The organism is Spirosoma utsteinense, assembly GCF_014282275.1.
Classification (GTDB): Bacteria; Bacteroidota; Bacteroidia; order Cytophagales; family Spirosomataceae; genus Spirosoma; species Spirosoma utsteinense.
Genome location: NZ_VFIA01000014.1, coordinates 1 through 57,671 on the forward strand (window position 1 = coordinate 1; position 57,671 = coordinate 57,671).

The window sequence follows — 57,671 nt, forward strand, 5'->3', positions numbered from 1 at the left end:
AACGTTTGCGGGCTGTTCTTGAAGCGTTATTCACGGGTCGGCAGACAGTCATCGAGTTGACTTGCTTTCCCTACATTCTGAATGCGTCTTTATGATTTTGAATTAGTATTAGAAGAATAGTGTTATGTTAGTTAATCTTGAAGTAGTATTCATTGTTACATTATTTTGAGACGTGTTGTATAACTAATTTTATGTTATGCGAATTTTCTAATTTTCAAAAGATGTACCCTCTCTCAGTCTATATAGAAATTGTTCAAAAGTCTCACCCAAGCTAATAAAATCCTTATCGTCAGCGATGAAAGGTAAAAGTCCGAATTTGCGCGGGTAGGTACGCTTATCAATTACAAACATCTCTAAGTTGCCATTTGAACCAATATAGATAGCCCAGGGAAAGGATTCTGCACAAAAATTTTGAGTCAATTCATAAATTTTGCTGACAGGTTCAAATACGGTATAGTTGCTACCTACTTCGCCTTCAAATCCGTTTAAGTGTATCAAAAAATCTTTGTAGTCAGAAGGCAGATCTATTTCTAGTTGTTTTTCAAGCTTGATAACTTCTTCTACAGTTGCTGAATCATTCTCGAAGTGTGGGAAATATTCTTTGATAAAGGCTTTCATTGAAAAGCTGGAACTGTTGTATAAGTGGCATTATGTTACTCGGCTTTTCAAAGACTTTCAAAGTGCCCTCTATTAGCCATAGCTTCGCTGTATGCAATTTTCTCGGTTAATGACAAAATATTTAACCAGTTATACAAATGTAAGTATGGTAAGCTGAGGGTTGAGCTCTGTCTTTAGAACATGTAGCCAACACTTAAACCGGCTTGCACGCTTCGATAAAAGGAAACCCTATTTCTTAGATCACTAAACGATTGACTTCTTGCAATATCAACCCACCCCACACTACCATCAATACTTAAGTGAGAATTTAATTTCTTCTCATATTCGAGGGTGAGGTGATAACCCGAATTCCACCCCTTCTGCTCTATCCAATCAGTCTGAATATTGTAAGTTTCTCCGGTGGAAGTTGAGCTATAACTTCCACCAGTCACTATCTGATCCGATTGAAACCAATAGGAAAGCCCACCCCCTACCCGTAAAGCTGTTTGGTCAGAGGGTAGTAAATCCACCAAGACACTTAAGTCTGTAGTGAGACGGCGTAATTTGTTCTTATCAGTAAACAGTTCTGGTTTTAGTCCTTGGTACTGATAAACGTTTTGATGAAAGTAGCCCAAAGAAAGGCCTACTAAAAGCCGATCAGACATTAGATGTCTTGCATAACGAGCTTGGTAGTGCGGTCCTATCGTGTTAACGTCACGGATGGTCATCAGATTTACACCTAATCGAAGGGAATTTTTTGGCGCAATATCTTGACCCAGAGTCGCAAGCGTAGAGAACAGAAATAGAAACAGAGATAGAAATAGAGCTTTCTTCATGGTCTTTTGTATTTAGTAGTTTTATGATCAAACGTTATGATAACTCAGAAGCGGTTTTTGGGGGTACTTTATTCGCAGTTGATGGGGCCAATCTACGGATATTCCCTTAACATAATACCAGCCTTCCTTCTTCCCTTTCTAACGTACAATCCAGCCTGTTTTCAGGGCTCATACAGAGCGTTTAATCTTGGAATAATCGAATAACATAACAATCCATATGCAACTTGACTAAGAATAATACAATCCATAATTCCGTAACCACGTTGCTACATAGCCTGCCTAAATGACTTTTAACCCGAAATTTGTCAGACGCCTACGCCCACTAAAGAACTGGGCTACTAAGTAAGCACGCCATTAGGAGCCTATTATTCGATAACCCTGTTTGGTAAGTTGGCTACTTTTGTCGTCTTTGACCCAAACTTTAACCCCATCCCAATGCCTACAGGTAGTGTCAAATTTCTCAATGATAGTAGAGGCTTCGGTTTTATTAAACCCGACGAGGGTGGGCGAAGATGTATTTGTGCACATTTCAGCCACGAGCGAAGACCTTCGAGAGAACGACAAAGTGACGTACAATGTCGAGCAGGGAAAGAAGGGCCTGAATGCGGTCAACGTCAAGCGGACGTAAGGCCTCTGGGTCTATCTGCACCAAGTAGAGGGAGAACAGGCTGCAAAGCCTGTTCTTTTAGTTTAGGGTAAGTTGGCTTGGGTTAACGGGATTCTACACGTGTTAAACGAGCTTTCCTATCCGGTTATCCCATTCGTATCAATTCTCAAATAAGGCTCAGTTTTCTTTACCTCTCCACCTGTTCCACTTCGTTGAGGCAAGCAAACACCGCCCGATAAAATTCTGGGTGTGATTGCCAGGTCTGGCCCGTTACCATGTTTCGGTCGCGTACGGCTTGTTGGGTAGAATACGTTCCACCGCCCATCTCAATTTCAGTGCGTACATGTTCATAAGCCGTTAGCGTTCGGTTGGTCGCTAAACCAGCCGTGACCAAAATCTGGATCCCGTGGCAGATTGCAAAGACCCATTTACCCTGCTGGTCAAATTGGCGAACGACCTCCAATAGAGCGGCATGGTTACGCAGGTATTCGGGGGCGCGGCCACCCAGCAATAAAATCGCATCGTACTCCTCGACGACTACCTCCTGAATGGTCAGGTCTGAGGCCAGACAATAGCCGGCCCGCTCAATGTAGGTATCCCAGCCCAGTTCAAAATCGTGCATAACTAGGTTGAGCCGCCGTTTGCTGGGAGCAGCAATGAGGGCGGAATCGCCTTCTTCCTGAAAACGGTGAACGGCGTAGAGGGTTTCGTAACTTTCGCCACCATCACCGGTAACGATCAAAATTTTGCGATTCATAGCAGGCAGGCTTTAGGAGAAGGTCGGGAAATATAGGCATTATGCCTAACAACGTTCAATTTGGGAGAGCCAAAAAATCTGATTAAATCATGTATCCCTGACGATGACCGTAGACAAACTATATGCGCCTAATTAAGCCACATTGGCCGTTACGCCGTGGTCCGGCATTCCTGTGCGGGACCACGGAGAGTTGTTACTAAATGTGTTCAACCTAAGGTTTCTAAATTTATAGCCTATAAATTGCATTCTACCGTTATGAGGCCATCAAATTCATTCTGCGTAAACCTTTCAAACAATTTGCACTTTTTATAGTGAGCGTTCAGTAAAGGCAAGCATTTATTGACCGGTTAATGGCCCTGTTAGTACGAAGAAACAATTAATATCCACGAATCGTACTTGCCGTCTTCAAGCCTATTCTCAATTGACATCGTTGGCGTCTCATTTGTATAGGGTTTGCCCCTCCTCAAGGCAGTGGTCAGGTCATCCGGTATGGGTTCTCCTATAGCCTTAAACGCCTTTTCTACCATTGATGCATACTGGGTAAGCGCTCTCGATTTTTGGTTCATATTAGGCATACTAGCCTTTACTTTCAGGGTCTGAACCTCATTTTGCCTCGACGATTCAAGATACAGGGTGAGGTTATTGCGGAGCTGGCCAATGCCAGGGGAACCAAACTCGTAAAGGCTTGAAGCGGACCACCCTAACCCATCGTAGTGCCAGTTTCTCATTTCCCCCTTGCCAACCGTCGTAAGTTTTTTTTGGGTCCTGGCCACATCATTGAATAGCTGAATTTTCAGGGGTTCTGAAGCAGGCGAGGACTTTGCTTTAGCGCGTGATGCAGAATCTCCCTTGATGGAATCAGGGCTTTGGGTTGCCCTTCCCTGGTTTGGTGAAGAACAGGCCACGGATATGAGTAGGACGAGGTAAGTGAGGGTACCTTTCATTGTAACACGAATCGTCGAGCGGTATAAGTTTGTGTAAACGTAACAATTCCCAAGATGTTAAGCCCTTTCAGGTAGCTGATAAGTTGATACATATAAATGGGTTTTGTTTTTGAGGGGACAATTGCCAAAACGATTTCCTATTCCTTGCTTATCAATAAACCTTTCATCAGCGATCGGTTGACTTATCGATCTAGCTGGCAAACCCTCCAAGCATTTTTTTGCTTCTGCCTGTCAGCAAGCGCGTTTATTAAGGGCCGAATTTGGCTATAAACGTCTTCACCGTAGTCTGTGATTAACTGAGCTGCTAGATTTCTATTGAGTGATTTCTCATAGCGTGCCCACGCTTTCCCTGTTTTTTTGGTCTTCAATGACGAACCGACAGACCAGCCAATATAGTAGGGTTAGGATTAATTCACGGTGCAAAGGTCGCTAGGGTGAAACTGGCCAATACGTTGACGATTGTCTTTGAAGAGCGACAACGAGATGGATAGGCTTGGGTTCTTATACCTACTTACTGGCTGAGCTATTTGTTAGACCCGGGTCGCTAAAAGGGTCAAATCTCTCTGGTACGATTCATCCAGGCAAAAATCGTCCACCTAAAGCGCTTAGCGTGCAAAACGCGTGAACGACTTAAATGAACGGTTTATCTACATGTAAAAGGGCTCTTTTGCAGCCCATCCCCCCTACTCGACCACCGTTCAGTTAAACCTCCGAATGATTTCTATACAACTATCAACTAAGTAGGTGATAGCGAATATCTTGAAAGCAATCGCATCAACTCATCCGGACTTAGATCAAGGGCTTCAATGCGCCGTTGCACTTGCCGTAATCCGGCTTCCTTAGTTCGTTGGCTATTGGCTTTAACCTGTGTTTTCTTATAGGGCTCCCCTTTAGTTATCATATTCCAGATAATCACAGCCAGTTTGCGAGCCGTGGCCGTTATGGCAGCTACTCGACCTTTTTTGTAAGCAATTCGCTTGAAGAAGGGAGTAAGTTCATGATTGGTCTGATTGCCAATCGAGTTCGCAGCTTGACGCAAGGCAGAAGCGATATACGATTTGCCTGAGGGTGTTCGGTGACTGATGATGCGCCCCCCACTGATTTTATTGTTAGGTACCAAGCGTAGCCAACTGGCAAAGCTTTTGGCCGAGGAAAACTTATGAATATCCTTTCCCAAGGTAGTCAATAGGCAAAGGACGGTATTATAACTAATGCCCGATATGGCAAACAGATCCGTTTGAAAATACTGATTGGCCAAGTTGGATAGGTCAAAAGCAGGGGTATGCTTACTGGGCTTTTTCTCGTGTTTCGATAGTTTCTTTTCGGCTGGTTTCGACACCGACTCGACGGGAACACTTCGTCGTAAGGCCTGTTCAATGACTTGGTCACACGCCAGCAGAGCGTTTTGATAGTGTTTGTAAAAATCTAAAGACGCCTGCAATTCGAACAACAGCTCCTGTCGCCACGACCCATGAAGTGATTGGGCAATTTCCTCTTGAGACTTCTTCATCCGCACGTCCACTAAAGAAGCCAGATAATAGGGATCGCGGTTGCCTCTTAGAATGGCTTCTATAATTGCCAGCCCAGATTTTCCCGTAATGTCCCGAATAGCCACATCTAACCGAACATTCATCAACCGGAGCGCTTTCTGCATTTTATGGGTATAGGTTGCTAACTGCTCAACCAAGTGCTGGCGGTGATAGTAATAAGTGCGAAACTCCTGCATTGTATCGCTGAGCAAAAAACTGCCGGATAGTAAGCCGAGGGAGTGCAATTTTTGAATCCACAGACAATCGATAACGTCTGTTTTGCGCCCGCGACGGCGGCCCGGCCTGTACGTTTTTGGTTTGGCTACCACCAACCAATATTACCTCAAAGCCAGCCTCTTGTAAGGCACTGAAGAGCGTCTGCCAGTAACTGCCCGTACTTTCCATAGCCACTGAAGTGATGCTATGTTGCTGCAGATGTAAAATGAGCTGCTGGTGATCCTGTGTGTAGACACCGAAGGATCGGACGTTTTCTTTGTTCTGGTCGACAGCTACCCAATGTTCGCGGGAGCCGATATCAATGCCAGCGGCTTGCGCATTGATAACTGGAAGCGTTGCCGTTTGCTTTCCCATACGAATTGACGATTATAGGGGTAAAATGGCTTCAGGGAATGCATGGATGGCTAAAGATTTTTCTATTCGGGATTCTCTTGAGGAGATCACCAGTGTATTCATCAATTGCCTCTGCTGTTAACAAAGGCTTTATACATTCCAGCCCAGATTTCAGGAAGGACTTGAGAGTACCATTTCATCGGTGAGCTTATCGCTGAAGCTCTGACAAGATAAGAAAATGGCTCAAGCTACCCCGCTCAAGTTGTCGTTGGTATTCAATAGCGCCAGCGCAATTGGGGGATTTCGGGGCAAGACAATCAGCACTTTACGAGGCCACCGTGGGGCGGCTATTTTCTTTTTAGCACCGCTTAGGATCATAAACTGATTATGGTCCTTGGTAACTTTGTGTAGTACTAAGTACTACTGATTTCAGGAAGTGAACTTTCGCTCAACAATCGGATACAAAGCGTTTCTAATAAGTAGTAAAGAATACGATCCTAGCGCCTGGGTTGGTAAACGTCGCCTGGATAATGGCTCTACCCTTTGCATCAATGCTAACGGTCACCCCCTCTGTTTTCCACATAGCCGGGTCGACCCTGTTATCGGTGACATAAGTGTATTGGCCCGAGGTATTGGCGAAGATACTGACCGCCCCTCTTCCCGTGTTACGGTCTATCTTTTCGTGAATCTCCGGGCTACTTCCGGGTTCACCCTGCACCACCGGAAAGCTGTTAGTGATGTCATCGCTAGCCGGGGCGGTGGGGTTGGACCGGGAGACGTTTTTGGACGACATCCACGATGATACGCTCAAATACCGTATTTGGGCTGATATGGAACTAGGTCGGTTGGATGAGGTCGTGGCGGCACCTACCCTATTTCTAGGTGTCCATCACCTGCATGGCAAACTAACGCAGGCCCAGTTGATACCCCTCATTCGTCATTACGTGGACCGGTCGAACGCACCCGTACTGGACACGGTAGACTGCGAAAATGGACAGGTTTGCTAGTCTGGGGTCGGGTACAATTAGTCACCACTAGACACGACATTCGGGATAATCAATCGATCCATTCTTACTGAATTGATAATCCCATTGTTGTACCGGGCGCTGCCTGAAGTACGCTAGGGCTGGATCAAGAGTACGTCAATGAAATGTATGATTTAGCCCGACGGAAGTAGACAATACCTTTTTTTATATCGCTTCCGACGCTTCGTCATACCGGAACAAAGATGGTGTTGACTGGCGGGGGGTGATGACCTAGTGAGCACTGAAACCCGAGAAATAAAACGCTTCCACCGACCAAAAGCTTGTAAGGGTAAGTCAATGTGGTCCGCACGCTGATATGTTACGATGCTGGTATTGAGCACTATCCTATTGACGCTCATGGGTGATGTACGCAGTCGGTCTTCCAGCCGATTCAAGTGCCCATTGACGGTGCTCTCACTGATGCTGGGCCTGACGTTCGGGCTACAGATGACCACCCCGTTTGTGCCTGATGCGCGGTAACTGTTCAGCTTCACGCCCGCGTCAACATCGGCGTTAGATGGTGTACACGGCCGTGCTGATTGGTGTAAGTTTGATTGAAATTGTCAAACTGATTCAGGGTTGGAGTAACCGTAGCCACTCACCCGGCACCCCACATGATACAAGTCAGTCCCGGAGCAACCATGCATCATAATATGGGCATAACGGGCCGGGTATCTTTATTGCACGACATGCGGTAAAACCCGTTCTAGCCATGCAAAAACTTCTATTTCCAACCAATTTCTCCGTTGAGGCTAAGAAAGCCTTACGGGTGGCCGCGCAACTGGCCCGGTTATTCGATGCTGATCTGCATTTGGTTCATGTGTTTTTGCCAGTGCTGCCGGGCTATACACGCCAGATCCACGATGCCGATGCACAATACCGGGAAACTTGGGGGTGGATTGAGCGAGCTTAGTAGACCACCTAAAATTTCGATAACGATTGGTCGCTACCGGGATTTTGTGTACCCAACTTGTCCCTTTAACAATTAGGCTGAGCAACCATATCCTGCCGGATTTAGGGCTCAAATGCACCGAAGTTATCGATCTCATGGGGGAAATATTGATGATCTAAACGGGTTTTGCTATCCAACACATTTCCTCCCCGGACGCCAGTCTGTCATCGGATACGCATCAGATGAGTGGGGATATAAACCGGTCACTTTTTGTGAAATGAAAGCCATAACTCATGAGTGCAGCCCCCGTTCTAATTGACCCAATGATGCTGTAGTACCACACATTTCGACTTTAAACGTACCAGTCAGCACGGCTACGGTGCCCCAGCTGATGCCGGCTGATATATAGCCATTCTAAATACATTGACGGGCATACGCCCCACTTATTCGACTCTACTCTTATGAAACATCATCTACTCCGCTCGTTCGTAGCGACCTTTTGCCTGACCATTCTAACGAGCTACCTGACCTAGGCGAAACCGATATGGAAGTTCAACGTAGTAATTGCCGTTGAAAAACAAACGGCTGACTATTACCAAACAACCCTGTCAAAGGACATAAAGCTCATCGTAATGGAGCAAATGGCGACGGTCAATGCCAATTTCAACCGTACTGACAAGTTTGAGGGTATCTATAATTTTCAGGTCGATTCAATCTATGTTTTTGAGGGAGCCGCCCGGAATGAAGTGTTCAGGCCACACCCTAAATACGCGTACTGCGTTGTTATTGATGGTTACTCGGACAACTCCCAAGGGGGAGGCTGGTTGGGAGGAAATCAAACCATTTACCATAGCTGGCCCCAGAGTCCCAATTTTGCCAGTGGGCCTTTTGGGCCGGGCGCTACGGATGGTTTGACACATGAATTTGGTCATTCCCGCGGGGGAGTCGACCTCTATGGCATGAGGGTTGAGGGATCTAAAAATCCCGTCAATGGCCAGACATTTGAGCCGGTCAACTCCATCATGAATTTCCCCTATGATAACATTGTCTGGGACGAGTATACAACGAACTTATTAAACTCAACCGGCCCCGACCCCATCGTTGGTGATCAGTGGATTGTCCGGCCGTTTCCGGCTACTATTGGGCTCAAAGCCGTTGATAATCAGGGCGAGCCATTACAGTATGCCCTTCTCGAAGTGTATCCGGTGGATTGGTTTTTGTATTCGGTAAGTCCAACACCGATACTGCGCTATTCGACCGGCTCCGATGGACAATACATATTTCGGCAAAATCCTTTTCAGCCAGCCAGCAGCGGGTATCCCTGGAACATGCGGTATTCGAATTTCCTCGTTAAAGCCACCTACAATTCAACGGTGGTGTATAAGTGGTTACCCCTGTATGATGTTCAGAATGATTACTTCCGAAACGGAGCCAATTCGTTTTATAACACCCTGATCCAGTTTCCGGTCAGCACGCCCGCAATCCAGTTAAGTAGTATTAATGCCACCACGTTCAACTCCGGCGATCCCATCACCGTGTCCTTTACAGCAACCGGCACTTTTGAACCAACGAACCAGTTCACCCTGTTTGTTGTCGATAAAAACAATAATTCGTTTGAGGCAGGGGTGATTGAGGGTACCAGTGGCGCTACAATTACAGGCTCGATTTGGGTAGAAGGTTCGGTAGAAAATAAGTATAGGGTGCGCATTGTCAGTACTAAACCTAAGCTACAAAGTGATGATTATTTGATTTCAGTTAACCCCGCTCCTGCCCAGCCGCTAACCATCGGCAAACCAAGCTATAGTTGCACAACGGGCGCTATCAGCTTCAACGTTTCTGGCGGTAACGGCTCTGCGATTACACTTTCGGCTCCCGGCATTACTCGTACTCATCCTACTGATTATTCAGGATTTGTAGAGAATGAACTCCGTCGTGATCCCAAGGTTATCCCTATCACCGCGACCCAGGCGGGTATCAGTGTTACCTATAACTTCGATCTCAGGACCGCCTGTGGCGCGGCTCCCCTACCGCCCGTCCTTGTCCAACCAATCCCCGATCAGGTATTCACGGTTGGTCAATCTATTCCGGGCAGCGGCTTTGCGGTGGGGCAGTACTTCTTCGACCCCACGCCCTACACACCCACGTACAATCCAAACTGGCATTTTCAAGTCGATGGCCTGCCCGAGGGTCTGTACATCTCCTCCGAAAGGTCGTCAAACAGTGCCAGCCCAGACTGGACAATTTCTGGAACACCCAGCACCATCGGTAGATACACGGTGACGATCAGGGCCAGTACGGCCGCCTTCCCAAACACGGAGATCAGGGGCCGCTTTACGATCAATATTCAGGCCGACGCCATCCCCACCGGTCAGCTTACTCTACTAAAGCCCAGCTATAATTGCCAGACGGGGGCTATTACGTTTCATACGAATGGGGGCAACGGCTTCCCCATCAGTTACTCGGCTCCCGGTATCATCCGTTCCTCATCCACCAGTAACACGGGCATCGTTGAGCAGGAGTTACGAAATGACCCGAAATCAATCCTGCTTGAGGCTTTCCAAAATGGGCAGCGATCAACCTACTTGTTTGACCTCAAGACCTACTGTTCCGAGCCCGAACTACCCGTGGGCACCTTACTGCTGCTGAATCCCACCTACAATTGCCAGAGTGGGGCCATTCAGTTCCATACTTCCGGGGGAAATGGCTCAACCATCGAATTTATGGCCCCCGGCATCACCGGCTGGACAAGCAACCCGAATCAGTATGTCGACCGGGAGAGCCGGTCGGTTGCTGATGTGCAGCCCTTTACACTGATGGCACGCCAGAGCGGGGTAACGGTGAGCCTTATATGGAACTTGACATTAGCCTGTGGGCGCAGCGGTGCCCGACTTAGCAGCCCTGTTTCAGAGGGGACATCCGAGTTGAGCGTTCTGGTGCTGGGTAATCCTGTCGAGGGTAATTCGATCGAGCTTGAAATAAACGGGGTTTCCCATCAAGCCGTGCAACTGGATCTGGTGGATCTTCAGGGACGAATTATTTATCAGCAGCACATCGATCGGGCAGAAACGACGGAACACCTAAGTGTGCCAACGGGTAACAGCCGAGGCTTGCTGCTATTGACCATACGTACGGCTACCCATCGGCAACTGGTGAAAGTATTGAAACAGTAATTACCGGGGGCTGGTAGCCGCCCCCCCCTCGGCTCAGGTTACAGGTGCTCCCTGCCCTCAAAACCAGGGTTAACATGAACGAGGATGGGCTGAAAGTGCCACCCCGGCAGGTAAGGCTACAAACAAAATATATCCGTACGGTCATGGACAACTCTTACACTAAATTTCTCTTTTTCACCGGAAAAGGGGGCGTCGGAAAAACGTCGCTGGCCTGTGCTACGGCGGTGAGCCTAGCCGATCAGGGTAAAAAGGTCCTGCTCATCAGCACCGATCCGGCTTCCAATCTGGCGGATGTTCTGGATACGGAGGTCAGCAATCATATCAGCCCCCATAAAGCTCTGCACAATCTGTTTACCGTCAATATTAATCCGGAGGTATCGGCCATCGACTATCGAAACCGGGTGCTGGAGCCGCTAAAAGGCAGTCATTCAGCCGACGAATTGATGAAGATCAACGAAGGCTTATCGGGTGCCTGTACCACCGAAATTGCTTCCTTTGACGAGTTCTCCCGCTTTATTACGGGCGAAGAAAGTCCGGAACAGTATGACGTTGTCATTTTTGATACCGCACCTACGGGTCATACCCTGCGCCTGCTGGAATTACCAGCCGCTTGGGATACCTTTCTGGACCACAATCCGGGCGGTGCTTCCTGCATCGGGCCTTCCTCAGCCCTGAAAAGCAGTAAAGAACGGTACCGGCAGGTGGTCAACAGTTTACGGGACAGCCTCCTGACGACTTTTTATCTGGTTAGTCGGGCAGATAAGGCTTCAATCCGAGAAGCCGCCAAAACGAGTGGTGAATTAATCGACCTGGGGATGAGCCATCAGCGGCTCCTGATTAATGGCATATTCAAAGCGGTGGATAAAACAGATCCCATTGCCCGGCAAATGGAAACGCTGGCTGAAAATCAACTGACCACCTTACCCGCAGCCCTGAGCCACTTACCCCGCTCGACCTTCCCGTTATTGCCCTATAATCTGTTAGGGCTGGAAAAGCTACGGTCGTTATTTGATCTGAATTTACAAACAACCATCAGTACACAAATCCACACGCAGACCAATGAAGAGCACCGGGCGTTTCCGGATCTGACTGCGCTGGTTGATCAACTGGAAAAAGACCGCAGCAGTGGCTTGATTATGACGATGGGCAAGGGCGGGGTCGGCAAGACCATTATAGCCGCTACGGTCGCTACGATGTTAGCCAACCGGGGCCATGACGTGCTATTGACTACAACTGATCCGGCGGCCCACATTCAGGATTTCATTAATCAACTTCCCGAGTTGCCCGCCACGCTGACTGTTGAGCGTATTGACCCGAAACGGGAAACCCAGCGCTACATCGATAAGGTAGTTGCCCAAAAAGGGGTCAACCTAAGCCTGGAAGGAAAGGCATTATTATTGGAAGACTTGCAGTCGCCCTGTACCGTGGAGGTGGCGGTTTTCCACGCGTTTTCAGCGGCCATTCACCGGGCTAAACGCCAATTTGTGGTGATGGATACCGCGCCAACGGGCCATACGCTGTTGCTGCTGGATACGACCGGCAGTTATCACCGGGAAGTGATGAAGAATACCGGGCACAGTCCGGGCCGGATCACCACCCCCTACATGTCGTTGCAGGATAGCGACTTTGCCCGGATTCTATTGGTTTCGTTGCCCGAAACGACGCCAATGCGCGAAGCTGAAGCCCTTCAAAATGATCTGAAACGGGCGGGCATCACGCCCTTTGCCTGGGTGATCAATCAATGTCTGTCGGCGCTGCCTGATCTGAAAGACCCGCTGCTCAGAAAACGGGCTTCAGCGGAGTCAGCCATTATCAACACCATTGACCAAACACTGGCCCCTCAAACGGTGGCCGTCCCGTACCTGGCCGAATCCAGCCTGCTGCCCGCCATGCTTCACCAGGCTGGACGTATTTTCGGCGGTCAACCCGGACTGGCTAACGTTAACGAACCAACAGAGTCAGGAACGAAACAGTTTTGTTGACTATAAAGGCGCTAAGCACTAACTCATCCGGGATCGTCATAAGGCGGAAAAGAAGGGGCTGACTAGGTCTACCCAGATGTAAACCCGTCAAGTCTCCTCCGTGTTCTGCGATCTATTATATATCAGAGTAGTCAGTGGGGTGTAAAAACCGGGTATCATTTTTCGATACGTTTTTCTGGTAGTTTGGCATAGCCGATAGCTTTTTCCAGTAGTCATCCTTGCCAAACGCATCCCAATGCGCATCCCGAGACGCTTTGTTTTCAAAAGTTGTCAGGTACATTAGATTCGGCATGCGGCTACCCGCTATCACCTCGGCATAAAAGACCGCATTAAACCCGAGCCGCTTAAACAAACCGATTTCATCGCCCTGGTTAAACATATCGATCTTGTTTTTGGAGATTTTTTCGGTGTGTCCCTCATAACTTCTCAATTCATAAACGCGGTCTTTTGGGGTGGATGTCAAGGCTGGCAGGTTAAACTGCGGGCTCTTGTCGAAGGCATTTAACAGAATGGTTTCGATTCGGTCATACGGGGGCGTGTTGTAGAGGGCGTCCAGATACTCCTGCCCGTTGGACAAATACTGTTTGTCTTTGGCAAGTTTTTCGTCCAGCTTAAAAAAATCGTCGCGTGAACGAAAGGGAACAAACACATACAGCAAGCGGTCGTCGGTTGGCGCTGGTGCTGCGGGGTTAACAATGGGTTTAAAAACACCTACTTTGGCTATTCCGATTCGGTGCAGGGCAGGTAAGTAGGCTTTCTGAAGGAAATTGTCCAGTTTTTGTTCCTGATCGTCGGTCTTGAAATGATAGACTTTTAACGCATAAAAGTCCCGACTCGCCAACGGGTTAAAGGCATACAGAAACGTTGATTGGAGTAACGCCAACAAGCAGAATAATCTAGTTTTTAACATGCTATTTTTAACTTAAACGGATGATTTGTAAAACAAGTAAAATTATTCATCTTTCAGTGCCTTCACCATTGTCAACTTCTAAATAGGGTTCTACTAATTTTTTTAGTTAGAAAGGGAGTTAACCGAATTTAGGATTTGCAACCAGAAAAGTCCCTGAACTACCCGCTGCTTTGGTTACCGTTACAGAAAAGCGTTCAAAGTCTCCTTTTAAATGATCAATAGACACATGGGAATGGAACTTCAATTCACTAAAAATGAGATAAGCCTGTCGTTAAAACGGTAACCATAAACGCATGGATAGGCCCCACCCTTAGTTTAATCCTATCTTAATGGAGTCCGGGTGGGCGTTAATCCCCAGTGCATTCGATGATAATATCCCACCCGTGACGATGTATGCCTGAGATGGTCTAATTAATCGGCACACTGGACTTGCTTAACTTCGCAAGACCATGCAGCAACTTAACAGACCCAAAACCCGGCGCAAGTATGACGCTGACTGCTCAGGCAGCCCTGTTCAAAAGCGAAGTCGTCAAAATGTTGGACAGTGGCCAGACAGCCGCCTATATTTCCAAGACATTAGGTGTTTCAGAGAATCTCATCTACCGCTGGAAGAATCAGAACCGCGACGGCTGCCCGGCAAGGGGTAAAAAAAGTAAGTAGCGAGCAAAGTGAATTGGTACTGGAAAACCCGCAACTTAAAGATCGAGTACGGCAACTGGAAACTGAGCGCAAGATCTTAAAAAAAGCCCGCCGGGCGGCCGGGGCCGTGGTCAATACGTATCGAGTGATTTGCACGAGCTAATCAATTTGTGGCATATTAGGCCCAGTATAAGTCGGGCTGACGATCCGTATGACAATGCCTTTGCGGAATCATTTTTAGAATCGTTTGAAAGCGGAATTATTGGAGGGAGGGACATTCTTGAGTGTGGAAGATGCTCGAACTGAAATCTTCGACAGGGCTGCCTGAGCAGTATATTGAAATATATTACAATCGGCAGGGCCGCCTGAGCTGTGCGCAGGCACTCGTCGCTGGGCTATATAATTCCTGACCAATTTGAGAGTGCGTATTATACAAAACTTGCAAATTCAGTGTGCCGCTAAACCGGACCACCTCAAAGGTCTTCACCGAGTTAGTTTCCAAAACCTGGACAACCAATACCACTGGTGTTACGGGTAAAGCTGGTCAGTACAACATCCGGGCGTTTAACGGCAACTACGAGATAACCATCAAAAAAGGTGACCGACGGGTGGTTCAACAAACAACAGTAGGAGCCGAAGGAAGAAGTCTTGTGGTGAACTTGTAAGGATGGGTAAGTACATAAGTATGTCTCTTACCTCACCCTTTTTCCATGGTCCGGTAGGTCCGGGGCGAATGGCCAATAAACTGATGAAACGTCCGGGAGAAGAGGTAAGCGTCGTCGTACCCAAGCTGGGCGGCAATTTCCTTGACGCGCAGCTTGGTGTTTTCCAACAGCCGACACGCCTGCTGCATACGGAAAAAACTAAAGAAGTTGACCGGTGAGCTTTGCGTCCGGGTCCGAAACAGGACTGAATAGGGCGAAGCCGACAAACCCGCCTGATCGGCCAGTTTTCGACGACGGTGCTGAAACCCGGTAACCACTACCGGCAGACAACCATTTACCAATTCGCTACCCTTTAACCGATGCTCATTATGCGTCTACTGCTTTTTTTTGCACCGGAGATGATCAACCAAGATAGCGACCTCTACCGCAAACATCCCGACTGGGTACTGCAATTTCCCAACCGAAGCCGCACAGAGTTTCGCAATCAGCTGCTATTCAGTCTGGCGCGGGAAGATGTGTACCAGTACCTGCTAACATCGTTTACCAACCTGCTAAAGGAGAACAATCTGGCCTTTATTAAGTGGGTTCATAATCACCCATTGGCCGAAACGGGCTGGGCCGACGCGCCCTCGGCCACATAGCGCGAAGTCAGAATTCGCTACATCCAGAACCTCTATCGGCTGATTGATGAACTGCGAGTACGTTTCCCCAAGGTGTGGTTCGAGAACTGCTCGTCGGGTGGTAGTTGGCCGGATCTGGGTATGCTTTCGCGCACCGACCAGACCTGGACCAGCGACAACACCGACCCTGCCGACCGGATTTTTATTCAGTTCGGTTACCTGAGTGCCTTTCCGGCCAACACGATGGTTTGCTGGACCACCGATGTCATGAATCCGTTAAATCTCCCCTTAGATTTTAAGTTGGTATCCGTATCGGTGGGCGTTGCCGTCATGGATGCAGGCGAACTGGTGGAAGGGGTGAAGGTATACACGAATAAGTGCTTATTCGCTTCCTTTTTACCTCCGCTGATGCTTCCAGGGTCGGTGTTTTGGTTTTATCGAGCAAGGTTATCGCACCCGTGTAGGTCGTGTTGGGCCGGAGCATGAGCGTTGCCCGGCTGAAATCGCCACTGGTATTCAGGTTTTCAACAGTAGCCGTTACCGTTTGCACGAGCGTGGTCTGACTCGTCAGCGTCAGCGTGGCCGTCGTAATGGCTTCGTTATCATCGGGCGGAGTTGGGCTTTCTTCGTCTTTCTTACAGACTCCGGCCAACAGAGCAATGGCCAGCACAAATCATAGATTTCTTCCGATCACTTGCAAAATACGTATTGAGTTTTGTAAAAAGATACTAGCAGGGCTAAAATGACCTTTTATGCAACATTGTTGCAAATAAAATGGAATCCCCTTGCTACTTCCTGAAAATGTGTGATATTTGCAACGTTGTTGCATTTAATACATTTAATGGTTCATTGACTTAGCCAGTGAACCTTTCAGGCCATGAAAACCGCTTTGCTCAGGCAAAAAGCAGATTATGTCGGCATTACCGGCTCGCTACTCTGCATTGTCCATTGTCTCGTCACGCCCGTATTGGTGATGACCTCCACCCTGCTCAAGCACGATACATTGCGGGTCGGCTTTCTGAGCCTTGATTACCTGTTTATCGGGATCAATATACTAGCCGTCCGGTCGGCGTCCCGGCATACATCAATGCCCATTAAAACGATGCTTTGGACGTGTTTAGCCCTGTTTTCCGCCGGGTTGTTGCTCGAAGACATTCACGAAGGATTCGAATACCTCGCCTACATAGCCTCGCTGAGCCTGGTTATTACCCACCTCGCCAATATCCGGTATTGCCGCACTCACCACATTCACTAAACTAACCCAGGATGCCAACGCAACAAAAAAAACTACCGCATCGGCGGGCCGCCGTAACGGTCTTAAGCGGCTTTTTAGGAACTGGAAAGACGACCTTACTCAACCATGTGCGGCACAATAAAGCCGAACTGAAGGTGGCCGTGATTGTCAACGACATGAGTGAGGTCAACGTGGATGCCCAGCTGGTGAAAGACCAGAATACGCTCGCGCGCACCGAAGAGAAACGGGTCGAGATGAGTAATGGCTGCATCTGCTGTACACTCCGGATGGAGCCTTTAAAGATCCATTCCCGGTCTGGGAATAATCGAACCGCCGAAGCAGGACCAACAAAATCGACAAGGACATGAGCGTCAAACAACCATACGATACAATTATTATTGGCGGCAGCTACGCCGGACTAAGTGCCGCCCTGACCCTGGGCCGGTCATTACGCCGGGTGCTGGTCATTGACGCGGGGCAACCCGCCAATCGGCAAACGCCCCACGCGCACGGGTTTTTGACCCGCGACGGAGCCACACCCGCCGAACTGTCGGCTATTGCACGGCAACAGGTCAGCCAGTACCCGACGGTTCAATTCTGGTCCGATAAAGTCGTATTCGCAGCATCGGTGGGCAACGAGTTCAGCGTCACCACCGGAAACGGTGTACAGTTTCAGGCCCGTAAGCTGCTACTGGCAACGGGGGTGTTCGACATCATGCCCGACCTGCCCGGTTTTGCCGAGTGTTGGGGTCGGTCCGTGCTACACTGCCCCTATTGCCACGGCTATGAAGTACACGGCGAGCCAATGGGTGTTTTGGCCAATGGCGAGGTGGGCTACGAAATGGCTGCGCTTATTCAGCACTGGGCCAGCCACCTTACGCTATTCACCAATGGCCCGTCAACGCTGACCGCAACCCAAGAAGCTATACTGGGTCAACTTAACATCCCGATTGTTGAAACACCCATAACTGCTATTGAACACCAGACGGGGATGCTAACCAGCTTGCTGTTTGGCGATGGTGGTCGTGCGCACCCCAAAGCCGTTTTTTCCCGTGTGCCGTTTCGGCTGCATACCGACATCGCCATTCAGTTGGGATGCGATGTAGCTGAAAACGGATTGATCACCGCAACTGAGTTTGGCGAAACGACAGTACCGGGTGTGTTTGCTGCGGGCGACGCAACGACGCTGTTTCGGCAGGTAGCCTTTGCCGTTTCCAACGGATCAAAGGCCGGAGCCTGGATCAATCGGGAGTTGATATCTGCTGAGTTGCAACAGCGAACAGACTTCACCCCGGCACAGATGTGAACAGTATGCTTTTCCTTACATCGCTGATAGCTGGCCTGACCGCCTGCTCATCAGCTGACAAGCAAGCCCCCCTGCTGGAGGAGGCTGGGCGCTATCATACCGAAGCCACCGCGATTCAGGCACTTGTTGAGCCCAAAATCGAGCAAATCGATTCGCTCAAAATAGTCCTGTCTGCGCAAAAGACAACAGCAGCGGGAGCCAGAATAGCCACGCTCGATAGCCTGAAAACAGCCTTTGAAGCGTGGGAAGAGAATTTGGTGGAAGTGCCGGGCATGCCGCATAACCACAGCCACCGCACCGGCGGGCCGGAACACGGTGATCATGCGCCTCACAAACACGGGGATGCTACACTGAAGGACCTGCCCGCCGATCAGATGCGCGACCTGCAACGCGAATTGCTCCATAACATCCGCCAGATTCAAACCCGGCTGAAGGCCGTAACCAACTAATAAAAAGCCCTCTCAATCAACATACAACCTACATGAAGCACTTTTTTACCATCATCTTACTGCTCAGTTCAGTATACCTCAAAGCACAAACCATCAGCGGCCTTGTTATCGACTCCCAAACCGGCAGTCCCGTAGCCGGGGCAACCGTGAAACTGCTGGGTGCCGATAAAGGAACCGCCACCGACAGCCTGGGCAAGTTTGCCCTCGATGCACCCGCTACAGGTACGTTGCACGTCTCGTTTATCGGTTTCAGAACCATGAATGTGAAGGTACGTGATCGTTTTTGCACCATCGAACTTGTGCCCGAAATCGCCGAACTCCAAACGGTAGAAGTAGTAGGCCGCGTGGCTAAAGATTACACCAGCGAGTACTCGTTTTCGGCCACCAAAATTGCAGGGCTCAACAAAGACATTTCGCAGTCGATTGGCACGGTAACCAAAGAGCTGATGGCCGATCGGCAGGCGTTTCAACTCGCCGATGCCGTGAAGATTGTGAGTGGCGTAACGCCGTCGAGTTTTTACAATCAGTACGCCATTCGAGGCATCAGCCAGAACGAAGAAGGGCAAATTATCAACGGCATGCGAACCCGGCAGTATTATTTCCTGCAACCGCTGACCACCAACATCGAACGGGTCGAAGTGCTTAAAGGCCCGGCAAGTGCGTCGTTTTCGTCGGTCGATCCGGGCGGCAGTATAAATCTGGTGACCAAGAAGCCGCTGGCCGTCGACCGGAAAGAGGTAAGCCTGAGCGGGGGTAGTTTCAGCACGATGCGCGGCACGCTGGATTTTACGGGACCGCTCAACGCAGCCAAAACCCTGTTGTACCGCGTCAACGGGGCTTATCAGGAGGCCCGCAGCTACCGCGATCTGGTGCGCAACAATGCCCTGCTGTTCTCCCCGTCCATTTCTTACATTCCCAATCAGAAAACGGCGCTCAACGCCGAACTGATCCTGAGCCGCGCCAACGGCAACCTCGACCGGGGGCAACCCATTTTCGGGGCGGTAGCGGGCGTAACGAACCTGAACAGCACCCCCATCAGCCTGAACCTGGGCGCGAGCAACGACTTTTTCAACTCGAAAGAGCTGATCATCACCACGAATCTGGCCCATAAATTCACCGACCGCATCAGCGTCAATGTCTCGTACATGAAGCAGACCTGGACCGAAGATTTGCAGGAGCACCGCACCACCAATGCCTTTGCCAGCGATCTGACGGGCAAGCCGGTTACCTCACTGGCCGCCATGCAATTTGTGCAGCGAAAGCAATTCTGGAACGTCGACAACCTGAATGCATATGTCAATTTCAATTTTAATACAGGCCCGGCTACCCACGATCTGCTGGTGGGCTACGACCTCTCGGACTGGCATAAACTGAAAGGCGGGGGGCAGAATGCAGCCCGTGGCTTTCTGCTGAAAGACGGTTCTGTAGCCGGCTCGTTTGTCGTGGCCAATGCCGCCAATTACCAGACACTAACGGCAGGGGGTGCAACGTTGCCCCGCCCGAATGTGAACTACCTCGATCTGAATAACCTCAGCTACACGATTCGTAATGTGAGTGATTATGTGCTGAACGCGCGAACACCTCTCCCGGCCGCCCTTACCACTACGAACGCCATCTACGCCCAGGAGCAACTGCGCTGGAACAAGATCCGGTTACTGCTGGGTCTCCGCTACGAATCGTTCCGGGATATCACCAACTATAACTCGCCCGGCGAAACGTCATTTACCAAAACCGCCCTGCTGCCCCGCCTGGGTCTGACCTATTCGCTTACACCCAACCTGAATATTTACGGCACGTACCTGGAAGGCTTTCAGGGCCAGTCGAATACAGTGACGCTACTGCCCAACACGGGTAGTTTTTTCAACACGGCCAAATCAGCCAACCTGTTTGAACCCCTGCGCAGTGATTTGAAAGAGATCGGGGCCAAGGCCCAGTTTTTCGGGGGGCGCATCAGCCTCAACGCGGCCGGGTACGAGATCAACCAGCGCAACTTGCTGCTCAACGCTAACCTGCCCGCTTTCCCCGATTCGCTCGTGACGCGCGGGGCCGAACGCAGCCGGGGTTTCGAGATGGATGTGGCCGGTTACCTGCTTCCGAACTGGCAAATCAACGCGTCGTACAGCTACATCGACGCCGTGATTGTCAGCGATAACGAGGCCAGTCTGGTTGGCGCACGCAAACAGAACACACCCCGCCACAGCGGTAACCTCTGGACACGCTATAATTTCGAGCCCAACTCGGCGCTTGGCGATTTGGGCATTGGATTTGGCGGGCAGCATAGCGGCAGCAAGATTCCCTGGTTCTCGCGCGCCTTTGCCGTGCCGGCCTACACGCTCTTCGATATGGCGCTTTATTATACCCCCGCTAAAAGCAGTGTACAGGTGGCCCTCAACATCAACAACCTGACGAATCAGACGTATTGGGTGGGCGCGCAGAACTACCTGCGGCTGTTCCCCGGCGCACCCCGCAACATGATGCTCACCTTGACGTACCGATTTTAAGCGATGCTTTTACGAACTCAACGACTCATTGCCCGGCAGGTTTGGACCACCGCTTTTAAAAATCGGGCCGTTTTCGGACTCCTGATCGGTATCGGGCTGCTACTCACCTACGCGGCCGCGACGGGCTGGGTAAACGTTCGGCAGCAGAACGAAATTGGCCGTATCTACCAGCAACAGGCCCGGCAGGACTGGCTGGGCAACCCCGACAAGCACCCGCACCGCATGGCCCACTACGGCCACTTTGCCTTCCGGCCCAAAGCCCCGCTGAGTGTGTTCGACTTCGGCATGGAGAGCTTTCTGGGCAACACCATTTTTCTGGAGGCTCACAAGCAAAACAGCGTCAACTTTTCGGAAGCGGGCTTCTCGACGGGCTTGCTCCGGTTTGGCGAAATCAGTATGGCGATGGTATTGCAACTGCTGCTGCCGTTGCTCTTGTTTTTTCTGGGTTTTGGCACGGTAGCCACCGACCGCGAAACGGGTACGTTGAAGCTGATCCTGAGTCAGGGCGTGGACTGGGGGCAACTCCTGGTGGGCAAAAGCCTGGGGCTAATGGCCGTGATGCTCACCCTGTACGGTCCGGTGATGGTAGTCACCGGTTTGCTGTGGTTCGGTTTACAGGAAGGAACGGTCAGCGCCGATCAGCGTATGCGGCTTGGGCTGCTGATGGGTGCTTATTTTCTGTACCTGAGTTTCTTCTGCGTGATCGCTGTGCTGGTGTCGGCCCGGAGCAAAACCGCCAAAACAGCTCTGGTTTCGCTTATTGGCCTTTGGCTGATGCTCACGTTGGTCTTGCCCAGAACATCGCAGGCGCTGGGGTCATACCTGTATCCGGCCCCCTCGAAGGCGAAGTTTCTGGCCGATATACAGGCCGATGTGCTCAAAGAAGGGGATAGCCATAACCCCAACGATCCCCACTACAAGAGGCTGAAAGATTCGTTGCTGACGGCCTACGGGGTCGATTCGGTGCAGAAACTACCGGTCAATTATAGCGGACTTGTCATGGCCGAGGGCGAAAAAATCAGCGCCCAGCTTTATAACGTCCATTTCGGGCGATTACTGGCGATTTACGACCAGCAGAACCGGTTCTCGAAAGCGATGGCATTTATGAATCCCTACCTGGCCATTCGCAACCTGTCGATGGCGCTATCGGGAACTGACTTTGCCGGGTACGTCGATTTTCAGCAGCAGGCCGAACGGTATCGGTACGAGATGGCGCAGAAAATGAACGACTTACAGATTCATTTCATCAGCAACAAAAAGCCGGGGGCCGCCGAGAAACCCCACCAGATTGACAAAAAACACTGGGAAGAGGTGCCCGATTTCAGCTACCAGTCACCCGGCATCGGGCGCGTGTTTGCGCACGAAACGATCTCGCTGCTGGCTTTTGCGTTTTGGATGGGACTGCTGGGAATGGTGGGATGGCGATTGACAAAAACCTTAACGGCTATCTAGTATGATTCGACTTGCGTTCATCCAGTTTATGCGTGCCGGCCGGTACGCCGGAGCGGGCACCCGAATCGGGCTGATTTTTCTGCTGACCGTTGGCATTATCTCGCTTTTTGTGGGGAAACAATTCAGCCAGCGTCAGCAGCAGGCCGTTGCCGATGTTATCGAGTTTCAGCAAACCGACTTTCCCCGTCAGGCAGCTATTCACCGCGACGATATGGGGCTGCTGCTGTATTACCTCAAGTTCTCGGTCGTCAACCAAACCCGGCCACTCACAGCCCTGGCCATCGGGCAGCGCGATGTTAATCCGTCGGTGCAGAGCGTGACGATCCGGGCGCTGGAAGGTCAGCAATACGACGCTGATCTGACCAATCCGGCCAACCTGCTGCTGGGCAATGTCGATTTCAGTTTCGTGCTGGTGTATCTGTTTCCGCTGCTGATTGTTGCGTTCACGTATTCGATTATTTCCGAAGAAAAAGAAAACGGTACCTGGTCGATTGTAGCGGTGCAAAGTCGGAACCTGCTGGGGTTCGTTGGTCAGCTCTTTTTGATTCGGCTGGCGGTCTTGCTGGCGGTCTTGCTGGTCATCATCGGTCTGGCTGTTCCAACGCTGGGTACCCCGTTGGATGGCTCGTTGGGGCTTTTTCTGGCTACGTCGGTGGGCTATGTACTGTTCTGGTTCAGCGTCTGTTTCTGGGTAGCCTCGCTGCAACGCCGTTCCAGCACCAACGCCATCCTGCTATTGGGTATCTGGCTGGGACTGCTCATTGTTCTGCCCGCCGGGGTCAATAACTACATCACGGCCCGTTACCCCGTGCCCGAAGCACAGGCCACTACGCAGGCCCAGCGGAAAGGCGTCCACGAAAAATGGGACACGGACAAAACCGCGACGATCAAAAAGTTCTACGCCCACTACCCGCAGTTTCGGCAGGTGCCTGTCGTAGCTATGCCTTTCGACTGGCGGTGGTACTACGCCATGCAGCAGCTGGGCGACGATGAGTCGGCGGAGCAGGCTCACGAGCTAAAGCAAAAGTTACAGCAGCGCGAGACGGCCAGCCGTAGCATTGCCCAATTCATTCCCACGCTCCACACCCAACTGCAACTGGGCGAACTGGCCCGCTCGGGCCTGGGTAATCAGCTGCGGTTCATGGACTATACGGGCCGGTTTCACGAGAAAATGCGGCTGTATTTCTACCCCAGAATCTTCACCAATGCGCCCGTTTCGGCCGAGCCTTGGACCAACTTTAAGGTCGACACCTTTGCGGATACCGCGCCCAGTAGTCCGGTTGCCGTTTTGGGTCCCCTGCTCCTGTTCATTGCCCTGTTTACCGGGCTGGGCTGGAACCGTTTTCGTCGAACCATCTACCACCTGTAAACACCCCAACCCATGCTGCAAGCGATCAACTTAACCAAACGGTACGGTCCGGGTCAGCTCCCCTCCCTCGACGCCCTGAACCTGAGCATTCAGCCCGGCGAAATCTTCTGTCTGCTCGGTCAGAACGGGGCGGGTAAAACCACGACGATCAACCTGTTTCTGGGCTTTCTGCAACCCACCTCGGGTCAGGCCATCATCAACGGGCTGAACGTAGCGGAGCACCCGCAGGAGACCAAGAAATTTCTGGCTTACCTGCCAGAAACGGTGATGCTGTATCCGAACCTGACAGGAACGGAAAACCTAGATTTTTTTGCCCAACTGGCCGGTTTTCGTCACACGCCCGATGAGCTGCACACGCTGCTGAGCCGCGCCGGGTTACAAACCGAGGCCCACGGCAAACGGGTGGGTACGTACTCGAAAGGCATGCGTCAGAAAGTGGGCATTGCCATTGCGCTGGCCAAACAGGCGAAAGCGCTGCTGCTCGATGAACCTACGAGCGGCCTGGACCCCAAGGCCAGCAACGAGTTTTCGGCCATTCTGACGGGTCTGGCCCAGACCGGCACGGCCATTCTGATGGCTACGCACGATATTTTTCGGGCGCGGGAAGTGGGTACGCGCATCGGCATCATGCGGGCGGGCCATCTGGTCGAATCGCTATCCGCCAGCGACCTGACGGCTAACGAACTGGAAGCGATCTATCTGCAAACCGTTTAATCGCGTTCGCCATGATCCGTCAGCTGATTACCTGAAACGTATACCGCTGTCAGGGCTTAGCCCTTATCACACCGTTTAACTAGACTAAACTTTTATTTAATTATACTTTCGTCCAGTTAAACGTACTATTCGGATCGGCCACGTATGCGCAAATTTTAATAACTGTGAACTACAATCAGTCGCATACGCCCAACAAATGAGGGTAGCCGAGTGGGGCATTCCTTAACCCGTTGCCCGAACACACGAAAGCCCGATAATTGGTTGCCAACTTAAAATGGCGGACCAATAGTCCGTTCCGTGTTGCTCAATTCCTTCAGGGGAAACCTGCACCGGATGCCACTGAATCTGGGAAAGACCCGCCCTTTGTAGTGCCGTTTCGTGGGTAGATTTTTCGAGGTGGTAATTGGTAACGGCAATGTGTGATGCATCAGACTGGTAAAAGCGATACGTAATGGGGGCTCCTTCCTCATAACTGTCGTTGTCGCGGGTGAAGCCATACGGGAACATAATCTCAACAATACCCCGGTAATCGGGATTGCTGTTGATGGTAATAAAACGACCCCCGGGTTTCAAATGATTGACAATAACCCGGCTCATCTGATAGAATTCGTCAGCGGTTCGGGCGTAGTTAAGTAGGTAGCTGGCACAGATAAGGTCGAATTTCTTATCGAGGTCGAGCAATAGAACGTCCTGGCAATAATACCGGAGGCCGAGTGGCGAAGCGGCTTCGGCCTCCCGCGCGAGCCGGATCATGCCATCCGAAATATCAACTCCTGTGACCTGAGCAGCCCCTCTATACTTGATTTGCCGGGTATAGAAACCCTCTCCGCACGCTAAATCAAGGACATCCAGGTCGGCCAGGTCTCCTGCTAACTCAAAGAAGGTGTGCGACTCAACATAGTTTCGCCAGGGTAACAATTTCGATGCCTGATACTCTTTTGCAATTGCGTTGTAGTCGGTTGCCATCACGTTGGTGGTCAAGATGTAGAAAAGAGGACTCGTTTACCACTAGGTCACGACCTAGCATTGTGACCTAAATGTCAGAAATAAATTGCTTGAACCTGGTTTGACCATATAAGCGAGATAGCCCGCTTTACACCACCCCTACCTTCCCCGTCTGGTAGCCATGCTAATATTGATTCCAACTGTGCGGCACATCACGCCCAACGGGTAGGGTTGTTTGGCCCGGTGGTGGAGGCTATGGCTGACGTCGAATGGCGAGATGGCTGACACCCGAGTCGGTTACGGTTGTCAACGCCTGTTTACCCTGCTCAGGCGCGAGGGCTGGCGGGACAATCAGCAGCGAATCCACCTTCCCGGCGTTGCCCCTACCCGTATCCGACTGATAGGAGCTGACCGACGTTAACCCAAGTACTGTTTCTAACGCTTCCGTTTGTTCTACCTGAACCCAGGTAAACGTGCCTCTGTTTCTGGAATAGAATTCGCGAAAAAGTGGCCGCATCAAGTCAGCTGATGCGGCCGCTTTCCATCCTGGTAAACGCGGCCTAGCGGTTGAGCACGTTCACCGTCTGGCTTTGACGGGGCGTACTGACCCGCAGCAACAGCAGACCCGCGGGCTGGGAGCTAAGCGGTAGGCTTTGGATCTCCACCGACCCAGCCTGCTCCACCACCCGCTTACTCACCACTTGGCCCTGCAGATTGATTAAGGTCAACTGCAGGGGCTGGCCTTCTGCCCCCCGCACTTCGAAGCGTACCGTTTCACCTGCTACCGGGTTGCCCAGCACGACTACGCTCAGCGGTACTTCCAAAAAGGCTCCCTGGCGGGCATTTGTACTACAGGCCGAAAGCCAGTTATAACTGAACTGAGTACTTGCCCCGTTCTGCACCGCGCTCAGGGCGATGACCGGGTTGTCCGTGTACAGCGTCAGTGAGTAAGGACCCGAATTGGTGGTGGCAACCGTCTCGTTGACCACCCGGAAACTCACCGGGTTGCCGTCCAGACCCGCGTACCGGGGGCTGAAGGTTACCCTCCGCTGACTCGCACTCACCACCTCACAACTTACCGTGGTTACTCCCGTGATGCTGAAAGGCCCTGTCGTGGGCGGGGTCGGCGGCTGGGTAGTGCCCGGTACCACCGTGATACTGAAGATGGTGCTGGTCGATAAACCGCCCCCGTCCGTAGCCGTCAGCGTTACGCTGCTCACCCCGCTCATGCTGGGCGAACCACTGATCATTTTTCCACTCAGACTCAGACCCGCCGGTAGCACACTCGAAGTGAGCGTAATCTGGTTCGGGGTCTCCTGGTCGATGAAGGTGTTCACTACATTCAGACTGTAGCCCACCCCCACCGTGGCGCTCTGCGGTGTCACCGGCTCATTCAGCAGGGGCGGGGTATTGTCCTGACCTACGCTCGCACAGGCTGTCAGCCAATTGTAACGGAACGTCACCGGACCCGGACCATTCGTCTGAGTAGCCCGCAGGGTAATCACCGGATTGTCCCGGTAGAGCGTCAGGCTGTAGGGGGCCGGGTCGGTCGTGGGTGCCAGTTCATTCACCACCTCGAAGGCGATGGGCTGGCCACTCATGCCCGCGTAGCGGGGGGCAAAGCTGATACTGATGCGGTCAGCCACCGGCGTGCAACTAATAGTGGTTACCCCTGTGATGGCAAAAGGAGCCGTCGGCGCTGGGGTGCCCGTGGCCGGTTGCACCGTGAGTTGCAGCGTTGTACTGGCCGTCAGACCGCCCGGATCGGTAGCCGTGATGGTCAGCGAGACGGGCGAACCCACCGTGCTGGAGGGCGTACCCGACAGGGTGGCTCCCGAGAAGCTCAGGCCGGGAGGTAACCCGGTAGCCGACAGCTTGAGGCTGCCCGGTGTCTCGGTGTCAGTGAAGGTGCCATCGGGAATCACGTAGGAAACGTAGCTGCCCTGCGTAGCGGTCTGGCCGGGGATACCCATCTGCACCCGGGGCGGTGTGTTGGGGGTGGTGGCACTATTACAAGCCGCCAGCCAGTTGTAGGCGAAACGGCTGCTGACCCCATTCTGGACCGCATTGAGGGTGATGGTGGGATTATCGGCGTAGAGTTGCAGGGTGTACGGCCCCGGCTGGACGGTGGGGAAGAGCTCGTTAGCGACCGAGAAGGAAACGGCGGTGCCGTCCAGGCCCTGGTAGCGGGGATTGAAGCTCACGCTAAAGCGGTTGGGCAGGATGGGATCACAACTCACGGTGGTCACGGCGGTGATGGCGAAGGGCCCGCTCACCACGGGGTTGACCGTCAGGGTCGCACTGGCTGTACCCGTGCAGCCGTTAGTGGCCGTGCCGGTGAGTGAATAAGTGCCCGCCGTGCTGACGACGATGCCGTCTGAATTGGCCCCGGTGCTCCAGGTGTAAGTATTGCCTCCTTGTGCCGTCAGCGTGGCGGACTGGCCCTGGGTGACGGTCAACGAAGGGTTCGCCGTGATGGTCACCTGAGGGGCCGTGTTGTCCTGACCAACGCTCACGCTGGCCACGCCCGTACAGCCGTTGCCCCCGTTGATGACCGTTACCGAGTACAGACCCGGCGTGCTCACCGTGGCCTGATTACTCGAACCGATTTGGGATGCGCCCGCACTGAAGCGGTAGCTTTGCCCGTTGGGGTTGGCTGTCAGCGTTACGGAGGTCACCGCGCAACTCAGCGTGCCGCTGCTGGCCAGACTGGCCGAGGGAACCGTGTTGTCCTGACTGATGGTAATGCTGGTGGTGCTGAAACAGCCCGTGCTCTCATTGGTGACGGTGACCGAGTAGGTGCCGCTGGCGTTCACTACGGCCTGATTGCCGCTCTGGCTCACCACCCCCGGACCATTGAAAGTATAGCTGTTGCCTCCCCCCGCCGTCAGGGTCAGGCTCGTCTGGGCGCAACTCAGCGTCGTCGATGGAGAAGCCGAAATAGTGGCTATGGGTGTACTGGCGTCCCGACTAATGGTGATCGAAGTAGTGCTGGCACAGCCCGTTATACCGTTGGTCACCGTCACCGAGTAGGTTCCCGCTACGTTCACCACAGCGGTATTGCCCGTTGAACTGATCACACCCGGACCGCTGAACGTGTACGTTTGCCCGTTGGGACTGGCCGTCAGGGTCACACTGACGACGGCGCAGGTCAGGCTCCCGCTGCTGACCAGGCTGACCGTCAGGGCGCTTTGATCCCCACTGATAACCGCACTGGCACTGGCAGAACAGCCGTTGGCACTCGTCAGCGTGACCGAGTAAGTACCCGATGCACTCACCGTAATCACCCGATCAGTCGAGCCAGTGCTCCACAAGACATTACCCGCTCCCACCGCCGTCAAGCTGACGGTTGGGCTGGCACAGGTCAGCGTCGCTGAACTAGGACTGATGCTGGCCGTTGGGGCGCTTTGATCCCCGCCGATAACCGCACTGGCCGAAGCCGAACAGCTGCTGGCGCTCGTTAGGGTCACCGAGTAAGTGCCCGCTGTGGTCACGGAGATGATTGGCGTGGTCTCCCCCGTGCTCCAGCGCACAGTGCCCGTGCCCATAGCCGTCAAACTCACCGTCGGACTGGTGCAGCTTAGCGTGGCACTGGACGGGCTGATGCTGACTAGAGGAACCTGTTGATCGGCGGTGACGCTCGTGCTGGTGGTGCTCACACAACCACTGGCCGAGGCCACCGTCACCGAATACGTGCCCGGTGTACTCACCACCACCGTATTGGCCGGCCCCGGTGTTCCCAGCACCCCGCTGCCACTGGCAAACGTGTAGGAACTACCCCCATCTGCCGTCAGGGTGACGCTGGTCTGGGCGCAACTCAGCGGCCCGTTGTTGGTCAGGCTGGCCATAGGCAAGGGGTTCACCGTCAGGGTTGTTTCGCTGGATGCGGACTGACCATCGTCACTGACCGTCAGCGTGAAGCGTTGGGCGCCTGATCCAGTAGCCGTCAGGCTCTGGCTGAAGGTATTGCCGCTGGCGCTACCCGACAGCGGAGTACTGCTTCCGTTGGTGAGTGTATAGCTGTACTCACCCGTTACGTTGCCCACCATCGCCGTGAAGCTAACGGGGCTCCCTGCGCAGACCGCTCCCGGACTGGCGGCAAAGCCGGCCAGCGTCGGGTTGGGGCTGGCGGCCTCAGTCACCGTCAGCCCGTAGGGCGCACTCACCCCCGAACAGCCCGTGGCGTCCTGGCCCCGCACCGTAATGGTAAAGCTGCCGCTTTGAGTAGGCGTGCCTGATAGCACGCCCGTGCTGGCCAGACTCAAACCCGGAGGCAGACTGCCACTGGCCAGACTATAGCTGTAGGGGCCAGTGCCACCCGACGCGGTGAATGCCTGACTGAAGGCCACGTCCACCGTGGCCGTGCTCACGCCGGGCATGGTGATGGTCACCGCAGCGGTGGTGCTGATAACGCTGGTACTGGCCGTAGCGGAACAGCCATTAGCCGTAATGACCGTTACCGAATAGACGCCCGCGTTGCTCACCGTGGCCGTAGGGCCATTACCAATTTGGGTGGCTCCACTACTGAAGGTATAGGTTTGCCCGCTGGGGCTGGCCGTCAGGGTCACGCTGGTCACCCCACAACTCAGGGTACCGCTGCTGACCAGGCTGGCCACCGGCCGGGGGTTCACCGTCAGAGCGGTGACGCTGGATGCGGACTGGCCGTTGGCACTCACCGTCAGGGTGAAACTCTGGGTGCCCGTGCCGCTGGCCGTGATGGATTGGCTGAACGGGCTGCCGCTGGCACTGCCCGTCAGGGGAGCACTGCCTCCGTTGGTGAGCGTGTAGCTGTACTCACCCGTGAGGTTACCCACCGTGGCGGTGAAGGCAACGGGGCTCCCTACGCAGACTGCCCCCGGACTGGCGGCAAAGCCAGCCAGCGTCGGGTTGGGGCTGACGGCCTCAGTCACCGTCAGCCCGTAGGGCGCACTCACCCCCGAACAGCCATTGGCATCAGCAGCTTTGACGGTGATGGTGAAACTGCCCGTCTGGGTGGGGGTACCACTCAGCACGCCCGTGTTAGCCAGACTCAAACCCGGAGGCAGACTGCCGATGGCCAGACTATAGCTGTAAGGGCTGGTGCCACCCGAAGCGGTGAAGGTCTGGCTAAAGGGTACTCCCAGCGTTGCTGTGCTCACGCCGGGGACAGGCAGGGTGAAGACGGTGGGAGGGGCCTGATACTCGTAGGCCCCCATGTCGATCCGACCTCCGCTAGGGAAGATACGGGCGTTGCTGGCCGGGTCGGTGGCGGGTCCATTGGCCGAGGAGTAAGCTGCGTTATCGCCTGCGTTGATAGCGGGGGCGCAGCCGTTGAGCCGGGTATCGCTGGAACTTACAAAGGGCGAGACGGTAGTGGTCAGGTTGTTACCCCCATCGGTGTAGCCCGTCACCCCGGTTTCCAACAGACTGTAGCGGACCGTTACACTGCCGCCATCGTAGCCGTAAAACGTATTGGTTCCTCCGTTGTCAAACAGCACGCAGTTGGTTAGCGTGGAGATACCCGAAAAAGCGAATATCGCCCCGCCTTGGGAAGCCGTATTGCCCTGGAAGCTACAATTGGTCACGGCAAGGCTACCATACTGACTGAGTATCCCCCCGCCGAAAGAAGCCGAATTGCCTTGGAAGACACAGTTGGTCAGCGTGGTACTACCCTGATAACTGTATACTCCCCCGCCAGATACAGTAGCAGCATTGCTCAGGAAGCTACAGTTGGTCAGGGTGGGGCTGCTGCCGGTGTTAAATATCCCCCCGCCATAGGATTCAAAACCCCCGCTGGCATTGGCATTACCGTCGCGGATGACAAACCCATCCAGCACCGCCGTGTTATCGACATTCGAGTTATAGATCACATGCAAGCTGTTGTCGGTGTTGCTGCCCACCGTACCAATGTCGCCACTGAGTATGGTAGGAAAACCAGCAGGGTTACGCTCAGTCAGCGTGGGATTACCACTGGCAGGAAAGCCCCCCAGGATGCTCACCCCGTTCTTCATCGAAAAGTTGCTGTTGCGGTCGGTGCCGGGGGCGGCCGGCGTTCCGGTGGGCTTGTAGGTACCCTGAGCTACCCACACCTGCTGAGTTCCTACCAGGTCGATCTGGCCTCGCAGATCCCCACTGGCGTCGGCCCAGCTATTGCCGCTGCCAGTGGCACCTGTTCGGACGTAGCGGATGGGTGTAGCGGACTCCACCGTCAGGACGTAGGGCGCACTCACCCCCGAACAGCCACTGGCATCGGTAGTCTTGACGGTGATGGTGAAGCTGCCCGCCTGGGTAGGCGCGCCACTTAGGGTACCATTGCTGGCCAGATTCAAACCCGTGGGCAAACTGCCGCTGTCCACCGTGTAGGTGTAGGGGCTACTGCCGCCCGACGCGGTGAAGGTCTGACTGAAAGCCACGCCCACCGCGGCTGTGCTAACACCGGGAGCAGACACGATGATGACGGTGGGAGGGGCCTGATACTCGTAGGCCCCCATGTCGTTCCGACCTCCACTGGGGAAGATACGGGCATTGCTGGCCGGGTCGGTGCTGGGTCCATTGGCTGAGGAATAAGCTGCGTTATCGCCTGCGTTGATAGCGGGGGCGCAGCCGTTGAGCCGGGTATCGCTGGAACTTACAAAGGGCGAGACGGTAGTGGTCAGGTTGTTACCCCCATCGGTGTAGCCCGTCACCCCGGTTTCCATCAAACTGTAGCGGACCGTTACACTGCCCGTATTCGTATAAAAGGTACTGGGTCCACCATTATTAAACAGCACGCAGTTGGTTAGCGTCAGATTAATGTTGTAACTACTGAACAGCACCGAGCCACGCTGAGATGCCGAATTGCTCACAAAGCTACAGTTGGTGAAGCTTGGATTGCTGTTGTAATTATATACTGCGCCACCAACCTGAGAAGCCGAATTGCCAATGAAACTACAGTTAATCAGTGTTGGAGTACTATAGAAATTATTATAGATCCCCCCGCCTTCAGTAGCCGAATTGCTCACAAAGCTGCAGTTGATCAGGGTGGGACTGCTGTTGTCGTCATTGATCATTCCCCCGCCCCTGCTATAATCAGATCCGTTGGCATTACCATCGCGAATGACAAAGCCATCCAGCACCGCCGTTGCGGTCAGTCCAGGAGGGTTGTTGATCACACTGTACGCATTGTCGGCGGGGTTGCCCGCTTCACCGATGTCGCCACTGAGCACCGTGGGGAAGCCGGTGAGGTTACGCTCGGTCAGCGTGGGATTACCACTGGCCGCAAAGCCCCCCAGGATGCGCACGCCGTTTTTCATGGCAAATCGGGCGTTGCGGTCGGTGTTGCCCGCCGGGCCGGGGGTGTAGGTACCCTGAGCCACCCACACCTGCTCAGCACCGGACAGGCGGATCTGGCTTTGTAGATCGCCACTGGCATCGGCCCAGCTGTTGCCGCTGCCTGAAGCCCCTACCCTGACGTAGCGGATGGGGGTAGCGGGTTGCACCGTCAGCACGTAGGGCGCCCCCTCCCTTGAACAACCGTTGGCACCCTGGCCCAGCACCGTGAGGGTGAAGCTGCCCGTTTGGGTGGGGGTACCACTCAGCACGCCCGTAGTGGACAGACTCAAACCCGGAGGCAGACTGCCGCCGACCAGACTGTAACTATAGGGACCATTGCTGCCCGAAGCGGTGAAGGTCTGGCTGAAAGCCACGCCCACCGTCACCGTACTTACACTGGGGATGGCCACCGTTGGTGCCGGGTTGGGAGCGGCCTGGTACTCATAGGCACCCATGTCGATCCGGCCCCCGCTGGGGAATAGCCGGGGGTTTCCGGCCACGTCCGTAGTGGAGCTGATAGTCGGGGGATATGCCGCGTTATAGGCCGCGTTATCACCCGCGTTGATGGCTGGTGAGCAGCCGTTGAGACTCGCATCGGTGGGGCTCACAAACGGCGAGACGGTGGTTGTCAGGTTGTTGTCGCCGGCGTACCCGGTCACCGAGGACTCGAACAGACTATAGGTGGCCCCGACACTGCCGCTGATCGAATATAACGTATTGGCTTCTCCATTGCCAAACAGCACACAGTTAGTCAGGCTGGCACTGCCCGATAAATTATACACCCCCCCGCCGAAGATAGTAGCCGTATTGCCTTGAAACGTGCAGTTGGTCAGGGTCACATTGGTGTAGGCATTGGCCACCCCCCCGCCCCGTTGAGCCGAATTACCCTGAAAGCTACAGTTGATCACAGTGGGGGTAGTTTCTGCATTACTGGAGTACATCCCCCCGCCTTCAAGGGCCGAATTAGCCTGAAAGAGACAGCTAATTAGCTTGGGGCTACCATAATAATTGTACACGCCCCCACCGATAGTAGAAGCGGTATTGCTCTGGAAGGTACCGTTAATCACCGTAGGGCTACTGCTATTATTGGACATTCCTCCGCCGAACGATGCCGAATTACTCTGGAAGCTGCAATTGACCACAGTAGGCTCGCTGTTGCCAAAGTTGAATAGTCCCCCGCCTTCAAAAGAAGCCGAATTACTCTGAAAATTACAATCGATCAGAACCGGACTGCCGCCGTAATTGTACATTCCCCCGCCAAAGCCCTTCCCATCGGTTGGTTGGTCACTGGTCCCATTGGCCCGGCCACCGGTGATGAAAAAGCCGTCAAGCACCGCCGTGTTGTCGATAAATAGATTGCGGATGACGTGGTAGCTGTTATCGCCGGTGTTGCCTGCGGTGCCAATGTCGCCACTCAGGGTGGTGACGAAGCGGCCAGGGTTGCGCTCGGCCAGCGTAGGCGTATCCGTAGCGGCAAAACCGCCTATGATCCTCACCCCGTTCTTCATGGTAAAGCTGATAGTGCGGCTATCAGGACCGGTGGTGGTGGTGGGTTTGTAGGTACCCTGAGCCACCCAAACCTGCTGCGCACCGGCGAAGTCAATCTGACTTTGGAGATTGCCACTGGCATCGGCCCAGCTACTGCCGCTACCCGCTGCCCCCGCTCGGACGTAGCGGATGGGCGAAATGGGGGCACGCACCGTCAGGACATAAGCCGCACTCACGCCCGAACAACCCCTGGCGCTCCGGCCCAGCACGGTGATCGTGAAGCTGCCGATTTGGGTGGGCGTGCCACTCAGCACCCCCGTGGTGGCCAGACCCAGGCCCGTGGGTAAGCTGCCGCTGGCCAGGCTGTAGCTGTAGGGGCCAGTGCCACCCGTAGCGGTGAAAGACTGGTTGAAGTCTGCGCCCAGCGTTGCCGTGCTCACATTAGGCGTGGTGATCGCAATTGTGGTCGCTTCTTGTACTTCGTAAGCGCCCATGTCGATACGGCCCCCATTGAAGAAGCGGGCATTACCAGCCAGATCGATGCTGCCAACGGTGGCGGCTGGGGTGGCCGGGTCGCCCGCGTCGATGGCCGACGAGCTACAGCTCAACAGGGTAGTCGTTGTACTGGCAAACGGTGAAGTGGTGGTGGTCAGGTTGCCCGTTCCTGCGTTGTAGCCCGTCGCCGAAGTCTCGAACAAACTGTAGCTGGTCGTGATGAAAGCGCCCTGCTGGTTGTTGAAGGTACTGGCCCCGCCGTTACCCCACACCACACAGTTGGTCAGCACGGGGCGGCTGTTTCCCTGAAAAGCAACGTTGCCCATCGCCCCGCCGGAGGCAGCCGAGTTGGCCTGAAACGAACAATTGGTCAGGCTGGGATTACTGTTGCCCCCAATACTCCCATCGTTGTAGATGGCCCCACCCCGATTGGCGGCATTGCTCTGGAAGGCGCAGTTGATCAGGCTGGGGTTACTGTTGCCGTTCGTGTAACCGGCGTTGTAGAGGGCCCCACCCCCATTGGCGGCTGTATTGCCAAGAAACAGACAGTTCCGAATCAGAGGGCTACAGTTGTTGTTGGCGCTACTGCCGTTGTTTATCATTCCCCCGCCCGAATCGTCGGGTGAGTTGCCATTGGCATTGCCGCCGGTAATGAGGAAGCCATCCAGCACCGCCGTGTTAGTCAGGCCCGTGGGGTTGTTGATGACGTGGTAACTGTTGTCGGCGGTGTTACCCGCGGCACCGATGTCGCCACTGAGTATGGTCGCCAGCGGGGTACTCAGCACCCGTTGGCTCAGGACGGTTTCATTACCCGCAAAGCCCCCGTAGATAGGCACCCCGTTCTTCATCGAGAAACTGATACTGCGGTCGTTGGTGGTGGTGGGTTTGTAGGTGCCCGTGGCTACCCAGACCTGCTCAGCACCGGTGAAGTTGATCTGGCTTTGGAGATTACCACTGGCATCGGCCCAGCTGTTACCGCTACCCTTTGCGCCCGCCCGAACGTAGCGGATGGGCGTAGCGGACGCTACTCTCAGGACGTAGGGTGCACTCACCCCCGAACAACTGGTGGCATTGGTGGCCTTGACGGTAATCGAAAAACTGCCCACCCCAGCAGGCGTGCCACTCAGCGTGCCATTGGCCGCCAGACTCAGTCCCGCAGGCAAACTGCCGCTGGCCAGACTGTAGCTGTAGGGACCTGCACCCCCCGAAGCCACAAAAGGCTGGCTGAAGGCTACACCTGACGTCGCCGTGCTCACGCTGGGGACGGTGATGGCGAGTCCCCCAGCGGCCTGATACTCATAGGCCCCCATATCAACCCGTTCACCAAATATGCGGGGATTATTCGCCAGATCAGTAGTAATACCCACTAAACCAGTAGCCGAGTTCAACCCCGCGTTGACAGCCGGGCTACAGGCGAAGAGAGCCGGATCGCTGGTGCTGGCAAAGGGCGAGACGGTAACTTTCCGATTACTCGGGCTATCCGAATAGCCATTCACTGAAGCATCAAACAAACTATACGTGGCGGAGATAGTAGTAGAATTATTGGTAAACGTACTGGCTCCTCCATTGCCAAACAATACACAGTTGATTAGGGTGGTATTAGACAAATAACCATTTCCATAACCAAAGCCAAAGAGCACCCCACCAGCACCAGCGTTATTAGCTTGAAAGGTACAGTTGGTCAGCACCAATTCGATTTCACCTTCATATCTGGTAAAGTTGTAGACGGCCCCGCCGGAGGAAGCAGTATTGGATTGAAACAAACAGTTGGTCAGCTTAGGACTGCTCCTGTTATCCCCGCGAATACCACCCGTTAGGTTGTAAATGGCCCCGCCATCGACAGCCGAATTAGTCTGAAACGAACAATTGCGGATGAGTGGGCTGCTGTTACCATTAAAATCCCCATCGTTGAAAATGGCTCCGCCCTGATCCGCTGCACGATTGGTCTTAAACGAACAATTGGTCAGCTTAGGGCTACTGTTACCCCCATCGCTTCGACCATTGTTGCAAATAGCCCCGCCGGAGACAGCACGGTTGTCCTCAAAAGAGCAGTTCGTTAATTCGGGGCTACTTGTTCTCCCTCTAAACCCATCGTTGTAGACGGCCCCGCCAGCGTCAGCCGAATTGGACTGAAAAAGACAGTTAGTCAGTGTGGGCTGGATAGCGGTACTAGACCCTCCCCTGTTATAAATAGCCCCGCCTTTGCTGGGATCAGTGGTCACCGGGCTGATAGCGGTATTATTCCGGAAGACACAGTTGGTTAATGTGGGGCTGCTGACGCCCGAGGCCGAGCTACCGCCGTTGTAGATGGCCCCACCAAAGGTAGCCGAATTAGCCACAAACAAACAGTTGCTGATTTGTGGGCTGCTAGGCGGACCACTACTTGGGTTCGCGAAAGATGACTGGTCAACATTACATATGCCCCCACCAATATTCCGTGGCTCCTGGGGTGGTCCTGGTTCGTTGGCATTGCCCCCCGTAATGACAAAGCCATCCAGCACCGTGATGTTGGTTACCCCGAGACGATTCAAAATGACGTGGAAGCTGTTGTCTTCTGCATCACCTGCCGCGCCAATATCGCCGGAAAGGATGGTGGCCGAGGGGGTGGTCAGGTTAATGGCTGGGCGGGCACCTAGAGCAGTTTCATTACCTACAAAGCCCCCGTACATGTTCACCCCGTTCTTCATGGCAAAGCTGACGGTGCGGTCGGTATTGGCATTGCCACCGGGTTTGTAGGTGCCCGTGGCTACCCAGACCTGCTGACCATTGCTGCTGGCATTGATCATAGCCTGCAAGTCGCCACTGGCGTTGGCCCAGCTACTGCCGTTGCCCGTGGCAGCGGATTTCACATACCGAATCGACTGGGCTTGAGTCAGTAGGCTGCTACCTGACAGCAGCACTAGCAGCGGGAGGGTTCGCACCAGAAAACGGGTAAAAGAAGGTAAAGAAAGCGTCATAGAGATGAGTTTTGAATGCGTCGTTTATGCAGAAAAGAAACCAGCAAGGTGGGTTATTGGGGGATGAGGCATCGCCCCCTCGCCCGTTTAAGACATGGGGAGGTGACGCATGAGGGGCGGGTAAGCACTGGACGAGTAAGGATGAAAAGAGGAAGATTCGGCCGCAGTCAACCCCGAATCAGCTCCCCAAATCGGGAGATAAAAAAGGGAGCTTTTCGGTCCTGAATGCTGGTGCAAGTTTAGCCGAAGGCCGTCAGACCGATGTGCAGATTTCACCCAAATAGGTGCAGATTTCGCCCAAACAGTGGCTTGTTGGTGGTACAGTAAGAAAAAAGTGGAATAAAATCAGTGTTTTATCTGGTTTTTTCAGAAAATGAAAATTGCGTAGGTAGGAAAGTCCAGTACCGGAATTACCAGGGCGGCCATTGGGCAGACCAGCCAGGGGAGAAGGACGGCAGCAAAAGAATATCCCACTTAGTATACGTATTAAGATAAGACACTACTTATATTTGACCGTTCATCCCCGGAATCAGACCTTACCAATCATACGGTGAAAAAAGCGGTCGGCCTGGCCATATCCTTCTTAGTTGATTTCTGTTCGATGGCCGGGTCCCTCCAGACCGGGTCCCTCCAGACCGGGTCCCTCCAGACCGGGTCCCTCCAGACCGGGTCCCTCCAGACCGGGTCCCTCCAGACCGGGTCCCTCCAGACCGGGTCCCTCCAGACGGGAGCGCAGCACTTTGCGGCATCCGTTCAGCGGTACGGAACCGAGCAGGGGCTGGCCCACCGCGAAGTGAACGCTATTTTTCAGGACCGCCGGGACTTCATGTGGTTCGGCACCAAGTTTGGGCTCAACCGCTTCGACGGGGCTACCTTCACGACGTATACCCGTGAAAAAAATGGGCTCGACTTTGACGACATTCAGTCCATCGCTCAAGATGCCGATGGGTGGCTGTGGCTCATGGGTCCCGAGGGCAAATCAGCCATCACCCTCTTTAACCCTATAACAGGAGTAGCCACCTCCTTCGAGAAACGGTTCCACCATCCCCGACCCAACCACCCCCCGGATTGGACGCCAATTCTGCTGAATAGTGACGACGGGACCATTTTCTTTGTTGATTACCAACCGGCCAGCCTGAACGTCTACCACCCCCGGTCGGGTCTGAAGACGGTGCCGCTACCCCGGTACAAAACCCTGGCGCTGGTGGCCGTTACTACCCGCAACACAGTCTGGGCCATTGCTAACCGGAACCAACTGGTGGAACTAACGCCGGAGGGGCGCGTGCTGCAAACCTACAACCACCCCAAAACCAGCCGTATCTATGCCTATTATGGCCAGCGTAACGCCGGTACGGATTTCTTTTACCAGACTATACCAGACTCGTTGCACCCGGCGGTAAGCCAACTGTATAAAATCGACGGGGCAGGTCATCGTCAGCCGACCCTGGCTGCTCTGGTTGAGTCGAAAAAAATTGACAATTCAGTGGGCTACACCTTCGACCGGAGTGGACTGACCCTGAACGGTAACCAGCTGCATGACTCCACTGGAAACGTTATCCTCGACATCAGCGATCAACTGTCCAGTGGCCCGATTGATGCCCGGAGCTTCTTCCGGGACCAAAACGGGGACTTTTGGTTAGGAACCAGCTTTGGCCTCTACCAGATTCGGATTAGTCAAAACTATTTCCACCGTCTGTTCTATCAGTCCGGCAGCGGGAAACAACCCGCTGTGCGCGGCATAACCGCCGTGGGCGATACGCTCTACACGAATCTGGAGAACAGTCTTGGTTTGTTTGCCAGTCGGCGTTCGGGGGCATTGGTTCGCCAAGTGTTTGCGAATCCGAAGTCATTCAGAAGCTTAAGCGGTCCGGTGGAAAAAAAGCTGTACCTGGGGGAGGAATATACGCTGGTGGCCTACGATTATCGAACCACCAGGACCAGCGTGATGCCCATACCCGGCCCGGGAACCGTATGGACTATTCATCCCTTTTCGGCCAATCCCCACCGGTTGCTGGCTGGTGGAGACCCCGGCCTGTGGCTGGTCGACCCAGCCATAAACCAAGTTACCCCCTTCCGGGGTTATAACCAGTTTTCCGAGTTAGCCCAGGCTCACGTATTACACATTGGTACCGACCGGCAAGGCACGATCTGGCTCTGCACCACCACGGGGCTCTACACCGTCGACCCTAAAAAGGGCGTTACGGCCCGCTATTGGCGGGGTGGCAGGGGTGCTTTCAAGCTACCAGCCGACAGCTACCAGCATTTTTACCAGGCACCCAACGGGCTCTTCTGGCTGGCCACGGCCAATGCGGGACTGGTGCGCTGGGACCGCACCCGGAGCCGCTACCGCCAGTTCAAACGGGCCGATGGGTTGAACAACGATAATATTTACGCGGTGTATGCCGACCGCCGGGGCCACCTCTGGCTCAGCAGCGACTACGGCATTATGCAGTTTGATCCGGTCCGGCTCACCACCCGGGCCTATACGGTGCAGAATGGCATCACCCACAACGAGTTCAACCGCATCGCGCACTACCAGGATGCGCAGGGGCGACTCTATTTCGGTGGTCTCAACGGGGTAACGACCTTCGATCCGCGTGATTTCGAAGCCGAACCCCCACTGCCCGCCCTACCCCTGCGGGTGGTAGCCTTCCGCCAGTTCGATGCCGACCGCAATACGCTGGTCGACAAGACCGGGGAACTCATTAAAACCAATCAAATCACACTGCTGCCCGACGACCGGAGCAGTATCCTCGATTTCGCGCTGCTCAACTACACCGATGCCCAGAAAAATACGTATGCCTACCAATTCAGGGGGGTGGATAATACCTGGCGCTACCAGACGGAATCCTCGCTGCGGCTGGGCAACCTGCCCTACGGCGACCATGAACTGCTGATTCGGGGGCAGGCTGCCGATGGTCGACTGTCGTCGTCAACGCTATCCATTGGGGTACACGTTCAGCGGCCGTTTTATCTGCGCGGCTGGTTTGCCTTTCCGCTGGTGTTTCTGTTGCTGGGCGGAGTGTGGGCCTGGGGTCGGTGGCGGGACTGGCAATACCAAAAGTCACAGATCCGGCTGCAAAACCAGATCAACGAGGCTACCCAGACCATTGCCCGGCAGGCTCAGGATCTGTTACAGCTTGATGAGACGAAATCACGCTTTTTTGCTAACATCTCTCATGAGTTCCGTACGCCCCTGACGGTGATTCTGGGCATGGCCGACAACCTCCACCGGCAGGCAGATCCCCAGTTGCGGAAGTCGGCCCTCCTGATTGAGCGCAACGGCCGCAACCTGCTGCGGCTGATCAATCAGATTCTGGACCTCTCCCGGCTGGAAGCCGGCAAGATGCCGCTCAAACTCGTGCGAACCGACCTGATCCACTTTGTTCGGTACGTGGGTGAATCGTTTCATTCGATAGCCGAGACAAAACGTGTACGCCTGATCGTACACGCGGAGGAGGAAAGCGTGGAGGCCGACTTCAACCCCGACAAACTTCAGGATATCGTCGCTAACCTGCTGGGAAACGCTCTCCATTTTACCCCGCAGGGGGGGGAGGTACGGTGTGAAGTGGCTATTCAGCCCCGCTGGCAACCCCTTACCCCGGCGGGCTACCACGAGGCACTTATGCCAACTCGTCAGCTGAACGACCCGTGGATTCAGATCACCGTCAGCGATACCGGTCCTGGCATTGATCCGGCCAGCCTGACCAGGATTTTTGACCGGTTTTATCAGGCCCAGCCAATCGTGGCCATTCGCAGCCCGGCCGAGCCTAATGCGGACGAGTACGCCAGTGGTGGTACCGGCATTGGTCTCTCGCTGGTGCGGGAGTTGGTTAGCCTGATGCGGGGTGGCCTGGCGGTTCGCAACCGATCCGGTCTGGAGGGGCCCGGTCTGGATGGGCCCAGCCTGGAGGGCGCGGAATTCGTGGTTCGCCTACCCCTGACACGGCAGGCACCCCTGGCAGAGGATATACTGCCCGTGCCCATCCCGCCCGCAGCTGACCCGGATGAGATGGGTGCCTGGGTCCCTCCAGACCGGGTCGAATCCGGGCCGGAGGAGGCTCCTGATCGCCCCATTCTGTTGCTGGTGGAAGATAATGACGATGTAGCCATCTACATCCAGAGCTGCCTGCAGCAGGAGTACCAGGTCATATGGGCCGAAAACGGACAGATCGGCATTGACCAGGCCATAGCTATCACACCGGACCTGATCCTGAGCGATGTGATGATGCCCGTCAAAGACGGATTTGAACTCTGCGACACCCTGAAGAACGACGAACGCACGAGCCACATTCCTATTGTACTGCTTACGGCCCGGGCCGCGGTGGACGACCGGATGATGGGTCTACGGCGCGGGGGCGATGCGTACCTGGTTAAGCCTTTCGGGCGAGAAGAGTTACTGCTTGTGCTAGATAATATGCTCCAGACCAGACGGTTGCTACAGCGCTATTACAGCCAGCGGGCGCTGGGTAACCTACAGCCCAGCCCGGCTCCCGCCGACGGGGCCGATGCGCGGGAAGATCAGTTTGTGGCCAAACTGCGCCGTACGCTGGAGCTTCATCTGGATAATGTGGCCCTTGATACGACCATAATCTGTGAGTTGATGGGCATGAGCCGGAACGCGTTGTACCGCAAGATAATGGCGCTAACAGGCATGTCAGTAATTCCTTACTTGAGGACTCTTCGCCTGCAAAAAGCCGAAGAGCTTCTAACTAATTCAGCGTTGAGCGTTGCTGAAGTTGCTTATGCGGTGGGCTTCGACAATCCCCGGTACTTCAGCCGGGTTTTTTCGGAAGCAAAGGGGGTCTCCCCCAGTAGTTTTCGGGACATAGAGTAACCGATCTCCCTTTTTTCCACCCGCTGGAACAGTTCTGCTTATTTTCGATTAGTCGCCAGCAAAAGATAGATAACCAGTAAACGGTCAACACAATTTTGGACGGGTCAGAGTGAAAAACCGGGTCAGCTGTTTGCGACGCTTCCTGGGTTAGGTAAAGATCTTCCTGACCAACACCACAACTTTCTCTATGATAAAACCTACCAGTAGTCCGCCAACTCCGCAGGCCAGGGCTTTGGCAAACCAGGCTACTACCGGCATTGAGGACAAACCCTGCTCTATATCGTGCAGTAAACGAGTGGTTAACGGTATGCCATGCGCAATGATTTCAGCACCCACCCAAAGCATCGCTGCTGTACCTACATAACCCAGCCAACGCAAGAAGTGGGGCATAAACCGTACAATGCCACGACCTACGCTTTGGGTAGCAGGCGGGTATTTACCGCCAGCCAGGTGCAGTCCTATATCATCGGCTTTAACAATCAAGCCCACAAACCCATAGACGGCCACCGTAATGAAAACAGCCACCGCCAGCATCACCACAATCTGGTTCACAATCGCCTGGCCGGTTACCTGGCTATAGGCAATGGCCATGATTTCGGCCGACAAAATAATATCCGTGCGAACCGCACTACCCACTCGTTCCTTCTCGAGTTCTTCGGGGGTAATCTCTTTGATCTGCTCACGTCCCGTGTGATTTTCGTGGTGGCTAAACAGGGAGTGAACCTTTTCGTAGCCCTCAAAACACAAGTAAGCCCCCCCTACCATCAAAATAGGGGTAATTGCCCAAGGGGCAAAGTAGCCGAGTAACAAGGCTGCCGGACTTAATAACAGGAGTTTATTGATCAGCGATTTTTTAGCGATCTGGTAAATAATCGCAAGCTCCCTGGATGGGTCGAGCCCCACCACATATTTGGGTGTAACGGCCGTATCATCAATGACAATGCCCGACACTTTTCCGGTCGTTTTAGCTACCTGAGCAGGCACATCATCTAAACTGGCAGCGCTTGCTTTTACCAACGCCGAGATATCATCTAATAAAGCAAAGAGTCCTGAAGGCATTGTCTAACAGTTGGCTACTTATACAATCACTGGATAGGGTACATCTACATGACCCTGCATTTTTTTTGGGCCGTCCCTTCGGATGGCGCCGGTGAGGGCAAGACAAGTTGGTCGTCAGGTCCCTGCGATCGATCACACAAAGATTGCTGTACCTACTGGTTTGTAGCAGCCTTTACGATAGTTTAACCGGGTTACCAGGTGAAAGTTGGGAACAAGTTGATAATTCATACCTGTTTCCCAATACCTTTTCATCATACCGTGAATTTGTTTGCTCAGCCTGAATGCGTATGTTACCAGCAGGTGTTATCTGTTAGTAAAAAGTTGACGCCCCCAACTTTCTATTTTACTATATTTTTCTTCATTTAAGCGTCCGAATAACGTAGAGACGAAGCTTATCAAAAGCTTTACTTAAGCGAGTGCCGTAACCGCTGCATTTGGCAGTTGAATCAAAAATTCGGTTCCCTGCCCTTCCTGGCTTTTAACCATCAGGCTGCCCCCGTGTCCTTTGGTAACAATATCATACGAGAGCGATAAGCCTAAACCGGTGCCTTCGCCCGTCGGCTTGGTGGTAAAGAAGGGCTGGAAGATCTTAGTTTGTACCACGGCCGGAATGCCCGTTCCGTTATCGCTTACACGAATCTGAGTATGCCCATTGACCGATTTGGTGCTAACTGTTACGGTTGGTTGGTAGCCAGCCGGAGCTGTCTTCTGCCGTTGGGCAACAGCATAGAAGGCGTTGTTGTAGAGGTTGAGCAGGACACGCCCGAGTTCCTGAGGAACGGCTTCTGCTTTGGCTAAGTCGGCTTGAAAATCCGTTTTCAGTTCGGCATTAAATCGACCCGTCGAACCGTCCTTGTCCTTCGCCCGCAAACCATGATAGGCAATCTTGAGGTATTCATCTGCCAGGGCGTTGAGGTCGGTCAGGCGTTTCTCGCCGGTGGTCGTGCGAGAGTGCTCTAGCATGCCCCGCACAATAGCCGAAGCCCGACCGCCATGATGAGTGATCTTCTGGAGGTTCTGCTTGAGATCGCTAAGCAGTTCAACTTCTAACTCTGGGTCGCGGGCTGGTTTTTGTAGTTCGTCTTCCAGCTCGGTAACTAACTCGGCAGAGACTTCGGAGAAATTGGTTACAAAGTTGAGCGGGTTCTGAATCTCGTGGGCGATACCTGCTGTGAGTTCACCCAGACTGGCCATCTTTTCCTTCTGGATGAGCTGGGTTTGGGTAACCCGGAGCTCGGCCAAGGATTGTTCTAATTGGTTACTCTTATGGTTGATCTCCTCTTTCTGCTGCTGCAAGATGGTATTGGCTTTTTGTTTCTGAGCATACCCATACACAATTAAGCCCAGCAAAGTCAGCAGCAATCCAACACCACCCAGCAGATAGGTTCGTTGCTGTTTTTGCTGTTGGAGCTGGACGGCTGATAGCTGCTGCTCATAGCGGAGAGCCGTTTCTTTTTTGTCGAACTCATACTGAAGAGTAGCTGCCGCAATGTTGCTGGTGTTTTGCTGGTTGATGATCAGGTCTTTGGTTTTGATGAAGTCTTGATAACTGGCCAAAGCGGCTTGTGGATCACCCTGCGCGTCCTGAATTTGGCTCCGGGTTTGATAGGCTCGGTATAGGTAGTGTACAGCGCCCTGTTCTTTGGCCAGCATGACGGCACTGTCGATATAGGCGTTGGCTTTTTGTAACGTAGTAGCTTTATCACTGCTTACTAGGGTCTTTAAAAAAGTGGTGTTGCTGTCAGTGGCGATTTTCAAATACAGCTTACCGAGGTTACTGTAAACCCTTGTCGATATGGCCTTATTTCCATTTGTCTTACTCAGGTTCAGCCCGTTTTGTAGATAGGTGAGCGCTTTAGGATAATCGGCCATATTAAGATAGGCTAGCCCCAGTTCATTAAAAAGACTCTCATCTAGACTTTTAAACCCTATGGCCTCAAGTAGTTTCACCGATTTTAGCTGATAGTCCAGCGCTTTGGCGTATTCACCTTGATCGCCGTATGCGGTACCTATACTACCCAGAACCGAAGCCACCATTTCTTTTTTACCTAATTCCTCAAATCCTTTCAGGGCTTTTTTATAATAGGCTACGGCTTGGGAATAATTAGTCAGAAACTGATAAATGAGACCCACATTAGCTGTTAGGGTGCTAATCCTGTATTTGTCTTTTGTTTCTTCCGCTATTTTCAAACCATTCAAATAGGCAGTCAGGGCTTGGGGGTAATCGGGTTTAAAGAAATATTGATTTCCCAAACCATTATAAGCTTTTAGTATGCCTTTTTTCCAGGTCAATCGTCGGGCAAGTGCCAAAGCCTGACTGGCATAGTTAATCCCTTCACTGGAGTTACTGTAATAATATTCCTTGCTTATTGCATATAGCAGATTGACGCGGTTTGTGTCGGGTTTGGCCCGGTGTAGTTCGGCCAGCAAGGAATCCAGACGGACTTGCCCTGTTTTAGGTTGACCAAAGGCGGGGCCAACGACTATACTAGATAGCAGGAGTAATAGGAAAAGTCGTGGCATGGAGAGGAAGTAGGGCGAGGATAGCAGCTAATGTACTGAAAATAAACCGGGTTGTTCCCTCTAGTGACAACGCTGACGTCTCGTCATCAGCTCCCCCGGGAGGGACCGATAGCGGGAAGCACGTTTTCGATACGCCCCGACCGATTCACTACCCGCCGTGTCAGGTTAGGTAGTGAATCGGTCGGAGCACACTAATTATAAAGAGGCAGGGTTCGTAAAAGCTTAATTAAGGGCGACCAGGCGGGCCAACGTAGCCACCGGCTTTGTCAAGATCGTAACTGCCTTGGTGGTGACGTCTTTCCCGTTGGAAATAACCACTTTATAGGCACCGTCGGGTAGCTCGCTCAGATCGAGCCGCAGACGAGCAGTCGTTTGGTGCTTGCCGACCTGTTGATCATACAAGACTTTCCCCTCTTGGTTGATCAGGCGTACGTCGACAGTACCGCCGGCTTGTTTATCGAGGGCTATGTTAAGCTTGCCATCTGCGGTAGTATACATCCCGCTTTGGTAGGACGCGACCTGGGCGGGTTTACGAGCGGGGCCGTTTTCGGCATGAGTAGCCGAGAAGCTGGTTAAAGAAGCAGCAATGAGCAGGGAGGTGAGGAGCGTTTTCATGGTCGATCGAGTTTGGTTAGTTTATCCGTTTTGGATGAATCAAAGGTCGCCCTAGCCCATCCAACGGGCTGTCACAAATGAGTCAACTACTAGTACTTTTGATCCCTTGCTTTTAAAGCCCTGCTTGATATAGCCTCGCCAGGACGCGTTTGAATGAAGAATGACTACAAGAATTGGTTGCACAAAGAAAAAGTGCCCCTTACCTTTCGGCATTCATCAACGCTATGCCATGAGCCGCCCCGACTATTGGGTACCTCCCCTTTTACTATTTTTCGCTTCCTGCCTGTTTACCCACCTATTTGCCTGGAACAAACCCACGCCCGAGGGTAGTTGGGATTTCCATTCCTCAGGTACCGCTCTAGTTAATTCATAATCGGCTACACATAAGGGATTTGTTATGCCAGCCAGAGCATACTCAGTCAACGCCTGATTTTTGCCTTTACATAATAATAAGCCATTCGTTGGATTATAATCTTTGGTACGAAGATAATCGTTGACCATGTTCACATAGAAATTTATCTGGCCAGCATCCCCCGATTCAAAGTCTCTGGCTTTTAATTCGATTACTACGTAGCAACGTAAGCGAATATGATAAAACAGCAAATCTATATACTAATCGCCATCACCTACTTTCAAGGGGTATTGGCGACCCACAAAGGCAAAACCCTGTCCTTACCCCAGCAGAAACATACTCCCCTGCTGAACTAACTGACTTTCGACATCTAGCTCTTTGGCAGTGGCCACCACAAAGTCGAACACATAAGGGTCTTTCACTAGTTGTGTTACCAGATCAGACTGAGGTTTAGCCATTGTATGCTCAAAGTTGGTCAGTTTGGTAGTCTTCACTTGGCGCTTGTACAAACCAATCTCAATTTGATGGGTTAGTACGTTTCTTCCCCAACTTCCCGTCAATGTCTGTTCGATATACCAAAAGCGTTGCTCTACATCTTTAACTTCGTCTGGCAAGATAATATGGTATGACCACGTGATTTTTGACAATACGGAGTGCAGAAATAGGTGCTCAAAGTTTTCTGCATTTTCTAAAATTGGGGCGACACCAACAGACTCCTGAGACGTTTCAGGTAATTTTGCAATAGGGTGTTGCAAAATTAGGGGCAGATTAGCCACCACAAATTTCTTCATGTAGCCCATGTTACGGGTTTAAAACCCCTCAATCCCTGGATAGTCAGCGTAGGCCTGCTGCTGAATCAGTAAAATGTTTCAGGGAAAGGGCACTTATTACCCACTTATCAACCAACGATCGGATAACTTCCTACATGGTTTTGTAATCAGATCGTTTTGGCACAAAGTCGACCGCACCGGCCTTAAAACAGGCGAATAGTTCTTCCGCACTGATCAACGACGACCAGTCTATAGGACAAAAATGTAAAATAAATTCAGGTAGGTACACGGATTTAGTCAACGTAAGCCTATTTCACTCAGAGGACGGCCTTATCACCCCCTTCGGTTTGCAGGCGTTCATGAAGCGAATGCGTTGAGCTATCAGGTACATCCATTGGCAGATAGACAAAGAAGGAAGTACCTTTTCCTACCTGACTCGTTACGGTAATTTTACCGCCATGATTCTCGACAATTTTCTTGCATAGTGCCAGTCCGATGCCTGTTCCTTGAAAGTCTTTCTGGGGATGTAACCGCTGAAAGATGGTGAATATCTTCTCCGCATACTGGGCATCAAAGCCGATTCCATTGTCCGCTACGGCCAGTTGTACGTAGTTTTTACGCGTGGGTAATTCTACCGACAATTCCATTGCGCTGCCTGTCATTACCGTAGCGGTGACTGTGATGCGGGGGGATTGGTTACAAAATTTCAGGGCATTTCCGATCAGATTTGATAGCAACTGATTGAGCTGAAGAGGGATGCCGGGAATAACGGGTAAATCGGTGGCCGTTATATGGGCTTTCTTTTCCTGAATCACCAATTCAAAGTCCGTTTTAACCTGCTCCATCACCTCCTGCAGGTCAACCGGGTAAAAGGGATCATTCGCATTCGATAATCGGCTGTAGTTAAGCACCGACTTTATCAGAGCCGCCATGCGTTCGGCCGAAGCAAAGATTTTCCCGTTGTACTGCCTGATTAGGACCGGGTCATCAGCCTTGCTTTCAGCCAGCTGCGAAAACAGTTGAATCTTGCGCAGGGGTTCCCGTAAATCGTGGGAGGCTACATAGGCAAATTGTTCCAGGTCCCGATTCGATTTCAGCAGCTTGGCGTTGACCATGGTCATCGCGGCATTCGTCTGCTCCAGTTCCTGAGTACGCTCCCGAATTCGTTCTTCGAGTTGGTGCGTCCATAGCCGGATTTCCGTATTCTGGCCTTCGATCTGGCTAAGCATCTGATTAAAGGCATCCGTCAGCAGGCCCACCTCGTCTTCCTGATATTTGGTGGCGCGTACGGTATAGGTATGTTCCTGGGAGACAAGCGTTGCGGTTTGGGCCAGGGCCAGAATGGGCTGGGATATGGTGCGCTGAAAGCGCCGGGAGAGAAGAAAAACAAACCATAACGAGATTCCAATCACCAGGCCCACGATCAGGCTGTAACGAATAAAGCGTTCGTACATAGCGCCCATGTCCGATTTTAGGTATAGACTACCGAGTTGGGTCCGGCCCTGCACAACCGGCTGAAAGCCTTCTAAGTAGCCATTCTTAAACGCATAGGCATGAGCACCCGGCCCGGACGGAAACTGCCTGGCCGACATGGCTTCGGGATAGTGGGCAAATAACTTGCCCTTCTTGTCGTACAGGCAGGCAGCAACAATATGGCGGTTGGTCCGCAGTGCAACCAGGGTTTCCTCGGCATCCACAGCGCTGTCGAAGGCCAGGGCCGCCGTGCTGTTGGCAGCAATGATCTCGGCCAGCGTCATCAACTGGCTTTTCAGGGTTTGCCGAAACGTGACGTATTCATAGATAAAAAAAGCGGTGCAGGTTAACCCTAAGGCTAATCCGCTGGTCAGCAGCATAGCCCGCATGAGCTGCCGCTGAATAGGTACCCCTTTGGACGTTCGGTCTTTCATAGCTTCTTACTTTACGATGTCGGCCACTTGCAGTAATTTCGAACTGATGCCCAACTGAGCAGCCCGCAGCGCGCCGGGGCTGATTTCAAGTCTTATTTTATTGTTCCGGGTTAGAAACCGGATCATGCCGCCCTGTCGGGTGAACGTGGGGGCTTCACCAACCGTCAGCACGGGTCGCTGACCGATTAGCGCCAGCGTTTGGGTCAATTGTTTGAAATCGGTTACGTTGATATACAGCAGATGGCACTCCTTTAGCTCAGCAGCCGACTGAACAGGCTGCACCCGAATCGGGTGATTCCCCACTTTCTCTCCGGCGACCGTTTCCAGCAGCACCGCCCCCATACGATCCTCGCCCACAATACCGATGATGAACGGCGAAGATGGTCCAGCAAAAGCCTCTTCCGGCCAGTCAATAAACCGGGTGAAGTTATACATAAACACGGCTTTGACGCTCAGCTCCGGTGCAGGCGCAACCTGCGCCCACGCCAGGCCGAACGGCCAAATCAGTAACCATGTTATTAGTAACTTCATGTATAGGTTGGCAGGTAAACCGCCTGGGGAAGAACCATCAATGCTACCCATTAGAAACGAGCCACCAGGCTTGCGAACAGGCTTCGGGGGATGGCCAGTGAGCCAAATTCGACATGTTGGCGCTGCCCCAGATTTTTGCCCACGACCGACACTTCCAGCCAACTGTGCGTCCAGGCCAGACGGGCGTCAGCGGTCAGGTAAGCCGGAACTCGGGCGGTGGCCAGGGTCTTGGGCAGATCAGCACGGTAATGTCCCACGACATCAAACTGGAAACCGGCCGGCAAGTCCAGGATCGACTGGATCATCACCCTGTTTTTGGCATCGTTACCCAGATAAGCGGGGTCGAACTGACGACCGGGTTTAGCATACAGATTTTTGTCAAAATACGTATACCCCGCCCGGATGCGCCACCGCGGGTTTACCTGGTAGTGAGCGGCTAATTCGACTCCCCAGGACTCTCCCTGCGAGCCATTCTGAATCTGGTAGGTAAGGGTTCCCGGCAAGGCTTCTACGCTGTAAATGTCCCGGTAACTATTGTAAAAACCAGCCAGAGAGAGCGTAGCATTCGGGGCAGGCTGTAGCCGATACCCCAGTTCGTAGGCAATGACTTTTTCGGACACAAAGTTAGGCCCACCGGCTACACTTGGTTTGTCGGGCGGGAGCGGATAGGCTGGCAGGTAATAGTCGACATCCAGTCGACTGGGCGTACGAACCGCCCGGGAGATGGCTGCCCATACCAGGTTATCGGGTTTGACTGACCAGGCCAGACGGGCACTGGGCTGCACTTCAACGCCGGAGTACACATTGTGGAGGAACTTCGTGCCGAGCGTTAGTTTCAGCTTGTTGGTAAGGTCGATTTCATCCTGAAAGAAGCCGGTATATAGCGGTAAGTTTTTCCGGGGCGGAAGGATGCCTACCGTCGTGGTTCGAAAATCAGAAAAATCACGGGCCAGCCGATAGCCCAGCCCCCAGAGTACACGATGCCGCTGTCTGATAGGAAAGCGATGTTGCAGGTCGAGATCGTAGGTCGACAGTTGATCGGATCCCTGCGAAGGAGCGTCCTCCCGGTAGTAACGATCGTAATACAGTTGCAGCATCAGCTCGGACTGCTCAGAAACAGTATGCGTCCAGCGGCCCAGCAGATGCTGACCATTCATGTCCGAATTACCGGCGGCCGTGTTTCGCGTCCCACCAAGCCATTGGCCCTGTAACGAAAATTTATCGGTCGTTGACGGGGTCCAGTCAGCCCGGAAGCCGCCCTGCGTCAATTGCCAGTCATCCTGATTATCCATTCCTGAAGGGAGCTTCGTCGGACTCCGGGCGAAATGCTGCCCATACACCCGGTAGGTCAGGTTTTTGCCCAGCCGACCGCCGTAGCGCAGATTTACTCTGTTTTTCAGCCAGTTTCCTGCCGTAGCCGAGACATACAGGCCCTGCGTATCAGCGGCATTTTTGGTAATGATGTTGACCACACCATTGACGGCATTGGCGCCCCACAAGGTACCACCGGGTCCGCTAACCATCTCAATGCGGGCAACATCTTCCAGCAGAATAGCCTGCATCTCCCAAAGGACCCCACCAAAGAAGGGTGTATAGACGGTTCGTCCGTCGACCATGACCAGGAGCTTATTGGCAAAAATAGTATTGAAGCCCCGGGCACTGATGATCCAGGTACTGGCATTTAACTGGGCAACCTGCAGATTCGATAGGAGTTGTAAGGCTTCAGGAAGATTCGTGGCTCCCGAACGTTGGATGTCGGCACCCGTGATGACCTGAATGGCCGAAGCGACTTCCGATAACTTCTGGGGTGTTCTCGATACTAAGGTGACATCAATATTCATCAGCTGCTCCAGGCTCAGTTTTTTTAACTTGCTGGGTGATGAGGGTTCCGAAGACTGGGCCTTTGCGGAAAGGGAGAACAAGAGCATGACCCACATCCATAAGCAAATCGACCACCCATCTGTAACCAGGCGCGGGCACCCGGTAAAGATCAAGGCAAAAATCGGGCCTGGAGCGTACCGACGGCATCGTTGACCTAAGCCTACCAGGGTAGCGATCGAGTGGATGTATACACCAAAAAAATCGTGTGTACGAAGCGGTACATTTTCTCTCATAGGGTAACGTTGCTCAAAAAGTTAGTCAATCCGTTGATAGCATGTAAAGCGAATGACTTGACCGTCAGGCCAACTGACTCCGTCTAGCTGATTACGTTTCGGCCCAATGAGCAGCACGTTTCGCCATTAAGGTCACAATAACGGCTGAATCATCCAAACGTAAAACGGTCGCCGTTTTTTTACTTCTGGTCGGCCAACAAAGCTACGAATGACCACCCGTATCGACGCTGTGTCGTTCGCCCGTTTGGCCATTGACAACAAGCGGGCAAATTAGTCGAATCAGATGTAGTGCCAATACAGACAATCCATTAGATTCGCCGTATGAACGCTTTCGGGCAAAATTAACGAGGAGTGACCGACGATTCCAACCGCTTACAGCAAGAAACTATCGCCCCAACAGGCAGCCCTCAACGGCTCCGGCCCGTGGAGGAATCCCTGGCCGCTGCCTTCACGAACGCAGAGGTAGGCTTTGTTATCGCCCATACGAACGGGACCCTTCTATACGTCAATCAGGCAGTAGGCAATCTAACGGGTTACCCGCCCAGCGAGCTGATCAATAAACCCTATGCCCTGGTCATTCACCCGGAGGATCAGGGGCGCTATCAACATGAACTAAAGAACCTGATGACGGGGAGCATAAGCTCGCTGACCACGCAGCTACGCTGTATTCATAAAGACGGCCACATAACCTGGGTCAAGCTTCATACAACCTTGCTCGTTGCCGATGAGGGCCAGGCTGATCGCCTGTTTTCGATCATTGACGATGTTACCAACGAGGTTATCGTGCGCGACGACCAGCAGAAATTGCTGGCGCTGGTCGACAATAGCCTCAGTTTTATGGCCATCGCTGATCTGGAAGGCCGGGTAACCTACATCAATGAGGCTGGCAGAGCACTGGTTGGTCTGGCTAAAGCAGACGGGCTGAAAGGTATTACCGTAGCGGATTTCTATTCGCCCGACCAGTACGCCCTGATTCGCGACGTGGCCGTTCCGACGCTACTCCGCCAGGGGTATTGGTCAGGCCGGGTGAAGCTGACCCATTTCAAAACCGGAGAAACGATTCCCTGTCAGGCCAGCGGTATTCGGATCGATGATCCAAACACCGGAAAGCCGATCGGGAGAGGGTTCACCATGCGGGACTTGCGGCCCGAGCTGGCGGCCCAGGAAACACAACAAAAACTGTTGACGTTAGTCGATAACAGCATCGAGTTGATGTCTGTTTTAGAACTGGATGGCAGAAACGCGTATATCAATAAGGCGGGGCTGGCCCTGTTGGGCTTTGAGAGCGCCGAACAGGTTCAGGAAACGCCCATATCCCAGCTTCACGCCCCCGAACATTTTGCCCTGGTTGAACAAGACGTCCTGCCGTCCGTGATGCGCACCGGCCGATGGTCTGGGGAAATGCTGGTTCGTCACCTGAAGACGGGTGAGGTATTCCCCGTTTTTAATAATACGATTCGTATTGACGACCCACACACGAGTCAGCCCATAGCGGTGGGTGCCGTTATGCGCGACAGGCGACCCGAACTGCTGGCCCAACAAGCCTTACTGACCAGCGAAGCGCGCTTCCGCAGCTTGATTATGCAGGCTCCGGTCGCGGTCGCGGTATTTCGCGGAGATGAGTTTGTGTTTGAGACCGTTAACGAGGCTTACTTGCCTCTCATTGGTAAAACAAGACCCGAGGTAGAGGGCAAACCGCTATTTGAGGTACTCCCTGAAACCAGGTCTACCCTGGAACCACTGGCTCGAGAACTCCTCCGCACGGGCGTTCCGTTTCCGGCCAGCGAGTTTGCGATCGTCCTTAACCGGCATGGCCGTGAGGAGACCTGCTACTTCAATTCAATCTGGGAGCCCCTACGCCTAAGTGACGGCCGCATTGATGGCTTTGTCGTCGTAGCGCATGAAGTTACGCAACAAGTTCTTGCCCGGAAAAGGGCAGAGGCCAGTGAAGCCAAGCTCCGCTCCATCATTGAGGAAGCCCCCGTGGCTACCTGCCTGTTTGTGGGTCCTCAACTGGTGATTGAACTGGCGAATCAACCCATGATTCGTTTCTTTGGCCGCGGGCCCTCCATTGTGGGCCAACCCGTCCGAGACGTATTGACCGGCGCTGATGGTGACGTATCCGCCATTGCCCTTTTGGAGCAGGTCTTTAGAACAGGCAACTCCTTTACGGCCCCCGCAGCTCCGGCCAATCTAATCATTGGTGGCGTAGAGAGCACCTATTATTTCGATTTAAGTCTAAAACCCCTGCGTAATGAGGCTGGTCAGGTCTATGCCATTCTGGAAACGGCCATCGAGGTAACGGCCGAAGTCATAAATCGAAAAAAGCTGGAAGCGAGTGAAACGTACTTTCGTCGGTTAACCGATACGGTGCCCACCATCATCTGGGAAACGGCACCCGATGGCAACTGTACCTATCTGAACCAGCAGTGGTATGCGGCTACGGGGCAAACTCAGGCCGAGGCCGAGGGCTTTGGCTGGCTCCGGGCTACACACCCCGACGACAAACCTGAAGTCGGTCGCCTTTTTATGGAGGCCAATCAACGCCAGACATCGTTTCGTGCGCTGTACCGAATGCGCCAAACGGATGGTTCTTACCGCTGGACGATCGACTTAGGGAGCCCCCGGTTCAGTGAAACGGGGGCGTATGAGGGCATGATCGGGACGGTGGTCGATGTGCATGAACAGGTGCTCGCCGGCCAGGCGATTGAGGAAAGCGAAGCGCGGTTCCGCACCTTATCGGCCCAGTTAGACCAGCAGGTGCAGGCGCGTACCCAGCAATTGGAAGCCTCGATTCACGACTTACAGCGGTCGAATGAGAACCTGCAGCAATTTGCCTATATCGCCAGTCACGATCTGCAGGAACCCCTGCGCAAGATTCAATCGTTCGGCGACCTCCTAAAGAATCAATACGCAACTGGGCTGGGCGAGGGGATTACGTACTTGGACCGAATGCAGTCGGCGGCCAGCCGAATGTCTACCCTGATTCGGGACCTGCTGGCCTATTCCCGGATTTCCACCCAGCAGGAAGCAACGGCCCGGGTGCCGCTTACGCAGGTTGTCCGGCAAGCCGTCCTTGACTTAGACCTGCTCATTGGCGAAACCCGCGCCGTAATCCGGATTGATCCGCTCCCAACGGTGCTGGGTGACACGTCTCAACTAGGTCAGCTGTTTTTGAATCTGCTGGGGAATGCCCTCAAGTTTCGTCGAACCGGGGTACCCCCCCAGGTCCAGATTCAGGCGCACCATGTCCTGCCCTCTGACTTACCCCCGTCGGTAAAACCTGCTCGGGCGGCCCCCACCTATCATCGCATCGATGTGACTGACAATGGGATCGGATTTGATGAGCAGTATGTCGACCGCATCTTTCAGGTGTTTCAGCGTCTGCATGGACGCAGCGAGTATACGGGTACGGGCATTGGGTTAGCCATTTGTGAGAAAGTGGCGGCCAATCATGGGGGTGCCATTACGGCCAGGAGTCAACCCGGTCAGGGGGCGACGTTTAGCATTTACTTGCCTGCCTAAGCTTATTTAAGGTGTAAAGCGAGGTTCAATCAGTTAAGTTAGTTCATTGAAGGGGTACCGCTTCCGTCAATCGCTAAACATAAACCACCTTAATGCGCAACGTAGGCTATGGTCAGTTAGGCAGGGCTATCCTGGGAGTTAATACACTTTTCCGTATGCTCACCCCTATTCCAGTTGACTATTTTAGTTTAGTAAAAAGCCAGTTTGTGTTACAAATTGAACTTACAATCTTCAATCAATGAATAGATTATGTCAAGTTAAGCCGTCAATTGAAATCGTCCAATTAACCCTCCGATTGTAACTGGGGCTGGCCAGGATGTGAGAGGGGAATGAAGTAGATTTTTTTTCTGGCTTCGGCACGGTACGCCGTCGCGGATCTGATTCCAAGCGACTGTATCCAAAGAATCACATTGCTAAAAAGCCGCGCCAAGAGAAGTTGGACGCGGCTTTTTAGAATCAGATTAGTGTATCGATCGAATCACCCGATTTTTAACGTCAATAAGTCTCAAGCGTAATCTGTCGCGTACGGGATGTTGCCACCTGGCTACGGTCCTTACTGAAGTTCGATCAGACAAGCTCTGCCTGCGTTTCCCTACACCGACTCCCGATTCGCATCTACCCAGTAGCCAAGTGCCACTACCAGCCATAAGACCTGAGCGCTCCAGGCTAGGGCCGCTACACTGGCAGGGGCCGGGCCGAGTGCACCGCCCAAATAAACGAGCACTAAAAAGGCCATTAGGCCCCAGAGTGCGAATCGCCCAGTGCGGTTACGCGCCCGTGTGTGGCGCAGGTACACCCATAAACCGACCGCCAGCGAGCCTAGTTCGATGACCAGCGTAGCGGGCAGATTTTGCCACAGCCCCAGTCCTGCTTTAGGGGATTGGCCAAAGTAAAGGGGCAGATCGGGCCGGTGCATGAGTAGGTCGAGCAGCCAGTGACTGGGCACCAGCAGGCCCACCAGCAGGGCTTCGCGCCAGTTACGCCGAAACAGACCGTAGGCGAGGCCCAGTGCTACCCCTAATACCACTTCCGCCAACAGACTATGCGAGAAGGGATAATACACGAAGTCAAGGGGCGAGGCAGCCAGTAGACCAGGACGGATTTCGACGCGCTCGACGCCCAGCAGCAATAGGGTGGGCCACAGTAAATCAGCCAGCTGGGTAGCCAGAAACAAGGTGCCCAGTGACACGCGCGGTTGCAGGGGCTTGGTCGCCAGACCGACCCCAAAATGGCCTAAAAACATGGTGGTTACCCAGTGGGCGTTAGTACACCTCAAAGTTATTGCGAGCCGATGTCTGGCTTGTTGACCGATTCCGAAAATCAGATTGACTTTTCGCGCAAGGCGTTAAAAAGGACGAGTTGACCCTTGTTCGGTAGTTGGATACCCCACCCCTGGCCACGTTGCGATCAGCTCCAGGCGCTTAACGCGACTAGTACGCCGTCCGGCGGAACATACCGGGTGTCTGGCCAGTCCAGCGACGAAACGCCCGAATAA

Annotated in this window: 38 protein-coding genes and 3 pseudogenes (1 of these 41 running past the window's edge); 19 read left to right on the plus strand and 22 right to left on the minus strand. The window is 53.2% G+C overall.

Going from position 1 to position 57,671, the window contains the following annotated elements; translation table 11 throughout:
• Positions 1–207: 207 nt before the first annotated feature.
• The gene (locus FH603_RS12820; protein ID WP_186737925.1) at positions 208–618 is read right to left on the minus strand and encodes an SMI1/KNR4 family protein; all 411 of its coding nucleotides are present in this window, start codon (positions 616–618) and stop codon (positions 208–210) included.
• 173 nt (positions 619–791) lie between these two features.
• The gene (locus FH603_RS12825; RefSeq protein ID WP_186737926.1) at positions 792–1,433 is read right to left on the minus strand and encodes a hypothetical protein; all 642 of its coding nucleotides are present in this window, start codon (positions 1,431–1,433) and stop codon (positions 792–794) included.
• A gap of 435 nt (positions 1,434–1,868) precedes the next feature.
• Between FH603_RS12825 and FH603_RS12830 the strand changes: the two are divergent.
• A pseudogene (locus FH603_RS12830) lies at positions 1,869–2,061 on the plus strand (cold-shock protein).
• Positions 2,062–2,227: 166 nt separating this feature from the next.
• On the opposite strand, the gene FH603_RS12835 reads toward FH603_RS12830, so the two are convergent.
• From FH603_RS12835 to FH603_RS29105, 4 genes are all read right to left on the minus strand, one after another.
• Positions 2,228–2,797 carry a DJ-1/PfpI family protein gene (locus FH603_RS12835; RefSeq protein WP_186737927.1) on the minus strand — a complete coding sequence of 190 codons (570 nt, stop codon included), beginning with the start codon at positions 2,795–2,797 and terminating at the stop codon, positions 2,228–2,230.
• A gap of 359 nt (positions 2,798–3,156) precedes the next feature.
• Entirely contained in the window at positions 3,157–3,741 is a 585-nt protein-coding gene (locus FH603_RS12840; RefSeq protein ID WP_186737928.1) for a hypothetical protein, read from the minus strand.
• 736 nt (positions 3,742–4,477) lie between these two features.
• Positions 4,478–5,539: a transposase gene (locus tag FH603_RS12845; protein ID WP_317171338.1), complete on the minus strand. Its 1,062-nt coding sequence runs from the start codon at positions 5,537–5,539 to the stop codon at positions 4,478–4,480.
• Complete coding sequence (locus tag FH603_RS29105) at positions 5,421–5,861, minus strand: IS110 family transposase (RefSeq protein WP_186737929.1); 441 nt, start codon at positions 5,859–5,861, stop codon at positions 5,421–5,423. The genes FH603_RS12845 and FH603_RS29105 overlap by 119 nt, the downstream gene beginning before the upstream one ends.
• A 716-nt stretch (positions 5,862–6,577) precedes the next feature.
• Between FH603_RS29105 and FH603_RS12855 the strand changes: the two genes are divergently transcribed.
• From FH603_RS12855 to arsA, 5 genes are all read left to right on the plus strand, one after another.
• Complete coding sequence (locus tag FH603_RS12855; protein ID WP_186737930.1) at positions 6,578–6,847, plus strand: DsbA family protein; 270 nt, start codon at positions 6,578–6,580, stop codon at positions 6,845–6,847.
• 375 nt (positions 6,848–7,222) lie between these two features.
• Positions 7,223–7,345 carry a hypothetical protein gene (locus FH603_RS28955; protein WP_262891317.1) on the plus strand — a complete coding sequence of 41 codons (123 nt, stop codon included), beginning with the start codon at positions 7,223–7,225 and terminating at the stop codon, positions 7,343–7,345.
• A gap of 232 nt (positions 7,346–7,577) precedes the next feature.
• Positions 7,578–7,778, plus strand: a complete 201-nt coding sequence (locus FH603_RS12860; protein ID WP_186737931.1) for a universal stress protein — start codon at positions 7,578–7,580, stop codon at positions 7,776–7,778.
• Positions 7,779–8,389: 611 nt separating this feature from the next.
• Positions 8,390–10,927 (plus strand): hypothetical protein, encoded by a 2,538-nt coding sequence (locus FH603_RS12865; RefSeq protein ID WP_186737932.1) that lies wholly within the window; start codon positions 8,390–8,392, stop codon positions 10,925–10,927.
• Positions 10,928–11,001: 74 nt separating this feature from the next.
• Positions 11,002–12,909 (plus strand): arsenical pump-driving ATPase, encoded by a 1,908-nt coding sequence (gene arsA / locus FH603_RS12870; RefSeq protein WP_208493200.1) that lies wholly within the window; start codon positions 11,002–11,004, stop codon positions 12,907–12,909.
• A 115-nt stretch (positions 12,910–13,024) separates the two neighbouring features.
• Here the strand turns inward: arsA and FH603_RS12875 are convergent, their stop codons facing one another.
• Entirely contained in the window at positions 13,025–13,819 is a 795-nt protein-coding gene (locus tag FH603_RS12875) for an NIPSNAP family protein (RefSeq protein WP_186737933.1), read from the minus strand.
• Between the two features lie 486 nt (positions 13,820–14,305).
• Here FH603_RS12875 and FH603_RS12880 point away from each other — a divergent pair, with 486 nt between their 5' ends.
• The gene (locus FH603_RS12880; RefSeq protein ID WP_186737934.1) at positions 14,306–14,479 is read left to right on the plus strand and encodes a transposase; all 174 of its coding nucleotides are present in this window, start codon (positions 14,306–14,308) and stop codon (positions 14,477–14,479) included.
• Between the two features lie 431 nt (positions 14,480–14,910).
• Entirely contained in the window at positions 14,911–15,123 is a 213-nt protein-coding gene (locus FH603_RS12885; RefSeq protein ID WP_186737935.1) for a hypothetical protein, read from the plus strand.
• Between the two features lie 32 nt (positions 15,124–15,155).
• Here FH603_RS12885 and FH603_RS12890 read toward each other — a convergent pair whose 3' ends face one another.
• On the minus strand, positions 15,156–15,464 hold the full coding sequence (locus FH603_RS12890) for a helix-turn-helix domain-containing protein (RefSeq protein ID WP_186737936.1): 309 nt from the start codon (positions 15,462–15,464) through the stop codon (positions 15,156–15,158).
• A 27-nt stretch (positions 15,465–15,491) separates the two neighbouring features.
• On the opposite strand from FH603_RS12890, the pseudogene FH603_RS28575 reads away from it, so the two are divergent.
• A pseudogene (locus tag FH603_RS28575) lies at positions 15,492–15,983 on the plus strand (alpha-galactosidase); the annotation flags it as partial.
• 88 nt (positions 15,984–16,071) lie between these two features.
• Here the strand turns inward: FH603_RS28575 and FH603_RS28580 are convergent.
• Positions 16,072–16,413, minus strand: coding sequence for a hypothetical protein (locus FH603_RS28580; RefSeq protein WP_235985529.1), 342 nt, complete (start codon positions 16,411–16,413; stop codon positions 16,072–16,074).
• 207 nt (positions 16,414–16,620) lie between these two features.
• On the opposite strand from FH603_RS28580, the gene FH603_RS12905 reads away from it, so the two are divergent.
• The 8 genes and pseudogenes from FH603_RS12905 (at position 16,621) to FH603_RS12940 (ending at position 24,768) form a co-directional block, all read left to right on the plus strand.
• Entirely contained in the window at positions 16,621–16,998 is a 378-nt protein-coding gene (locus tag FH603_RS12905) for a MerC domain-containing protein (protein ID WP_186737938.1), read from the plus strand.
• Positions 16,999–17,009: 11 nt separating this feature from the next.
• Positions 17,010–17,306 (plus strand): annotated as a pseudogene (locus FH603_RS12910) (GTP-binding protein); the annotation flags it as partial.
• 35 nt (positions 17,307–17,341) lie between these two features.
• A complete protein-coding gene (locus FH603_RS12915) occupies positions 17,342–18,283 on the plus strand; it encodes an NAD(P)/FAD-dependent oxidoreductase (protein WP_186737939.1) in 942 nt (313 codons plus the stop codon).
• Positions 18,284–18,288: 5 nt separating this feature from the next.
• The gene (locus FH603_RS12920) at positions 18,289–18,732 is read left to right on the plus strand and encodes a hypothetical protein (protein WP_186737940.1); all 444 of its coding nucleotides are present in this window, start codon (positions 18,289–18,291) and stop codon (positions 18,730–18,732) included.
• Positions 18,733–18,764: 32 nt separating this feature from the next.
• On the plus strand, positions 18,765–21,233 hold the full coding sequence (locus tag FH603_RS12925) for a TonB-dependent receptor (RefSeq protein WP_186737941.1): 2,469 nt from the start codon (positions 18,765–18,767) through the stop codon (positions 21,231–21,233).
• Positions 21,234–21,236: 3 nt separating this feature from the next.
• Positions 21,237–22,685: an ABC transporter permease gene (locus tag FH603_RS12930; RefSeq protein WP_186737942.1), complete on the plus strand. Its 1,449-nt coding sequence runs from the start codon at positions 21,237–21,239 to the stop codon at positions 22,683–22,685.
• Between the two features lies 1 nt (position 22,686).
• Positions 22,687–24,054 (plus strand): DUF3526 domain-containing protein, encoded by a 1,368-nt coding sequence (locus FH603_RS12935; RefSeq protein WP_186737943.1) that lies wholly within the window; start codon positions 22,687–22,689, stop codon positions 24,052–24,054.
• A 12-nt stretch (positions 24,055–24,066) separates the two neighbouring features.
• Positions 24,067–24,768: an ABC transporter ATP-binding protein gene (locus tag FH603_RS12940; protein ID WP_186737944.1), complete on the plus strand. Its 702-nt coding sequence runs from the start codon at positions 24,067–24,069 to the stop codon at positions 24,766–24,768.
• 222 nt (positions 24,769–24,990) lie between these two features.
• Here FH603_RS12940 and FH603_RS12945 read toward each other — a convergent pair whose 3' ends face one another.
• From FH603_RS12945 to FH603_RS12955, 3 genes are all read right to left on the minus strand, one after another.
• Entirely contained in the window at positions 24,991–25,734 is a 744-nt protein-coding gene (locus FH603_RS12945; RefSeq protein ID WP_186737945.1) for a class I SAM-dependent methyltransferase, read from the minus strand.
• Positions 25,735–25,966: 232 nt separating this feature from the next.
• Positions 25,967–26,230 (minus strand): hypothetical protein, encoded by a 264-nt coding sequence (locus tag FH603_RS12950; protein ID WP_186737946.1) that lies wholly within the window; start codon positions 26,228–26,230, stop codon positions 25,967–25,969.
• A 43-nt stretch (positions 26,231–26,273) separates the two neighbouring features.
• Positions 26,274–37,943 carry a putative Ig domain-containing protein gene (locus FH603_RS12955; protein WP_186737947.1) on the minus strand — a complete coding sequence of 3,890 codons (11,670 nt, stop codon included), beginning with the start codon at positions 37,941–37,943 and terminating at the stop codon, positions 26,274–26,276.
• A gap of 550 nt (positions 37,944–38,493) precedes the next feature.
• On the opposite strand from FH603_RS12955, the gene FH603_RS12960 reads away from it, so the two are divergent.
• Entirely contained in the window at positions 38,494–42,780 is a 4,287-nt protein-coding gene (locus tag FH603_RS12960) for a two-component regulator propeller domain-containing protein (protein WP_342355216.1), read from the plus strand.
• A gap of 147 nt (positions 42,781–42,927) precedes the next feature.
• Here FH603_RS12960 and FH603_RS12965 read toward each other — a convergent pair whose 3' ends face one another.
• The 8 genes from FH603_RS12965 to FH603_RS13000 form a co-directional block, all read right to left on the minus strand.
• On the minus strand, positions 42,928–43,839 hold the full coding sequence (locus FH603_RS12965; RefSeq protein WP_186737948.1) for a DUF808 domain-containing protein: 912 nt from the start codon (positions 43,837–43,839) through the stop codon (positions 42,928–42,930).
• Between the two features lie 408 nt (positions 43,840–44,247).
• A complete protein-coding gene (locus FH603_RS12970; RefSeq protein WP_186737949.1) occupies positions 44,248–46,362 on the minus strand; it encodes a tetratricopeptide repeat-containing sensor histidine kinase in 2,115 nt (704 codons plus the stop codon).
• A gap of 222 nt (positions 46,363–46,584) precedes the next feature.
• Positions 46,585–46,977: a T9SS type A sorting domain-containing protein gene (locus FH603_RS12975; protein WP_186737950.1), complete on the minus strand. Its 393-nt coding sequence runs from the start codon at positions 46,975–46,977 to the stop codon at positions 46,585–46,587.
• A gap of 243 nt (positions 46,978–47,220) precedes the next feature.
• Positions 47,221–47,580: a PDDEXK nuclease domain-containing protein gene (locus tag FH603_RS29250; protein ID WP_186737951.1), complete on the minus strand. Its 360-nt coding sequence runs from the start codon at positions 47,578–47,580 to the stop codon at positions 47,221–47,223.
• A gap of 69 nt (positions 47,581–47,649) precedes the next feature.
• Positions 47,650–48,120, minus strand: coding sequence for a DUF1016 N-terminal domain-containing protein (locus FH603_RS12985; protein WP_186737952.1), 471 nt, complete (start codon positions 48,118–48,120; stop codon positions 47,650–47,652).
• A 296-nt stretch (positions 48,121–48,416) separates the two neighbouring features.
• Complete coding sequence (locus tag FH603_RS12990; protein WP_186737953.1) at positions 48,417–50,006, minus strand: sensor histidine kinase, YfiR-like protein-associated; 1,590 nt, start codon at positions 50,004–50,006, stop codon at positions 48,417–48,419.
• Positions 50,007–50,012: 6 nt separating this feature from the next.
• Positions 50,013–50,537 carry a TOL_0243 family YfiR-like periplasmic protein gene (locus FH603_RS12995; RefSeq protein ID WP_186737954.1) on the minus strand — a complete coding sequence of 175 codons (525 nt, stop codon included), beginning with the start codon at positions 50,535–50,537 and terminating at the stop codon, positions 50,013–50,015.
• Positions 50,538–50,587: 50 nt separating this feature from the next.
• The gene (locus tag FH603_RS13000) at positions 50,588–52,651 is read right to left on the minus strand and encodes a TOL_0244 family TonB-dependent receptor (RefSeq protein WP_483409549.1); all 2,064 of its coding nucleotides are present in this window, start codon (positions 52,649–52,651) and stop codon (positions 50,588–50,590) included.
• Between the two features lie 351 nt (positions 52,652–53,002).
• On the opposite strand from FH603_RS13000, the gene FH603_RS13005 reads away from it, so the two are divergent.
• Positions 53,003–56,176 (plus strand): PAS domain S-box protein, encoded by a 3,174-nt coding sequence (locus tag FH603_RS13005; protein ID WP_186737956.1) that lies wholly within the window; start codon positions 53,003–53,005, stop codon positions 56,174–56,176.
• A gap of 592 nt (positions 56,177–56,768) precedes the next feature.
• Here the strand turns inward: FH603_RS13005 and FH603_RS13010 are convergent.
• Positions 56,769–57,419 (minus strand): hypothetical protein, encoded by a 651-nt coding sequence (locus FH603_RS13010; protein WP_186737957.1) that lies wholly within the window; start codon positions 57,417–57,419, stop codon positions 56,769–56,771.
• Positions 57,420–57,606: 187 nt separating this feature from the next.
• A protein-coding gene (locus tag FH603_RS13015) for an AraC family transcriptional regulator (protein ID WP_186737958.1) crosses the window boundary here: on the minus strand, positions 57,607–57,671 show its 3' end. 949 nt of this gene lie beyond the right edge of the window; only the last 65 of its 1,014 coding nucleotides appear in the window; its start codon lies beyond the right edge, outside the window — the gene reads right to left on this strand; it ends in the stop codon at positions 57,607–57,609.

Coding starts and splice junctions, on each gene's coding strand:
- FH603_RS12965 (WP_186737948.1), bottom strand. CDS start 43,839: ATGCCTTCAGGACTCTTTGCTTTATTAGATGATATCTCGGCGTTGGTA.
- FH603_RS12985 (WP_186737952.1), bottom strand. CDS start 48,120: ATGAAGAAATTTGTGGTGGCTAATCTGCCCCTAATTTTGCAACACCCT.
- FH603_RS12835 (WP_186737927.1), bottom strand. CDS start 2,797: ATGAATCGCAAAATTTTGATCGTTACCGGTGATGGTGGCGAAAGTTAC.
- FH603_RS12970 (WP_186737949.1), bottom strand. CDS start 46,362: ATGCCACGACTTTTCCTATTACTCCTGCTATCTAGTATAGTCGTTGGC.
- FH603_RS12945 (WP_186737945.1), bottom strand. CDS start 25,734: ATGGCAACCGACTACAACGCAATTGCAAAAGAGTATCAGGCATCGAAA.
- FH603_RS12905 (WP_186737938.1), top strand. CDS start 16,621: ATGAAAACCGCTTTGCTCAGGCAAAAAGCAGATTATGTCGGCATTACC.
- FH603_RS12940 (WP_186737944.1), top strand. CDS start 24,067: ATGCTGCAAGCGATCAACTTAACCAAACGGTACGGTCCGGGTCAGCTC.
- FH603_RS12930 (WP_186737942.1), top strand. CDS start 21,237: ATGCTTTTACGAACTCAACGACTCATTGCCCGGCAGGTTTGGACCACC.
- FH603_RS12935 (WP_186737943.1), top strand. CDS start 22,687: ATGATTCGACTTGCGTTCATCCAGTTTATGCGTGCCGGCCGGTACGCC.
- FH603_RS13010 (WP_186737957.1), bottom strand. CDS start 57,419: ATGTTTTTAGGCCATTTTGGGGTCGGTCTGGCGACCAAGCCCCTGCAA.
- FH603_RS13000 (WP_483409549.1), bottom strand. CDS start 52,651: ATGAGAGAAAATGTACCGCTTCGTACACACGATTTTTTTGGTGTATAC.
- arsA (WP_208493200.1), top strand. CDS start 11,002: ATGAACGAGGATGGGCTGAAAGTGCCACCCCGGCAGGTAAGGCTACAA.
- FH603_RS12990 (WP_186737953.1), bottom strand. CDS start 50,006: ATGAAAGACCGAACGTCCAAAGGGGTACCTATTCAGCGGCAGCTCATG.
- FH603_RS12875 (WP_186737933.1), bottom strand. CDS start 13,819: ATGTTAAAAACTAGATTATTCTGCTTGTTGGCGTTACTCCAATCAACG.
- FH603_RS28955 (WP_262891317.1), top strand. CDS start 7,223: ATGGGTGATGTACGCAGTCGGTCTTCCAGCCGATTCAAGTGCCCATTG.
- FH603_RS12840 (WP_186737928.1), bottom strand. CDS start 3,741: ATGAAAGGTACCCTCACTTACCTCGTCCTACTCATATCCGTGGCCTGT.
- FH603_RS12825 (WP_186737926.1), bottom strand. CDS start 1,433: ATGAAGAAAGCTCTATTTCTATCTCTGTTTCTATTTCTGTTCTCTACG.
- FH603_RS12920 (WP_186737940.1), top strand. CDS start 18,289: ATGCTTTTCCTTACATCGCTGATAGCTGGCCTGACCGCCTGCTCATCA.
- FH603_RS12860 (WP_186737931.1), top strand. CDS start 7,578: ATGCAAAAACTTCTATTTCCAACCAATTTCTCCGTTGAGGCTAAGAAA.
- FH603_RS12950 (WP_186737946.1), bottom strand. CDS start 26,230: ATGCGGCCACTTTTTCGCGAATTCTATTCCAGAAACAGAGGCACGTTT.
- FH603_RS12925 (WP_186737941.1), top strand. CDS start 18,765: ATGAAGCACTTTTTTACCATCATCTTACTGCTCAGTTCAGTATACCTC.
- FH603_RS29105 (WP_186737929.1), bottom strand. CDS start 5,861: ATGGGAAAGCAAACGGCAACGCTTCCAGTTATCAATGCGCAAGCCGCT.
- FH603_RS12975 (WP_186737950.1), bottom strand. CDS start 46,977: ATGAAAACGCTCCTCACCTCCCTGCTCATTGCTGCTTCTTTAACCAGC.
- FH603_RS12915 (WP_186737939.1), top strand. CDS start 17,342: ATGAGCGTCAAACAACCATACGATACAATTATTATTGGCGGCAGCTAC.
- FH603_RS12995 (WP_186737954.1), bottom strand. CDS start 50,537: ATGAAGTTACTAATAACATGGTTACTGATTTGGCCGTTCGGCCTGGCG.
- FH603_RS12880 (WP_186737934.1), top strand. CDS start 14,306: ATGACGCTGACTGCTCAGGCAGCCCTGTTCAAAAGCGAAGTCGTCAAA.
- FH603_RS12955 (WP_186737947.1), bottom strand. CDS start 37,943: ATGACGCTTTCTTTACCTTCTTTTACCCGTTTTCTGGTGCGAACCCTC.
- FH603_RS12855 (WP_186737930.1), top strand. CDS start 6,578: ATGTCATCGCTAGCCGGGGCGGTGGGGTTGGACCGGGAGACGTTTTTG.
- FH603_RS12865 (WP_186737932.1), top strand. CDS start 8,390: ATGGAGCAAATGGCGACGGTCAATGCCAATTTCAACCGTACTGACAAG.
- FH603_RS12820 (WP_186737925.1), bottom strand. CDS start 618: ATGAAAGCCTTTATCAAAGAATATTTCCCACACTTCGAGAATGATTCA.